The sequence below is a fragment of the Bradyrhizobium sp. CW1 genome (assembly GCF_023100665.1).
In the GTDB taxonomy this organism is placed as follows: domain Bacteria; phylum Pseudomonadota; class Alphaproteobacteria; order Rhizobiales; family Xanthobacteraceae; genus Bradyrhizobium; species Bradyrhizobium canariense_D.
In genome coordinates, this window is record NZ_CP064684.1 from 8,085,747 (window position 1) to 8,142,560 (window position 56,814).

Consider the following 56,814-nt stretch of genomic DNA (forward strand, 5'->3'; position numbering starts at 1 on the left):
GGCGCGATCGAGTGCGGCTGACAGCTCCGGGCTCTGTGGCGACACGACCGCGGGCCCGGCGATCTCGGGCAGCAACGCCGGCTGCCTGTCATCCGGCGGCAACGTGACGTCGGTGATCCCTCCGCCGTGCTCGAGCGTGCAGCCGAGTCCCTCGCGATAGACGGCGTGGCTGCGACCGATGCCGAACAGCGTCACCGTAACATCCTTGCGCGCGCGATCGACCCGATAGTCCATCGCCCAGCCGAACAGACTTGCGCCCGGCATCGCATCAATGGTCTCCGTCAGGTTAGGCCTGATATCGAGGCCCGAGACAAACGTCTCCGCGCAGAGCACGTCGGCGATGAAGCCGGTGACGACCTTGGGCACGTCATGGGCGCGAACCGTGCCGAGCGCGAGGCCGGCAAAGACGATGGCGATGGTGAGAAGGACGATCTTGCGGCGGCGGGTCACGGGCTTGCTCCGGCTTGAGGCGTGTGCCGGAGACGAAGCGGCATTCACGCGATGCCCGCTCGCCGGATTTGGAAAACGGCAGAGCCGAAAGCAGCGAGACGCTCGCCGATTCCAAAATAACCTTGATATTACAGCGTGCTAAAGATTAGACGGCATTCACCTTCAGCCGCCGGTACTCCGTCGGCGTCACGCCGGTCACGGCCTTGAAGGCGCGGTTGAAGGGGCCTAGCGACTGGAAGCCAGAATCCATCGCGATGGTGATGACGGGGACCTTGGCCTGGGCGGGATCGGCGAGGGCTGCCTTGGCCTCTTCGATCCGGTGGTTGTTCAGGAACACATTGAAATTGCGGTAGCCGAGCCCCTGGTTGATCAGCCGGCGCAGCCGGTATTCGGGAATCTTCAGCCGGCCCGCCAGCACGCCGATGCTGATGTTCTCCTGGCGATAGATCCGTTCGTCCGCCATCAGCCGCATCAGGGCGTCGATGAGCTTTTGGTCGGGGGCATCCTCGCCGACAGGCTGGCTCGCCGCGATCGCGGGCGCCGCTTCCGCGGCGGCTGGAAACAGGTCGGCGCCATCGACGCGCATCATCGCATAGGCGATGGCCGCGACAATGCCGGCGAGCACGCCTGTATTGACGGTGTTGGCGACGTCGCCGACGTCACTGCCGACGACAAGGATCTGGAGCACCGCGTTCAATCCGCCATAGAGCGCGGCAGCACAGACAATGAAGATACGGACGCGGCGGCGGCGCTCGACCAGATCGGCTGACCATGAGGCGATCGTCTGCACGATCGCGAGCGCAATGAAGCCGAGCACGATCAGGTTCACCGCGGTGACGGCGACCCGGACATGTCCGCCGGGTGCGATCCAGAGACAGCTGACGAAGCTGAAGGCTGCCACCAACGCCCAGGTCAATCCGTGCCACCGGCGCAGGCGAAACTCATCGTCGAACAGCGCGCGCGTGAACAGCCAGAACACCACGATATTGCCGGTCGACAACGCGATCAGCGGCGCATGCCATGCCGGTACCAGCGATGATGTTCCGACAGAATAGCTCACAGCATGCGCGGCCGAGCCGAGCGCAAAGGCCGCACCGAGCCGGGCTGCCAGCACATTGCGGAAATCCGAGAGTAATGACGCTGCCAACACCAGCAGCAGCGCCACGGCGGCGGCGCGAAAGGCGAGCTCGGCTGCGGCTGGGGTCATCGGGTGTTGCGATGGGTCGCGGTTGACATCAGCCGAACATCCTTCGTCAGGCGTATGTTTTCAAGCACCATCCGCACCACAGCTGTCATCGTCCGGCTTGACCGGACGATCCAGTACTCCGAGACGGCCATGATTGAACGGATAGGCCGCCGCGTACTGGATGCCCCGCCTTCGCGGGGCATAACAGCGGGCTTAGCCGCGACGCTGGCGCGGAATCCTGCTAGTATCGAGCCCAAGCAATTTAGACGGAGTTTTACCATGAGCTGGCAACCCTCGAACGATCCCGTGCTCGGCGATCCCATGTCCTGCGATGCGCTCGATCTCGTCATCGTGCCGCGCACGCGCGATCTCGGCGACGGCTTCGCGGTGCGGCGCGCGTTGCCGCACGGCAAGCGGCAGATGGTCGGGCCCTTCATCTTCTTCGACCATTTCGGGCCGGTGCAGTTCGTCTCCGGCAAGGGCATGGACGTGCGGCCGCACCCGCATATCGGGCTTGCCACGGTCACCTATCTGTTCGACGGCGCGATCATGCATCGCGACAGTGAGGGCAACATCCAGGAGATCCAGCCTGGCGCGATGAATTTGATGACGGCCGGCCGCGGCATCGCGCATTCCGAGCGCACGCCGGATGTGCAGCGCGCCTCGGGGCAGAAGATGCTGGGCCTGCAAAGCTGGATCGCGCTGCCGGCCGGATCGGAAGAGATCGCCCCGTCGTTCCAGCACTACGGCGCGGGTGACCTGCCGATGGTCACCGAGCGCGACTTCACCGCAAAGGTGATCGCGGGCTCGTCCTTCGGCATCACCTCACCTGTTTCGATGGTGTCGCCGTGGTTCTATACCGAGGTCACGGCGGCCGCGGGCGCGGTCGTGCCGCTCGACCCTGATCATGAGGAGCGCGCCATTTACGTGGTCGACGGCGAGGTCGAGATCGCGAACGAGCGCTACGAAGGGCCGCGACTGCTGATCTTCCGCCCGGGCGACCGCATCACGGTGAAGGCGCTCAAGGCCACGCGGATGATGTTTCTGGGCGGCGACGCCCTGGAGGGCCCGCGCCACATCTGGTGGAATTTCGTCTCCTCCAGCAAGGAGCGGATCGAGCAGGCCAAGCAGGACTGGAAAACCGGCCGCTTCGCCGCAGTTCCGCAGGAACATGAGTTCATTCCGCTGCCGGAATAGGCTAATCCGGCTTCCGGTCGCGCGATCAGGCTCGGCCGGATGTCCCGTCGCAAGGCCTTGCTCCGAAAGTTCTGCCGATGACCACCATGCTCTCCAGCGACCTGCCCCTGCCCAAGATCGGGCGCGGCAAGGTGCGCGATATCTACGCCGTCGACGACGACCGCCTGCTGCTCGTCACCACGGACCGCATCAGCGCCTTCGATGTCGTGATGGGCGAGACCATCCCGATGAAGGGCGCGGTACTGACGCAAATCAGCGCCTTCTGGTTCAACGAGCTCGAAGGCGTGGTGCCGCATCACATGATCAGCGCCGACACCGACGAGATCATCGCCGCCGTGCCGGCCTTGAAGCCGCATCGTGCCGAGATTCTCGGCCGCGCCATGCTGTGCCGCCGGACCACGGTGTTTCCGATCGAATGCGTGATCCGCGGTTATCTCTCGGGATCGGCCTGGAAGGAATATGCAGCAAGCGGAACGCTGGCCGGCGAGAAGCTGAAGGCGGGACTTGTCGAGAGCGAGAAGCTGGAGCCCTCGATCTTCAGCCCGGCGACCAAGGCCGAGACCGGCCATGACGAGAACATTACCATCGCAAAAATGCGCGAGGTCGTCGGCGACGAGACGGCCTACACGCTCGAGAGCATGACGCGCGCGATCTACACGCTCGGCGAGGAGCTCGCCCGCGAACAGGGCATTATCATCGCCGACACCAAGTTCGAATTCGGCCGCGACAAGGACGGCCGCATCATCCTGATCGACGAGGTCATGACGCCGGATAGTTCGCGCTTCTGGGCCGTCGATGCCTACAAACCCGGCCAGCCGCAGGCGAGCTTCGACAAGCAGCCCTTGCGCGACTATCTCGATGTCGAGCGCCGCGCCGGCCGCTGGAACGGCGACGCCCCGCCGCCGCCTTTGCCCGCAAGCGTGGTGGACGCGACCAGCAAGCGGTATCTGGAAGCATATCGCCGCGTGACGGGAAGCGAACTCAAGATCTAGTGCAGGCCCTTAGCGTCGTCCTGGACCAGCGAACGAAGTGAGCGCCGATCCAGGACCCATTACCACCGGGCGCGGTTTGGCGAAGACTGTGGCCGTCACCTCGCGGCACGACTCCTCCCTGGGATAATGGGTCCTGGCTTTCGCCAGGACGACACCGAATGGCGGGCGCTTCGGTTTCTTCCATCCGGCTTGCAAGAATCTTGTTGCGCTAAGTCTCCAGTCGTCTACCTCTCGGAGGGGAATACTCAGCGAGTGGCACGGCGTGACAGATCCAGCGATTGGCTTCACTCCGTCGACCGGGCTCAATCCGGCCCTCAAGCGCGCGCTGAACGATATATTGGGCGGGAGCGCCGCCAGCGTCCTGACCGTCACGTTCGGACTGTCCTACGCGCTGCTGATCTTCGCGGGGCCGTTGTCGCCCTATCTGTCCTACGGCATCACGGCCACTTTCGTCAGCTCCGCGGTGCTTGCGGCCGTCGTCGGGCTCGGCAGCTCGCTGCCCTTCGCGATTGCAGCCCCCGACAGCTCGACCGCCGCGGTGACGTGTATCCTGGCGGCCTCGGTGGTCGAACGCATCGAGACGGCGAACCTGTCGACGCCGTTGCTGTCCCCTATCCTGATCACGCTCGGCCTGTCGACGATGCTGACAGGATTGGTGCTGTGTGGACTGGGCCTGACGCGGCTTGGCCGCGCCATCCGTTACGTGCCTTATCCGGTGGTCGGCGGCTTCCTCGGCGCCACCGGACTTCTCATCGTCATGGGTGCGGTCCGGGTGATCACCGACCATCCGCTGCAGTTCACGACGCTGTCGCACTTCGCCGACCGCACCATCCTGCTGGAGCTCGGTGCCGCCTGCGCGATGGCGCTGGTGCTGTATCTCACCTGGCACCGCTCGCGCAGCCCGTTCGGACTGCCGATCATCCTGGTCGGCGGCGTGCTCACCGCGCATCTGGCGTTCTGGATCACCGGCGTTTCCTTCGATGAGGCGCGCACATTGGGCTGGACCTTTCAGCCACCGCCGCAAGCGGTCTTCATGCTGCCCTGGCATACCGACGATCTCGCCCGCTATCCCTGGTTTGCCATACCGGACCTGCTTGGCAATGTCGTCGCCGTCATCTTCGTCACGGCCTCCAGCACGCTGTTCAACACCACCGGCATCGAGGTGGCCACGCATCGCGAAGCCAATCTGGAGTGTGAGCTGAACGTCACCGGCGCCGCCAACATCCTGACCGGCATGCTGGGCGGCTACCCCGGTTGCAGCTCGACCAGCCGCTCGATGCTCAATTTCAGCAGCGGCGGCCGCGGGCGACTGTCCGGCCTCACCGCCGCAGCGCTGTCGCTGCTGGTGCTTGCCGTCGCACCCGAGCTGCTCGGCTTCATCCCCAAATGCGTGCTCGGCGGGCTGTTGCTCTATCTCGGCGCCGACCAGTTGCACAAATGGATCATCGAGTCGCGCAAGCGGCTGTCGAAGCTCGAATATCTCTCGCTGATAGCCATCATCGCGATCATCGTGGCCTGGGGTTTCGTTCCGGGCATCCTGATCGGCGTCATCATCGGCTGCGCGACGTTTGCGTTCAGCGCCGCGCGGGTCGAGTCGATCAAATACAGTTTCGACGGCTCGGAGTACCGCTCCTCGCTCGACCGCTCGCGCGACGACCAGGACGTGCTGCTTGCCCACGGGGGCAAGATCCAGGGCCTCAATCTCCAGAGCTATCTCTTCTTCGGCTCCGCCAACCGGCTCTACCAGCACGTCAAGCAGCTGCTGCAGGAACGCCCCGAGTGCCGCTATCTGCTGTTTGACTTCAAGCTCGTCACCGGCGTGGATTCATCGGCTGCCTATAGTTTCGCCCAGATCAAGCGCAGCGCCGGCGATCTCGGAGTCGAGCTGATCCTGGTGCATCTGTCGGCTGCGGCCGAGAAGGTGCTGCGCTCCAGCGACTTCGTCGGCGAGGGCGTCACCATCATCCCCGAGCTCGATCGCGCGCTGGAATGGTGCGAGAACGAGCTCATCTCGCAGCATCAGGAGCTGGCGCAGGAAGAAGCCAGCCTGCGTGACTGGTTCACGCGAATGCTCGGCAGCGAAGGCGGCGCCGACGAGCTGATCCGCCGCTGCCAGCGCATCGAGGTCGAAGCCGGCGAGGTCATCGTGCAGGCCGGCGCCCCCGCCGATTCCATGCATTTCATCCTCGACGGCCGCGTCGGCATCATGATCCCGGCCGATCACGACCGCACCACACGCGTGCGCAGCCTCGGCCGTTACACCACGATCGGCGAGATGGGGCTGGTGTCACAGACACCGCGCAGCGCGACCATCCAGGCCGAGGTCGACAGCGTGCTCTACGTGCTGAATACGCACCAGTTCGACGCCATCAAGACCGAGGATCCAGCGCTCAGCCACAAGCTGCTGACCTATTTCGTGTCGGTCATGGCGGAGCGGCTGACCTTTGCGAACCGCACGATCGCGGTGCTCAGGCGGTAGCCCTCGCATCCAGAAACGTTCTGCAATGTGCTACGAACAAATCCGGGTATTGGAAAGGTGCGCCGTGTCCGGAGTCGGGATACAGGATGAGCTGCGCATCACTCATCGCCTTGAACATGTTGTAGGCGTTGATGCTCGGGAACATTGAATCGTCGCTGCCGTGAACAATCAAGGTGGGCTGCGCGATTGCGCGGAGGATGGACGCCTCGTCCTTGCGGGCACACCAGGTGATGATCGCCTTCGCCTGAGGTTCGCTCACACTGTCTCCGCTTTCGGGATCCCGGTCCTGTGCGCGCGCAGTCCTCGCGCGATAAAGCCCCTACCGGCGCGCTGGCTGGCCTCGGAGGGCGTAAAGAACAGCGGCAGCCTGACATCGGCAGCCCCACGGGCAAAGGCGTCGTTGACGACGGCCATCAGATGCTCCTCGCCGCCGCGCGGCGCCGCTCCCGCCACGATCATCTTGCGGACGAGCCCCGTCCCCCGGGCAGCGAGCACCTGAGCGATCATGCCACCGAGCGAGAAGCCGAGAAGATCGACCTCACCGAGATCGAGCGCCCTGATGAAAGTTTCGGCATCCGCCGCCATCCGCTCGACGTTGTCCGGCGTCGCGCCGGAGCTCGTGCCGACGCCCGCATTGTTAAAAACGATGACCGGCCTGGTTTCCGCGAGCCGGTTCACCACGGCCGGATCCCAGGAATCCATGTTGCCTGTGAAATGCTGAAGCAGGACCAGTGGCATACCCTTTGCCGGGTCGAGGCGCCTGAAGGCAAAGCGCATACCGCCGGCCTCGATGAATTCCGTTCGCGCCGTTTCAAGGGACATGCCTTTTCCTTTTTCTTGAAGTGCACGGATGGCTGCTGGCACGACGGCGAGCACTCCATATATGACGCTCGCCATATGTATGTCGTCTTCCCGCGCTCGAGGGTGGAGACGTATCAGCCGGCTTACGGCATCGACAGGACGTAGATGCCATCATTTCGGCCATCGAATTGGCGAGGGGAGCAGGCGCACAAACAGGTGGTCCGTCGCATCCAGGAGTCATCATGAGAATCGGCTTGGTTCTGTCTCCGAGCTTCCAGGCCGTCTGTTTCGGCGCCGTCGCCGCTTTCGACGTGGCGAACAAGCAGGCTGGAGAAAAAATCTACGATGTTCGTGCGTTCTCGGAAGACGGCGGGCTGGTCACCTCGTCTGCTGGGATGCAAGTCATGACGGAGCCTTTCGATCAGGCCGCTTTCGACACCCTCATCGTCGCGGCGGGCCTCGACATTCCAACCTCATCACCCGGCCTCGTCCGGCTGCTTCGCGCAGCGGCCCGGAATGCGCGGCGGGTTTCGTCGATCTGTCTCGGCTCGTTCGTGCTCGGTGACGCCGGGCTGTTGAACGGGCGGCGAGCGACCACGCATTGGCGCTACGCACAGGAGATGCAGGCCAGATTCCCGGGTTGCAATGTGGACGCCGACAAGATCTTCATTGCCGACGGCCAGATCTGGACGTCTGCCGGCATGAGCGCCGGCACCGACATGGTCGTCGGCATGATCGAACGAGATCTCGGTGCCGATAGGGCTCGCTCCGTGGCCAAAGGCATGGTCATGTACCACAGCCGCCCCGGCGGACAATCGCAGCATTCGGTTTTGCTGGAGGTGGGAACGAGCGAAGACAGGATCCAGAAGGCCCTGAACTACGCCCGGCAAAACCTGCGCGAGAGCCTCACGATCGAAGATTTGGCCCGCGCCGCCTGTCTCAGCCCGCGGCAATTCACGCGACTCTTCCGCTCGGCGACCGGCACGACGCCGGCCAAGGCCGTCGAAGCCTTGCGCCTCGAATCCGCGAAGCTGATGCTGGAGCAGACTCGTTTGCCGATCGAGGTCGTGGCGCGCGAGACCGGCTTTGCGACCCGTGAGCGCATGCGACAGGCTTTTGTCCGCGTGCATGGCGAGGCGCCGCGGACCTTCCGCAAGGAGGCTGGGCCACTCGCCATGCTCTGACGTGCCTCAAATCAGCTCAGCCGGATATTGGACAGATCGATCGAGACGACCAGCGGCTCGGTGCTGAAGCTGCCGTCGGGTTGCCGTGCATAAATGCGACGCTTGGTCGGAAACCGGATGCCCGAGACCTCGACATAGCCATCGATCAGATGCGCGCCGGGCGTATTGCCGGCGATCTCCACGTCGTAATCGTGCCGCTTCAAGAGTCCGTCCGCATCGAAATAGAGCGTCTGCACCGCGCTGTGCGTTGCGATGTCATTTGGAAAACGGACCGCAAGACGGCGCCACAGCCCGTCATTCGTACGCACCGGCTCCAGCTCTTCTGCCTCGACTCCCGGCCAGGCGAGCACGAACGGGGTGTTGAGGTAAGTCCACATGGCGCAGCCGGCGAAATAGGCGAGCTGGAGATCGGTCCACGGCGTTTGCAGAGTATGACCTGCAAAGCTGCTGCGCGGGTCACGAAGCTCGTCGAGCACCGTGCCGTCGGCCGCTTCGAGGGCGACCCGCCCCGGCTCGAACCGCGAACGGCGGCGCTCGGCGCCGAAGGGCGAGTGGGACGCCCATTCCTGGCGCAGACCAACCGTCACGGTGGTCTGCTGAAGCGTCTCAGGCTCCCCTTTCAAGGACCACAACACGCCCCCCTGCTGAAGGTCGGCCGCGACCTGCTCGAACTGGTTCCAGCGCTGAAGCCCACCATGGGCTTCGATCGCCAGCTCACTTAGTTTGGTCATCACGTTCTCCTGCGTAGGGGCCGTTGCATTGAGCCCTGCTGCAGAGAACGTTAGGCCCTCACGGGAGGACGGCGAACGCCGTAGATGCCGCGTTTCAGGCCACGGCGACCAGCAGCTAAACCCCCGCCATCATCACATATTTGATCTCGACATATTCTTCCATGCCGTGATGCGAGCCTTCGCGGCCGAGGCCGCTTTCCTTGACGCCGCCGAAGGGCGCCACTTCGGTGGTGATCAGGCCGGTGTTGACGCCGACCATGCCGGATTCCAGCGCCTCGGCGACACGCCAGACGCGGCCGAGATCGCGGGAGTAGAAGTAGGAGGCGAGCCCGAACGGCGAGGCGTTGCACATCGCGATGACGTCGGCCTCGTCCTTGAAGCGGATCACCGGTGCGAGCGGGCCGAAGGTTTCCTCCTGCGCCACCAGCGAGTCCGGCTCGACGTCGGCAAGCACCGTCGGCTCGAAGAACGAACGCCCGAGCTCGCTGCGCTTGCCGCCGGTGACGATCCTGGCGCCGCGCTTGACGGCGTCCGCGATATGGCGCTCGACCTTGTCGACCGCTTTCAAATTGATCAGTGGGCCCTGCGTGACGCCGTTCTCGGTACCGTCACCGATCTTCATCGCCGCGACTTTCTTCGACAGCTTCTGCACGAACTCGTCGTAGATCTTGTCCTGGGCGTAGATGCGGTTGGCGCAGACGCAGGTCTGGCCCATGTTGCGGTATTTCGAGACGATCGCGCCGTCGACCGCCGCATCGATGTCGGCGTCGTCGAACACCACGAACGGCGCGTTGCCGCCGAGCTCGAGGCCGAGCCGCTTCACGCCGACGGAGGCCTGCCGGTAGAGAATCTTGCCGACCGCGGTCGAGCCGGTGAAGCCGACGAAACGCACGGCCGGATGCTCGCACAACACCTTGCCGATCGGCGCTGCATCGCCCGTGACGATGTTGAACACACCCTTGGGCACGCCGGCTCTCTCCGCGAGCGCGGCAAGCGCCAGCGCCGACAGCGGCGTTTCATTGGCGGGCTTCAGCACCACGGTGCACCCGGCCGCAAGCGCCGGCGAAACCTTTCGTGTGATCATCGAGTTCGGGAAATTCCACGGCGTGATCGCGCCGCAGACGCCGATCGGCTGCTTGATCGCGAGCAAGCGCGCATCCGGCCGCTGCGTCGGAATCGTCTCGCCATAGACGCGGCGGGCCTCCTCGGCGAAAAATTCGACATAGGCGCCGCCGATGTCGACCTCGCCGAGCGCTTCGGCGAGCGGCTTGCCCTGCTCGGAGGTGAGGATCAGCGCGAGGTCCTCGCGATTGGCGATGATCAGCTCGAACCATTTGCGCAAAATATTGGAGCGCTGCTTGGCGGTGTGCTTGGCCCAGCCCGGGAACGCGCGCTCGGCGGCCTCGACCGCCCTGGTGGCGTCATCGGCCGAAAGCTGCGGAACCTTTGCAAGCTCGATGCCGGTTGCGGGATTGTTGACGGCGAAGACCGGCGAGCCGACCCAGGTGCCGTCGATGTAACAGGCCTCCTTCAGCAGCGACGGGTCCTTCAACCGGTCGCGCAGATTGGACGTGGCGTGCTGGGCACGTGCGGCGGCGGTCGGGGTCATGGCGTTGCTCCTGCGGGGCTTTTGCGGGCTGTTCCGGTTCGGCCGGAATATAGGGAGACGCGGCGCGCAATGCACCGTCCCGCAACGCACATCTGCTGGGAGCCAGGCTCGGAGCGGCGGAGTTACGCCGCGCCGCTCAGATAGGTCTCGCGCCGCCCGATCATGCGCTCGGCGGCGGCCTTGGCGTCGGCCTTCGAGGAGGTTGCGCAGGTCCGGTATTCGAGATCAGGAACGTCGGACGCGTTGCGGCGGCCGAACCAGGACTTTGAACCGACCGGCAGCAGCGCCAGCGCCTGTGCCAGATTGTCGACAGCGCCGAAGGAATAAAGTGCGCCGGTGCCGGCGATGCGGACCTCGTAGATGCCGGGCGCGATCGGCGCTTCGAGATTCTCGCCCCGTCCGGGACGGGGATAGCGCTTCCATTCGCTCCAGGTCGAAATCATCTGAGGTCCCCCCTCGCGGCCGGTGGGCGGCCGCCAATTTGCATCAAGTCTTAACGTCGACCGTCGATCGGCCGAGAGCTGAACGCCGCAGCTCACAAAATGTTTCAAGTGCTTCAAACAGTCGAAACATCTCGCCAGCACCCATCCACGGTCACGGCTGGTTGCGGCCATCCACCACAGATTGTGACGGAGTGTTGCAGGTCAGCCGCCTTGTCGTCGTGCGAGGGGAGCCGACCGTCAAGTCACGACATCGCGACCGCGGCAGGTACGCGGATGTGCTTGCCGCGCGGCGCACGCGGGAGGACAATCGATCGCTTCCAACAATAATCAAACCGGAGGAAACGCGGATGCAAGGCAAAGCTGAGATCGACGAGATTCTGCGCCAGAAGAGCGAGGCCAGGGAGATTCCCGGCGTCGTCGCCATCGCCGCCAGCGGTACCGAGGTGCTGTATCAGGGCGCGTTCGGCAAACGCGACCTGTCCAAGCCGGATGCGATGACCGCCGACAGCGTGTTCTGGATCGCATCGATGACGAAGGCGGTGACATCAGCGGGCGCGATGCAGCTCGTCGAGCAAGGCAAGCTGTCGCTGGATGCGCCGATCGGCGAGGTGTTGCCCGATCTCGCCAAGCCGCAGGTGCTCGAAGGTTTCGATGCCAAGGGCGAAGCCAAGCTGCGGCCGGCCAAGGGGCCGATCACGCTGCGCCAGCTCATGACCCACACCGCCGGCTTTGCCTACAACATGTGGAACGGCGATCTCGCGATCCATCTCGAGAAATCCGGCATCCCCGCCATCACCACCTGCCAGAACGCGGCGTTGAAGACGCCGGTTATGACCGACCCCGGCACGCGCTGGGAATACGGCACCAATATCGATTTCGTCGGCAAGGCGGTGGAAGCCGTCAGCGGCAAGCGCCTCGATGCCTATCTGCGCGACAATCTGTTCGCACCGCTCGGCATGAGCGATACCGCTTTCAAGATCACCGACGACATGCGCAAGCGTCTGGTCGGCATGCATGCGCGCGGCGAGGATGGCCAGCTCGCCGCGATCCCGTTCGAGCTCGAGCAGGAGCCGGAATTCCACATGGGCGGCGGCGGCCTTTATTCGACCGCGGCCGACTACATCAAGTTTACCCAGATGATCCTGAACAAGGGCCGCGGCAACGGCAATCAGGTGCTGAAGGCCGAGACCATCGCGACGATGGGGCAGAACCACATCGGCGACCTCGCCATGGGCAAGATGACCACGGCGGCGCCGATGTACACCAATGACGTCGATCTCTATCCGGAGCAGGTGAAGAAGTGGGGCCTCAGCTTCATGATCAACACCGCCAAGACCGCCGAGGGCCGCAGCGCGGGCAGCCTCGCCTGGGCGGGCCTCGCCAACACCTATTACTGGATCGACCCGGCGCGCGACGTCACCGGCGTGATCCTGATGCAGCTGCTGCCATTCGCCGACGCAAAGTGTCTCGAGGCTTTTGCCGGCTTCGAGCGCGGCGTCTATGCCGGGCTCGATGCGGGAAGCGGGCAGAAGGCGGCGTGAGGCGCGCCTGACTCTCACGACGCGTCACGGCCGGGCTTGTTGTCCCGGCCGTGCACGCAGCTGACTGGAGGACACGATCTTGGCAGACAAAGCCGACAGTTACGTTTGCGGCACCTCCGACACGCCGCTGCTCGGCGACACCATCGGGCGCAGCCTCGATCAGGCCGCGCGGCGCTGGAGCGATCGTGAGGCGCTGGTCTCGCCCAGCCACGGCGTGAGATGGAAATGGGGAGAGTTTGCCCAGCGGGTCGACGCGCTCGCCGCCGGCTTTGTCGCGCTCGGCCTCGAACGCGGCGCGCGGATCGGCATCTGGTCGCTGAACCGGCCGGAATGGACACTGACCCAGTTTGCCGCCGCCAAGGCCGGCCTCATCCTGGTGACGATCAATCCGGCCTACCGGCTGAGCGAGCTGGAATTCGCGCTTCACAAGGTCGGATGCAGCGCCATCGTCACCGCGACGGCATTCAAGACCAGCAACTACATGGACATGCTCAACACGCTGTTGCCGGAGCTCGCGAGCGCCAAGCCCGGGCAATTGCGCGCGGCGCGGCTGCCGGCCTTGCGCATCGTGATCCAGATCGGCGGCCCCGCCTGCCCGGGCACGGTCCCGTTCGACGAGGTCGCCGGCATGGGCGGTACCCTGCATCGCGAACAGCTCGCCGCGCTCAGTGCCTCGCTGCAATTCGACGATGCCGTCAACATCCAGTTCACCAGCGGAACGACGGGATCGCCCAAGGGCGTGACGCTGACCCATCACAACATTCTCAACAACGGCTATTTCGTCGGCCGCGCCATGCGCCTGACCGAACAGGACCGCATCTGCATTCCGGTGCCGCTCTATCATTGCTTCGGCATGGTGATGGGCAACCTCGCCTCCGTCACGCTCGGCGCAACGATGGTCTATCCCGGCGAGGGGTTTGATCCGCTCGCAACGCTGCGGACGATCGAGCAGGAAAAATGCACCGCGCTGTACGGTGTGCCGACCATGTTCATCGCCGAACTCGACCACGGCGAATTCTCAAACTTCGATCTGACATCGCTGCGCACCGGCATCATGGCCGGTGCACCCTGCCCGATCGAGGTGATGAAGCGCGTCAACAGCGAGATGAACATGGGCGAGGTCACGATCGCCTATGGCATGACCGAGACGAGCCCGGTCAGCTTCCAAAGCGCCGTCGACGACCCGCTCGATCGCCGCGTCTCGACGGTCGGGCGAATCCATCCGCATGTCGAGGTCAAGGTCGTCGATCTCGAGGGCAAGATCGTCAAGCGCGGCGAACGGGGCGAGCTCTGCACCCGCGGCTACAGCGTGATGCTGGGCTACTGGGAGGAGCCGGAGAAGACCGCGGATGTGCTCGACGCCAACGGCTGGATGCATACCGGCGACATCGCCATCATCGACGACCAGGGTTATTGCAACATCGTCGGCCGCATCAAGGACATGGTGATCCGCGGCGGCGAGAACCTCTATCCCCGCGAGATCGAGGAATTTCTCTACCGCCATCCCAAGATTCAGGACGTGCAGATCTTTGGCGTTGCGGATACCCGCTACGGCGAGGAGCTCTGCGCCTGGATCCGCGTCAGGCCCGGCGAGACGCTGACGAAGGAAGAGGTGCGCACCTTCTGCGACGGCCAGATCGCCCACAACAAGATTCCGCGGTACGTGGAATTCGTCGACGAGTTTCCGATGACCGTGACCGGAAAGGTCCAGAAATTCCTGATGCGCGACGACGTGGAGCAACGGCTTGGACTGAAAGCCGCGAAGACGGCGTGAGCCGCAGCTGTCATTCCCCGCGAAGGCGGGGAATCCAGTACGCCGAAGCTTCTCGATTGAATCACGACCGTCTCGGAGTACTGGATCGCCCGGCCAAGCCGGGCGATGACAGCGAGGATGAGGCTATTCCACCTTAAGACGTCAGCCCGCGCTGCCCGGCGAGCTCCTTCAGCGACACCTGTGGACGCGCGCCGATGTGCTGGATCACTTCGGCGGCCGCGAGCGCGCCGAGTTCGCCGCACTGCTTGTGGGGCAGGTTGCGCGCCAGACCGAACAGGAAGCCGGCGGCGAAGAGATCGCCGGCCCCGGTGGTGTCCACGAGTTTCGCGATCGGAGACGCCGGGGCTGCGACTGCGTCAGTTGGCGTCACCACCACGCAGCCTTTCTCGCTGCGGGTGACCACGCCGAGATTGACGTCGTTGCGCAGCTGCTTGAGCGCGGTGTCGAAGTCCGAGGTCTGGTAGAGCGAATGCAGCTCGGACTCGTTCGCGAACACGATATCGACGGTGCCGTTGCGCATCAGCCCCAGGAACTCGTCGCGATAACGATCGACGCAGAAGGAATCCGACAACGTCAGCGCCACCTTGCGCTTGGCATCATGAGCGATCTTGGCCGCCTTGACGAAGGCGTCCTTGGCGTTCTTGGGGTCCCAGAGATAGCCCTCGAGGTAGACGATGCCGGCCGCGGCGATCTCGGCCGGGTCGATGTCGGCGGGCGACAGGTCCTGCGCGGCGCCGAGATAGGTGTTCATGGTGCGCTCGCCGTCGTCAGTCACCAGGATGTAGGAGCAGCCGGTCGCAGGACCGTCCTTCGCCGCGGGCGTGTTGAAGGCGACGCCGGCCGCGCGGATGTCGTGGACGTAGAGCTTCCCGATCTGGTCGTCCTTGACCTTGCCGACATAGGCGGCGCGCGCCCCGAGGCTGCCGATGCCGACGATGGTGTTGGCGGCCGAACCGCCGGAAACTTCCGTCGCCGGGCCCATGTCCTTGTAGATGGCGGCGGCCCGCGCCTCGTCGATCAGGGACATGCTGCCCTTGGTCATGCCGTGCTTGCCCAGAAAGGCTTCGTCGGTCTTGACCAGCACGTCGAACAGCGCGTTGCCGATGCCGAGAACGTCATATTTCACGTCAGCCATTCACCTTGATCCTGTTTGGCGGATTGCGATACCCGCGGAAATCCGCTTCCTGTCGGTCTGAAATCTGGCTCGCGGCCTATCACGGCCGGCCCTTCGCGGGCAAGCAACGGTATTATGCAGTTCCGATGATCCGCTCCTTCCTGACCGTCTCGACGGGGACACTGGCTTCACGGCTGCTGGGCTTTGCACGCGATTCCCTGATCGCGGCGCTGCTCGGCACCGGCGCCGTGGCGGACGCGTTTCTGGCGGCATTTCAGCTCGTCAATGTGGTGCGGCGCCTGCTCAGCGAGGGGGCCCTGAATGCGGCGCTGATCCCGGCCTGGCTGCGCGTTCGTGACCGCGACGGCGAGGCGGCTGCCGCGGCGTTCGCGGGACGCGTGCTCAGCTCCGTGAGCGCGGGCCTGATCGCAATCTCAATCGTGATTGCACTGCTGATGCGGCTGATCATCATGATCATCGCGCCGGGCTTCGTCGGCAGCGCATCGCTCGATCTCGCCGTCCAGAATGCGCGGCTGATGCTGCCTTATCTTGCCTTCGCGGGACCCGTCACGGTGCTGATGGGCCTGCTCAACGCGCAGGGTCGCTTTGCACTCACCGCGTTCTCGCCGCTGCTGTTCAACATCGCCCTGATCGCTGCGAGCACAACACTCCTGCTGTGGCACGTCGACGCGACCGTCGCCGCGTGGATATTGGCGGCCTCCGTCGGCATCGCCGGCCTGTTGCAGCTCCTGATGCTGCTGTCGCAGCGAAGTGCGCGTCTGGCGACACCGTTGCGCGTGAGCTTCGACAAGGACATGCGCGGCTTCTTCGCCAAGGCGATCCCGGGCATGATCGCGAGCTCCGGCCCGCAATGGCTGATGGTTGCCGGCGCGATCATCGCCTCCGCCACGCCGGCCGCGGTCTCCTGGCTCTATTTCGCCAACCGCTTGATCGAGCTGCCGCTTGGCATTGTCGGCGTCGCCATGGGTACGGTGCTGGTGCCGGAGCTGACGCGCGCGGTGAGGAGCGGTCACCGTGACGCGGTTGCGTATGCGGAATCGCGTGCGCTGGAACTCGCGACCGGGCTGGCATTGCCGGCGACGCTCGGCCTGATCGTGCTGGCCGAGCCGATCGTGCGGCTGCTGTTTGAACACGGCGCCTTTGGCGCGGAGGACAGCGCGACCACGGCGCGCGCCCTGATGTGGCTGGCGCTGGGACTGCCGGCGCACGTGCTGATCAAGGCGCTGTCCCCGACCTATTTTGCCCGCAGCGACACGATGACGCCGCTGCTTGCGACCGCGAAAGGGTTCGTGGTCGCGGTCGCGCTCGCGATCCTGCTCGGTCACTTCTTCGGCGCGAGCGGGATCGCCGCCAGCATTGCCGCCGGCGCCTGGAGCAGTGCGATCTCGCTGCTCCGGAAAGGCACGCGTGAATTCGGCTTCTCGGTCGACGCCGCCGCCCGCAAGCGGCTGCCGCGAATCGTGCTCGCCGCGCTCGCCATGGGCGGCCTGCTGTGGCTGACCGCGGGCCTCTTGCCTTCACAGGCCCATGGGCTCATCCGCTTCATTGCGCTGGGATCACAGATCGCCGCCGGAATCGTCGTCTATGGCTTGCTCCTGCAAATCCTCCGCGTCGCGTCCTGGCGCGAGGCGGCCGGTGCCTTGAAGCGCCCCGCCCAGCCCGATCCCGGCGCCTGAAGTCAGCGAAATTCCCTTGACGGGGCAGCGCCGCTGTTGGAAACGACGCCCCGTATCTTGCAGGGAAGCTGCCATGCCATTCGTTGAACGGGTTTTTTCGGGCGTCCAGCCGACGGGCAATCTGCACCTCGGCAATTATCTCGGCGCAATCGTCAACTTCGTGAAGATGCAGGAAACCCACAACTGCATCTATTGCGTCGTCGACATGCACGCGATCACGCAGGGCGTGGACGTCTGGGGCGGACCAGTCGAGCTCGCGCGCAACACCCGCGAGGTGACCGCGGCGTTCATCGCCAGCGGCATCGATCCGAGCAAGCACATCGTGTTCAACCAGAGCCAGGTCTCGGGCCACGCCGAGCTCGCCTGGATCTTCAACTGCGTCGCGCGCATGGGCTGGCTCGGCCGTATGACCCAGTTCAAGGAGAAGGCCGGCAAGGACCGCGAGAACGCCTCCGTCGGTCTGTTCGACTATCCCGTGCTGATGGCGGCTGACATTCTGCTCTACCGCGCCACCCACGTGCCGGTCGGCGAGGACCAGAAGCAGCATCTCGAGCTGTCGCGCGACATCGCGCAGAAGTTCAACAACGACTTCGCTGAGTCGATCCGCAACCTCGGCGCCAATGACGGCCTGTTCTTCCCGCTGCCGGAACCCTTGATCACGGGCCCGGCGACGCGCGTGATGAGCTTGCGCGACGGCACCAAGAAGATGTCGAAGTCGGATGCGTCGGATAATTCGCGCATCAATCTGACCGACGACGCCGACACCATCGCGCAGAAGGTCCGCAAGGCCAAGACCGACCCGGAGCCGCTGCCGACCGAGGAGAAGGGTCTGGAAGCGCGTCCCGAGGCCGACAATCTCGTCGGTATCTTCGCCGCGCTCTCCGGCCGCTCCAAGGCCGACGTGCTCAGGGATTTCGGCGGCGGCCAGTTCTCCAGCTTCAAGAACGCGCTGGTGGATTTGTGCGTCACGAAGCTCGCGCCGATTGCCGGCGAGATGAAGCGCCTCGTCGCCGACCCCGGCCATATCGACGCGATCCTGAACGATGGCGCCGACCGCGCGCGCGCGATTGCCGACGAGACCATGACGCTCTCGAAGGACATCGTGGGCTTCATCCGTCGGCGCTGATAATAAGTTCGCGAAAACGCGGCCGACGCCACGGCGCCGGCTCGCTTCTGCTCTCCCCAAGTACGACGGAGTGTGGCAGCATGTCAGCGTGGACATTCCGGGACATGCATGACCAGCAAGCGACTTTGCTTCGAGCCGGGTCACAAGCCCAAATGCCTCGTCATCGTCGACGACACCGCCGAATGGGATCGCGCGGTCTATTACGCCAGCCGCTGGGCGATTCGGGCCGGTGGCGGCGTGGTGATGCTCCGCATCATCGAGCCCGAACAGCAGAGCCAGGAATGGCTGGGGGTCGCCGACATCATGCGCGCCGAAGCGCATGAGGCGGCCGAAGCCGCGCTCGACCGTGCCGCCGGCCGCGCCAACGGCATCGCCGCGATCACGCCGGAACGGGTGATCCGCGAAGGCGCTGCGATGGAACAGCTGCTGGCGGTGATCGACGAGGACCCCGACATCGCCATGCTGGTGCTCGCCGCGAACCCGGGCGCGGAAGGCCCGGGGCCATTGGTCGCGCTGCTCGCGCACGCGCTGGGCACGTTCCCGGTGCCGGTGACGGTCATTTCCGGCGCGCTCAGCGACCAGAGCGTGGATTCGCTGTCCTAGACTGCTGCTCGTTCGCCTCGCCCCGTTAGCCGGCAGAGGGAAGAAGCGGGTACCCTAACCCGCTGATATAACAGGTGAACGGCCAGCTTACCCCTTGACCGTGCGTTCGCCGTCGCCATCTGCTAGTGGATAGAGCACGCGCCGGCCTTGAACCGGCGACGTCTGGAGAAAACCATGTTCATTCAAACCGAAGCCACCCCCAATCCCGCCACGCTGAAGTTCATTCCCGGCCGCGTCGTGGTCGACGGCGGACCGATGGAATTTGCCAACCGCGAATCGGCCGCACGCTCGCCGCTCGCCGAAAAGCTGTTCGAAGTCCCCGGCGTCACCGGCGTGTTCTACGGCTCGGACTTCATCACCGTGACCAAGGCGAACGGTGAATGGCAACAGCTCAAGCCCGCGATCCTCGGCGCCATCATGGAGCACTACATGTCCGGCGCGCCGCTGCTCGCCGACGGTGCGGCCGCGAGCGATGTCGATCTCGACGAAGAGGACGAGTTCTTTGACGAAGCCGATGCCGAGACGGTCGACATGATCAAGGATCTGATCGAGACCCGCGTGCGGCCAGCGGTCGCCAATGACGGCGGCGACATCACTTTCCGCGGCTTCAAGGATGGTATCGTCTATCTCAACATGAAGGGCTCCTGCGCCGGCTGCCCGTCATCGACCGCGACGCTCCAGCACGGCATCCAGAACCTGCTCAAGCACTTCGTCCCCGACGTGGTCGAAGTCCGGCCGATGTAGGCTGGGGCCGCAAAGGCGTGGACGGCCGGGACAAGCCCGGCCATGATGACGAGCATTCCATGACGGATGGTGCTACCATCGTTCCATGCTGATCCTTGCCATCGATACCGCGCTGGAAGCGTGCGCGGTTGCCGTTCTCGACACCGATGCCGGCCAGCTCCTCGCGCAGGAGCAGCTTCTGATGAAGCGCGGCCACGCCGAAGCGCTGATGCCGATGATCGCGCGCGTGATGCAGTCAGCCAACCTCGCCTTCACAGCGCTCGAGCGCATCGCGGTCACCATGGGCCCCGGAAGTTTCACCGGCCTGCGCGTCGGCATTTCGGCCGCCCGCGGCCTTGCGCTTGCTGCGAAGCGGCCCGCCGTCGGCCTGACCACCTTGTCGGCCTATGCCGCCGCCGTCGTCGGCCAGAGCGGAGCGGCGCCGGTGATCTCGGCGATCGACGCGCGGCACGACCACGTCTATTTCCAGATCGTGGCCGGTGACGGCAGTCAGCTGGTGCGGCCGGGCGTCGCTCCCATCGACGAGGCGATCGCGGCGTCGCAATTCGGCGCGCCGCATCTGGTCGGCAATGCCGCGAAGATCCTCGCCGAGCGCTGGCCGAAAGATATGCCGCAGCCGGTCGCGGTCGACGCGCAGCCCGCGCCCGACATCGGCTGGGTCGCATGGCTTGGCGCCGCCGCCGATCCCGCGACAAATCCGGCGCGGCCGTTCTATCTGCGGGCGCCCGACGCAAAGCCGCCCGCACAACTGCCGCTTGCAGCACAAGCCGCAAGCTCACGATGAAATGGTTGTCGGAATGGTGGCGCGGCGGTACGGCCGTCGTCGAGCCGGCTGTCGCGCGCGACGTCGCACGGCTTGCGCAACTCCACGGCGCCTCCTTCGCGCGCGGTTGGGGCGAAGGCGAGTTCGAGAGCATGCTCAGCGAGCGCAACACGCTGGTGCACCGGTTGCGGCTCGGCCGCAAGACCGTGGGCTTCGCGGTGTCGCGGATCGGCGCAGACGAAGCAGAGATTCTCTCGATCGCGGTCGATCAGGCCCATCGCGGCCGCGGCCTCTCTCGCACGCTGCTGATGACCCATCTCGGCCACCTGGCAGGACGCGGCGTGCGCACAATATTTCTTGAGGTCGAGGAAAATAACCAGCCGGCGCGGCGGCTCTACGACCGAGCCGGATTCATGGTGGTCGGACGCCGCGAACGCTACTATAAGCAGCCGAACGGGGAACAATTGAACGCACTTCTGATGCGACGTGACTTGTCGTAACATTGATGGCAGAAAGCGCCCCGTCAGGCGGACATCACATGACTGGTCTTAAACCTTCCCCCGCTTCCAAGGCGTCCGGCATCGAGGCGCGCTGTGCCGCCACAGGCATGCGCATGACCGAGCAGCGTCGTGTCATCGCCCGCGTGCTCGCGGAGGCGGTCGATCATCCCGATGTGGAGGAACTATATCGCCGCTGTGTCGCGGTCGACGACAAGATCTCGATCTCGACCGTGTATCGGACCGTCAAGCTGTTCGAAGATGCGGGCATCATCGAGCGCCATGATTTCCGCGAAGGCCGCGCGCGCTACGAGCAGATGCGCGACAGCCATCACGACCACCTCATCAACCTGCGCGACGGCAAGGTGATCGAGTTCACCTCCGAGGAGATCGAGAAGCTCCAGGCGGAGATCGCCCGCAAGCTCGGCTACAAGCTGGTCGATCATCGGCTCGAACTCTATTGCGTCCCGCTCGACGACGACAAACCCACAAGTTAAGTGGCGATCGATCTCGTCATCTTCGATTGCGACGGCGTGCTCGTGGACAGCGAGGTGATCTCCTGTCGCGCGCATGCAGATGTGCTGTCGAGGCACGGCTATCCGATCACATCGGAGCAGGTGCTGGTCCGCTTCCTCGGCGTATCCGAGAAAGATGCACGGCGAATGGTCGAACAGGAGATCGGCCGCAATCTTCCCGATGATCTCGAAAGCCAAGTGAATGCTGCGACGCTGCAATTTTATGCCAGCGATTTGCAGCCGATCACCCATGTGGCCGCAGCGATTGGCGCAATCGATTTGCCCAAATGCGTTGCGTCGAGCGGCACGCCGGAGAAGATCCATCATGGCCTGACCTGCGCCGGTCTCTACGATCTGCTTGCGCCGAACATCTTTTCCGCGAGCCAGGTCGCGCGCGGCAAGCCCGCGCCCGATCTTTTTCTGTTCGCCGCCGCGCAGATGAAAGTCGCGCCGGAGCGGTGCCTCGTGATCGAGGACAGCGTCCCCGGGGTGACCGGCGCGCATGCCGCCGGGATGACCGTGCTGGGCTTTCACGGTGGCAGCCATTGCCCGCCGGGCCACGCTGAAAGGCTCCGGGCCGCCGGGGCCGGATTGACGTTCGACGATATGCGGCAATTGCCGGAGCTGGTCCGGCGGGTCGCGGCGGACACCCTGGCGGGCTGATTCAGGGTATTTTCTGAGTGCAGCTGGCGGCTGCCGGGACACGCACACGCCCGGAATCCCGAGGTTTTGGCGGGATTCCGCACTTCCCGCCAGCGCTCGCCCCGGAATGACAGCCCAAAGGGCGCCAATCGCTGGATTTTCGCCTCCCCAGCCTATATCTGAGGGCGGTCCTCCACCTCAATTCCGGATTCCATGACGCCGCCGCGCAAGCTGCACATCAAATCATATGGCTGCCAGATGAACGTCTACGATGCCCAGCGCATGGTGGACACGCTGGCCCCGGAAGGATTCGTGGAGACGGCCAGCGCTGATGACGCCGACCTCGTCATCCTCAACACCTGCCATATCCGCGAGAAGGCCTCGGAAAAGGTCTATTCGGAGCTCGGCCGCCTGCGCGTCGCCAAGGACGCCGCCGCGCGCGACGGGCGTACCATGCAGATCGCGGTCGCAGGCTGCGTGGCACAGGCCGAGGGCGAGGAGATCGTGCGCCGTGCACCCGCGGTCGACGTCGTGGTGGGACCGCAGAGCTATCATCATTTGCCGCAGCTGTTGAAGCGCGCCGGCAATGAAGGCCGCGCCATCGAGACCGAATTCCCGGCTCAGGACAAGTTCGGCTTCCTGGCCCAGCCCAAGCCCGGCGCGATCCGCGCCCGCGGCATTTCCGCTTTCGTCACGGTGCAGGAAGGCTGCGACAAGTTCTGCACCTTCTGCGTCGTGCCTTACACGCGTGGCTCGGAAGTCTCGCGGCCGGTGACAAAGATCGTCGACGACGTGAAGCGGCTCACCGAGAACGGCGTGCGCGAGCTCACGCTGATCGGACAGAACGTCAACGCCTATCACGGCGAGGGACCGGACGGAAAAAGCTGGCCGCTCGGCAGGCTGCTGGAGCACCTCGCGGCGCTCCCGGGCGTCGCGCGGCTGCGTTATTCGACCAGCCATCCGCGCGATGTCGATGACAGTCTGATTGCAGCCCATCGCGATCTCCATGCCTTGATGCCGTTCGTGCACCTGCCGGTGCAGTCGGGCTCGGACCGGATTCTGGCTGCCATGAACCGGAAACATACCGCCGATGATTATCGGCGTGTCGTCGACCGTTTCCGGTCCGCACGCCAAGACATTGCTTTCTCATCAGATTTTATCGTCGGCTTCCCCGGCGAGAGCGAGCAAGATTTTCTCGCGACCCTCGCGCTTGTCACGCAAATCGGCTACGCTGCGGCATATTCGTTCAAATACTCCGCCCGGCCGGGAACGCCGGCCGCGGACATGCAGGAGACGGTGTCCCCCTCCGAGATGGACCAGCGATTGGAGCGGCTCCAGGAACTGATCGACAGCCAGCAATCGGCCTTCAACAAGGCTGCGATTGGCTCAACGGTCGATGTGCTGTTCGAGCGCCCGGCCCGCAAGGACGGCCAGATCGTCGGCCGCACCGCCTTCCTCCAGCCCGCGCATGTGATGGCCTCCCCGGACATCATCGGACAGATCCTGCCGGTCCGGATCGACAGTCTCGAACGCTACAGCTTCCTCGGTGAGCTCGCCATGGCGCACGAGCCCGCTTTATCGCCCATCGCCACTGGAGCCTGAACCCTTGCCCAAAAGCGCATCGGATTCGTCTTCTTCCATCGCTCCCAGCCGCAAATTTGACCGCGACATGCAGGTTCCGCCCGAGACCCAGGTCGTCATCGATTTCGACGACAACCGCGCCGCGTCCGCGCTAGTTGGCCCTTATGGCCAGCATCTGGCACAGATCGAACGGCGGCTTGGCGTCGTCGTCGATTCCAAGGGCAACCACATCACGATTGGCGGCTCGCGCGACGGCTGCGATGCCGCGCGCCGGGTGCTGGAGACGCTCTACGCCCAGGCCGTGAAGGGACAGGATCTCGACCAGGGCGAGGTCGAGGGCGCGATCCGTGCCGTGATCGCGCAGGGCTCGCTGTTCGAGTTCGATGCCAAGTCGGCCAAATCCACCTTCGACAGCATCAATCTGCGCAAGCGCCCGGTGCGTGCGCGCACGGCGGCGCAGGATTCCTATATCCGCGCGCTGAAGCGCCACGAGCTGGTGTTCGGCATCGGCCCCGCCGGCACCGGCAAGACCTGGCTCGCGGTCGCGCATGCCGCGCAGCTATTCGAGCGCAAGGAAGTCGACAAGATCATCCTGTCGCGCCCGGCGGTGGAAGCCGGCGAGCGGCTCGGCTTTTTGCCCGGCGATCTCCGCGAGAAGGTCGATCCTTATCTCCGCCCGATCTACGACGCGCTCTATGACCTGATGGACGCGCGCATTGTCGAGCGCGCGCTGCAGACCGGCGAGATCGAGATCGCGCCACTCGCCTTCATGCGCGGTCGCACGCTGACCAACGCGGCCATCATCCTGGACGAGGCGCAAAACACCACGTCCATGCAGATGAAGATGTTCTTGACCCGCCTTGGCGAGAACAGCCGCATGATCGTCACCGGCGATCCCTCGCAGATCGACTTGCCGAACGGCCAGACCTCTGGCCTCGCCGAGGCGACGCGCCTGCTGAGCGGCGTCGAAGGCATTGCGCAAGTTCATTTCAAGGCCGAAGACGTGATCCGCCACGAGCTCGTGGCGCGGATCGTCTCCGCCTACGAAGGGTCGCCGCAGCGGCCGGCCGCCGGTAAATCCTGACGAGACAGCAACCGGACCATATGGGCGCGGACACGGCGCCCCTTCGTTCGGAACAAGGACAATGTCACACCCCAACCTTCCCATCACCGAGGTCCTCGTCGTCGCCGATTGCTGGCAGCGGGAGCCCGAATCCGAAGCCGTGATCCAGCGCGCCGTGGCGGCCGCCGCCGAGAATGTCGACGAAGACGTTGCGGAGGCGGAAGTGGCGGTGATGCTGACCGATGATGCCGGCATCCGCACCCTGAACAGCAACTGGCGCGGCATCGACAAGCCGACCAACGTGCTGTCGTTTCCCGCGCTGCAGCCGGAAGGCGACTGGAAGCCTGGCGATGCGCCGCGCATGCTGGGCGACATCGCGATCGCCTACGAGACCATGCGGCGTGAGGCGGACGAGGAACAAAAGCCGTTCGATCATCATTTGAGCCATCTCGCCGTGCACGGTTTCCTGCATCTGGTCGGCTACGACCACGAAAACGAAGACGACGCCGAGGAAATGGAAGCGCTCGAACGAGAGATCCTGGCTCATCTCGGCATTCCCGACCCCTATGCCGACCGCCCAGGGACGCATTGAGATGCCGGATTCGGACCCGACTCACGACAATCCGCGCAACACGGCCAATTTACCGGTCGTGGTGACCTCAGGCGAGGTGATGCGCCCGACCGCGGAGGGCTGGCTGCTGCGTGCCATTCGCAGCCTGTTCGGCTGGAAGGCAGGTTCGGTGCGCGACGACCTCCAGGTCGTGCTCGACGCCACGACGCCCGACGACACCGGCTTCTCGACGGTCGAGCGCACCATGCTGCGCAACATCCTCGGCCTGCACGAGCGTCGCATCGCCGACGTCATGGTGCATCGCGCCGACATCGTCGCGGTCAAGCGCGACATCCCGCTCGGCGAGTTGATGGACCGTTTCGAGAGCGCCGGCCATTCGCGCCTCGTGGTCTACAACGAGACGCTCGACGATCCCGTCGGCATCGTCCATATCCGCGATCTGCTCGCCTTCATGACCGCGCGTGCGCGCGTGTCGGGGGTCACGAAAACCAAGCGCAAGAAACCGCTGCCGGCCGGGCTCGATCTGCGTACGGTCGATCTCGCGCTGCCGCTCGAGGAAGCGCGCATCATCCGCAAGCTGCTCTACGTGCCGCCGTCGATGCGGGCGATCGACCTGCTTGCGCAGATGCAGGCCACCCGCATCCATCTGGCGCTGGTGGTCGACGAATATGGCGGCAGCGACGGCCTGGTCTCGCTCGAGGACATCGTCGAGCAGATCGTCGGCGAGATCGACGACGAGCATGACAGCGACGAGCCGCCCTCGATCGTGCGGTTGCCCGACAACGCCTTCATCGCCGACGCCCGCGCCAGCCTCGACGACGTCCGCACCGTGATCGGCGAGGACTTCGTCACCGGCGAGGCCGGCGAGGAAGTGGAGACGCTGGGCGGCTATCTCGTCAGCTTCGTCGGGCGCCTGCCGGTGCGCGGCGAGGTGATCTCGGGCCCCGGCCATTACGAGATCGAGGTGCTCGATGCCGATCCGCGCCGGGTCAAGCGACTGCGGATCTCGACGCGAAAGGAGCGTCCCGCGCCGCGCACCCAGCGCGAGAGCCGGCGCCGCGAGGCTGCGCCGGATGGCAGCCAGCCGACGGCCAGCGACACGCCCACCCCGCCGCCAAGCGACGGGACCGGTCCGCAGTGAGCCCTTTCCAGCGATTTCGCCAGATCGCGCTTGCCATCATCCTGACCTGGGGATGGAAGCGCGCGCTCGTCGCGATGGCTGCCGGCGCGCTCTCGGTGCTGGCGCTGGCGCCGTTCAACGCCTTCCCGGTACTGTTCATCACCTTCCCGGTGTTGGTCTGGCTGATCGACGGCGCCGGCGCCGGACGATATCGCGGCGTCCCCGCCGCGGCGCTTACCGGCTACTGGTTCGGCCTCGGCTATTTCGTGCCCGGCCTCTACTGGATCGGCTACGCCTTCTTCGTCGACGCCGATGTATTCGCCTGGCTGACGCCGTTCGCCGTGCTGGGCCTGCCGGCCTATCTGTCGATCTTCACGGCAATGGGCTTTGCGCTCGCCCGCCTGCTCTGGACCAAGAACGCGACGCGCGTGCTTGCGCTCGCGGCAAGCCTCACCATCACGGAATGGCTGCGGGGTCATGCGCTGACCGGCTTTCCCTGGAACGCGTTCGGCTATGCGCTGTCCGAGCCGCTGCCGCTGGCACAAACGGCGTCGCTGATCGGCCTGTGGGGCATGACGTTCCTGACGGTTGCGATCTTCGCAAGCCCCGCGGCGCTGATCGACCGCACGCCCGATCGCCGCCTGGCGTGGCGCGCACCGGCCGCGGCCCTGGCGCTCCTGCTGGTCATGAGTATCTTCGGCGCGATCCGCCTGTCGCTGCATCCGACCACGATGGTCGCGGGCCCCAAATTGCGCCTGATGCAGCCGGATCTCCAGCAGGACGCGAAATTCAACTACGCCGCCAAGGCGGAGGTGATGAAGAAATATCTGGCCTTGTCGGACCGCGCCTCCGGACCGCAATCGACCGGCGTGCGCGATGCCACCATCCTGATCTGGCCGGAATCCGCCTTTCCGTTCTTCCTGACTCGCGAAGCCGATGCGATGGCGCAAATCGCGGAGCTTCTGCCCAAGGGCACGGTGCTGATCACGGGCTCTGTCCGCGCGCCCGACCTGCCGCGGGGCACGCCGATCACACGCGCCTATAATTCGATCTACGTGATCGACCACGACGGCAGCGTGCTCTCTATGTACGACAAGCTGCATTTGGTGCCGTTCGGCGAGTTTCTTCCCTACCAGGGCCTGATGGAGAAGCTCGGTTTCGAGCAACTCACGCGTGTGCGCGGCGGCTTCATTGCCGGCACCGTGCGCCATGCGCTGCCGGTCCCCGGCGCGCCGTCCGCGCTGCCGCTGATCTGCTACGAAGCAATCTTTCCCGGCGAGGTGGCCGGACGCAATGAACGTCCGGGCTGGATCGTGAATCTCACCAATGACGGTTGGTTCGGAATTTCGACCGGTCCCTACCAACACCTCGAACAGGCGCGGATGCGCGCGATCGAGCTCGGATTGCCGCTAGTTCGCTCCGCCAATACCGGCGTTTCCGCAGTGATCGATCCGGTGGGACGCATCGTCGCCAGCCTCGGTCTCGGGATCGAAGGCATTTTGGATGCAAATCTGCCCGCCGCGATCCCGCCGACTATCTATGCGCGCGTGGGCGATGTCCCCGCGGCCATGTTTGTCGCGCTCGCCGTGTTTCTGGCGGTCCGCCGACGTGTTGCCAAACGGCGTCCCTGATCACGCAGCCGCGGCCGATAGCTTTTGACAACCGTAGTCCCACGGTTGACAGACTGCACGCGGCCTCCTCATTCTGCACCGGCTGCAAAAGACAGTGGGTATTGCTAAATTTCTCCGCAATGTTTCCCAATAACAGGGTCTGATTTTGACGTTGCTTACACCTCAGGCATTCCTGATTGCGCCGAAGGTGATGTTTGGAGGGCTGAGGAAATGTCGAAAGCGCCCAACCCTGTTGACAAATATGTCGGCAGTCGCGTGCGGATGCGCCGCATCATGTTGGGCATGAGCCAGGAAAAGCTCGGTGAAGCTTTGGGCCTGACTTTCCAACAAGTTCAGAAATACGAGAAGGGCACAAACCGGGTCGGCGCGAGCCGCATCCAGCAAATTGCCGAAATTCTCCAGGTGCCGGTGTCCTTCCTGTTCGAGGGCGGTCCGAGCGGCGTGGCGGGGCCGGACGGCTTCGCAGAAGGCGCATCGCCGTCTTACGTCTCGGATTTCCTCGCGACTTCCGAAGGACTCGCTTTGACCAAGGCGTTCACCCGAATCACCGATTCGAAGATGCGCCGCTCGATCGTCGATCTCGTCGAGCAGATTGCGGCCCGCGAAGGCCCCGACAAGCGCTGACGCGCCATCTCAATCCGATTTGAGACTGCGTCAAATCTGGCCTATGTCGTCATTTGTGGCCGCGCTTTGATGCGCGTCCTCCTTGATGATGCGATTCAAAGGCACAGATGCGCCCATGGCCAGCTCCAATTGGTTCGATTCTCAAACTATTCTCGATGGCATCCGCCGCTGGGTGGAGGTCGAGACGCCAACGGACACGCCTGAACAGGTCAACAAGCTCGTCTCGATGGTCGCGGAGCAATACCGCGATCTCCCTGTTACGCTCGAGCGCATCGCCGGTGTCGATGGTTGCGGCGATCATCTCGTGGCGCGCTCGACCTGGGGCCAGGACCGGCCGGGCATCCTGGTGCTGAGCCACCTCGATACCGTTCACCCCATGGGATTCATCGAGCGCCTGCCGTTCAAGGTCGAAGGCGACAGCGCGTTCGGTCCCGGCATCTACGACATGAAGGGCGGCGCCTACATCGCCCACCACGCCTTTCGCGCGCTTTGCGCCACGGCCGATCGCCGGCCGCTCGGCATCACCCATCTGTTCACTTCGGACGAGGAGATCGGCAGCCCCACCTCTCGCGCACTCATCGAGACCGAAGGGCGCAAGGCGAAGTACGTGCTGGTGACGGAGCCGGCGCGCGAGGGCGGCAAGATCGTCACCGGTCGCAAGGGCGTCGGGCGATTCGAAGTGTTCATCAAGGGCGTGCCCGCGCATGCCGGCACGCGGCCCCAGGATGGCCGCAGCGCGATCCGCGAGCTTGCCAACGTCATCCTGGCGCTGGAGGCGATGAACGATCTGGCGCGCGGCGTCACCGTCAATGTCGGCGTGGTGCGCGGCGGCACGCGGCCCAACGTGACGCCGGAAGAAGCCTATGCTGAAATCGAACTGCGCGTGCCGAGCTTCAAGGACGCGGATGAATTCGTCGGCAAGATCCTCGCTTTGACATCGAAGACAGATGGCGTCACCGTCAAGGTCACGGGCGGGCTCAATCGTCCGCCTTACGAGAAGAGCAATGCAGGCGCTTCGCTGTACGAACATGCAAAGACGGTTGCCACGGAGATCGGCTTCGATCTGGTGGACGTTCACACCGGCGGCGGCTCGGACGGCAATTTCACCGCCGCCCACACCGCGACGCTCGACGGGCTCGGCGTCGACGGCAAGGGCGCGCACACCCATTATGAGCAGCTCTATGTCTCGTCGCTCGCACCGCGCGCGCGGCTGCTCCACCGCCTCTACCAGACGCTACGATGAGTGAGCGCAAATCAGATCCGGATCGCGAGGACAGCGAGCGCGCCTTCTTCGGACGCCGCAAGGGCCACAAGCTCAGGCAGCACCAGGCCGAGCTGATCGATCATCTGCTGCCGCGTCTTGCGCTCGCCATCGACCGCGCAGCACCGGCGGATGCCCGCGAGATCTTCGCCCCCGCAGCCGACGATTTGCGGCTCGAGATCGGCTTCGGCGGCGGCGAGCATCTTGCGGCGGAAGCGCAGACCTTCGCCACAACCGGCTTCATTGGCTGCGAGCCTTACGTCAACGGCATGGCGAAGATCCTCGCGCAGATCGAGGCCGCCGAGATCGGCAACATCCGCCTGTTCGCAGGCGATGCCGCCGAGCTCCTGGCCTGGCTGCCGGAAGCTTCGCTGTCGCGGATTGACCTGATCCATCCCGATCCCTGGCCGAAACGGCGGCACTGGAAGCGGCGCTTCGTCCAGGACCGGACCATCGCCGCGATGGCGCGCGTGCTGAAAGCCGGCGCCGAATTTCGTTTCGTCTGCGACATCGACGATTACTGCGCCTGGACGCTGTCGCATCTGTCGCGCTCGCAGGACTTTGTCTGGCTCGCGGAGCGCGCCGATGATTTTCGCCTGCCGTGGGCCGGATACACGATGACGCGCTACGGCCGAAAGGCCACGCGCGAGGGGCGCAAGGCGGCGTATCTGCGGTTCAGGCGGGTCTAGATCGTCTGCCGGTTGCGCCAGAAATTCACGACGCGCTCGGCGGTCGTCGGCATCAAGCGCGTGAAATTCGCGCGCGCCTGCTCAAGATCGGCATCGGCTGGCGTGCGATTCGGGCCGTGCCACATCAGGATCAGCGCCCGCACCGTCGGCCAGCTGACATTCAGCACACGCCCCAGAACCAGGATTGGATCGTAGCGGTCGCCCGTGATCAGGCGGTCGAGGACCGAGAGGCGGACTCCGGACATCGCCGAGAGCGAAGCGATCGCCTCCTCGTATTTGTAGGCCTTCGCGAAGCCAAACAGCGCGCTCTCGCCAAGATGGCCCCCGCGATGCAAGGCCAGCACCGTACGTTGCGCTCCCGAGAAATCGCGACGCGGGCCCGGCGGCAGCGTGGCTTCCTCGATGGCCGCCATGGCGCGCGTGATCTCGACCTGGCGCACGGGATTGACCACGCTCGAGAGGCGACGGCGGATGACGTCGAGCGTACCGTCGAGAAGCTGTTTCAGGTTCTCACCCGAAAGATCGCTGCGCTGGCCGATCCTGAGCGTCAGCACGCCATCCTGCGCGGCACGCTTGATCAGCTCCGAATAGCTGCCAAGCGAGAACACCGCGCCGGCATTGCCCGCGGCGCGGCGCACCACGTCGCGATCGCCGCGCTCGACCAGCACGTCGGTGATGACAGCCGACAGCGTGGGGCGTTCGCTCATCGCCAGCAGATGTCCCTGGCCCTTCAGTCGCGCGATTTCGACGAGAGCGGCGTCGTCGAGCACGGGCGAATGGCGCAGCACGGGGCCCGCCACCGCGATTTCGTTTTCGCGCGCGAGCTCGCTCACGAGACGCCGCGGCGCGTTGTTCAGGCGCGAGAAGCGTTCGGCGAGATCGACGCGCGAGGCGAGCTCGGCATGCGGGACGAGATCGATCAGCAGATTGTCGAAGAGATCGATGACATCGGGACGGAGGTTCTCGGCGTCCTGAAAGAACAGTTGGGAAATGGCATGCGCGATCTCGCCGCGACGCCGCGGGTCGCCGCGTTTGACGATATCGTCCAGTCCGGGAATGAGCGACGTGGCAACGGTCATGAAAACGCAAACTCGTAGGGGGCACGCCGCGGGTACGCCCTGGTCCAAGCCGCCCCACAATCAGGGAATCTAGGCCTTGGAGGTGAAGGAAGCGTTGCGCCAGCGGGCCGCACAGCGGGCGCAAAAAGCCTCGCGCGCCGTGCAATGGGCCTTGTCCGAGAGGGCGGAAAGGGCTATATCACCGGCAATTCATCTTCTCATACGATCCGCGTAGTGAGAGTGGGCCCGAAAGGACCCGCTCTTTTTTATTACCTGAACGCGGCCTGGTGGAAGATGTGCGGCCCGCCGATCTGTCGGGAGAGTTCCGAAGCGGGCTTGAAAGCTTAACCAAGCCTTAACCATACCGAGCGCCTTGACCTCTGACATGACCGAACCGAACCCTGGTTCCACGGATGCCGAATTGCTGGCCGAGCCGAGGCTCGTGGTCGAGCCGGGCGTCGCGGCGCGGGTGTCCGCGGTCGCGGGGCCGGTGCTCGAAGGCATGGGCTACCGCCTGGTGCGGATCCGCATTTCCGGGGAATCCGGCTGCACCGTGCAGGTTATGGCAGAGCGGCCGGACGGCTCGATGCAGATCGAGGATTGCGAGGCGATCTCGCGGGCACTGTCGCCCGTGCTCGACGTCGCCGATCCCGTCGATCGCGCCTATCGGCTGGAAATCTCCTCACCGGGGATCGACCGCCCGCTGGTGCGCCGCTCCGATTTCGAGCGTTATGCCGGCCATCTGGTGAAGGTCGAAATGGCTGTCGCCCATGAGGGGCGGAAGCGGTTCCGCGGCACGATCGGCCCCGTCGAAGGCGACCGCGTGCATCTGCATCGCGACGACATCAAGGCGGGCGAGGCTGCCGACGTTCTCCTGACGATGGAAGACATCGCCGAGGCACGGCTGGTGCTGACGGACGAGCTGATCGCGGAATCCATGCGCCGCGGCAAGGCCCAGGCCCGCGAAATGCGCCGCAATCTCGGCCTCGAGCCGCCGGCGGCGCCGCACGCCAGCATCAGCGAAAAAACGACCAAGAACACCAAGCCGACTAAGAAACCGACGCCGGCCGCGACGAAGAAGCCGGCTCCGACCAATACCAAGAAACATCGCCTGGCCGCCGAACGCGCGCGACGGGGCGAAATCGATCCTGACGAAGGAGACTAGCCATGGCAGTCAGCGCCAATCGACTTGAATTGCTTCAGATCGCCGACGCCGTTGCGCGCGAGAAATCGATCGACCGCGGCATCGTCATCGCGGCGATGGAGGATGCCATCGCCAAGGCGGCGCGGGCCCGCTACGGCAGCGAGACCGACGTTCACGCCGAGATCGACCCGAAGAAGGGCGAGCTGCGGCTGTCGCGCCACATGCTGGTGGTCGAGACGGTCGAAAACCATTCCAACCAGATTTCGCTGGTGGATGCGCAGCGCGCCAATCCCGGTGCCCAGGTCGGCGACACCATCGCCGACACCCTGCCGCCGCTGGAATATGGCCGCATCGCCGCGCAATCCGCCAAGCAGGTGATCGTGCAAAAGGTGCGCGAAGCCGAGCGCGACCGGCAATATATGGAATTCAAGGACCGCATCGGCGACATCGTCAACGGCGTCGTCAAGCGCGTCGAATATGGCAGTGTGATCGTCGATCTCGGCCGCGGCGAGGCCATCATCCGCCGCGACGAGATGCTGCCGCGCGAAGTGTTCCGCAACGGCGACCGCGTCCGCGCCTACATCTTCGATGTCCGCCGCGAGACCCGCGGGCCGCAGATCTTCCTCTCCCGCACCCATCCGCAGTTCATGGCAAAGCTGTTCGCGCAGGAAGTGCCCGAGATCTATGACGGCATCGTCGAGATCAAGGCGGTCGCCCGCGATCCCGGCTCGCGCGCAAAAATCGGCGTGATTTCTCGTGATTCCTCGGTCGATCCGGTCGGCGCCTGCGTCGGTATGCGCGGTTCGCGCGTGCAGGCGGTGGTGAACGAATTGCAGGGCGAGAAGATCGACATCATCCCCTGGTCGCCCGACATCGCGACCTTCGTGGTCAACGCGCTGGCGCCGGCCGAAGTCTCCAAGGTCGTCATCGACGAAGACCGCGAGCGCATCGAGGTCGTCGTGCCCGACACCAACAACCAGCTCTCGCTGGCGATCGGCCGCCGCGGCCAGAATGTGCGTCTGGCCTCGCAGCTCACCGGCTGGGACATCGACATCCTGACCGAGCAGGAGGAATCGGAGCGCCGCCAGGCCGACTTCGAGAACTCCACCCGCGTCTTCATGGAATCGCTCAATGTCGACGAAGTGGTCGGCCAGTTGCTGGCGTCCGAAGGCTTCACGTCGGTCGAGGAACTCGCGATGGTGGACGTCAAGGAACTCGCCGGCATCGAAGGTTTCGACGAGGAGACCGCGCAGGAACTCCAGAACCGCGCCCGGGAATATCTCGAACAGCTGGAAGCCGAGCTCGAGGCCAGGCGCAAGGAACTCGGCGTCGAGGACGCCGTGAAGGACGTGCCCGGCGTCACCTCGAAGATGCTGGTGAAGTTCGGCGAGAACGACATCAAGACGGTCGACGACCTCGCCGGTTGCGCCACGGACGATCTGGTCGGCTGGACCGAGCGCAAGGAAGGCGGCGAGCAGACCAAATATCCGGGCGCGCTCGATGGCCTGGAGATCTCCCGTGACGATGCTGAAGCGATGATCATGCAGGCCCGCGTCAAGGCCGGATGGATCACCGAGGCCGATCTCGCCAAGCCTGCTGAAGAGGCCGAGGCGACCGAAGATCAGCCGGCTTAGGGCGAAGGAGGATGTCACCCGGATGCTCGCCGATACTGACCCCGAACTCGACCATGGACCGCGGACCGAAAGGTCCGCGACCGTGCGGATGTGTGCGGTCAGCCGCGAGGTCCGGCCGATCGACGAGCTGATCCGCTTCGTCGTCTCGCCGCAAGGGCACATAGTTCCCGATCTCAAGCGCAAGCTGCCCGGACGCGGCATGTGGGTCACCGCCTCGCGCGAGGTGGTTGCGGAAGCCGTTCGGCGTCACCATTTTACGAAAGCCTTCAAGCGCGAGCTGCGCATCCCTCAGACGTTTCCCGCCGACCTCGAGGCGCTCCTGGTCCGGAGCGTGGTCGAAGCCCTTGGGATTGCGGCCAAGGCGCGCCAGATCGTCGCCGGTTTCGGCAAGGTCGAAAGCGCGCTTCGGGAGGGTACGGTCGAGGTCCTGATCCATGCCAGCGACGGGGCCGCGGACGGAATCCGCAAATTGGACATGCTGGCGCGTCAAAATGAGGGAAATCGCGGCGCCAAGCCGGAGATTCCCGTCGTCACTGCACTAAAATCGACAGAATTGGATTTGGCACTTACCCGGTCAAATGTGATACATGCTGCCCTGCTCGCGGGCCCGGCGAGCAAGTCATTCCTGTCACGTAGCCAGATGCTGGTCCGATACCGGATGGCGGACGCTGACAGGACTGCCGAAAAGCCCGGCCAGGATTTCTGAGAGACAACGACCACCCGATAGCACGGTGCGGCAACGCACAAGACAACAAGATCAGGATTAGGACTGCTTAATGGTTGATACCAAGACCCCTGGCGACAAGAAGCTGAGCGTTCCGAGCAAGACGCTATCGCTCAAGCCGCGCGTCGAAACGGGCACCGTGCGCCAGAGCTTCAGTCATGGCCGTAGCAAGCAGGTCGTGGTCGAGAAGCGTGGCAAGCGCCGTGTCGACGGCAGCCCTGAACCGCAGGTGGCCGAAGTGGCGAAGCCCGCGCCGGCCGCCGCGCCCAAGCCTGCCCCGGCACGCCCCGCGCCGCCGCGCAACGCCGGCTCCGGCGTGGTGCTGCGCACGCTGACCGAGGACGAACGTTCCGCCCGCGCCAGCGCGCTGGCCGATGCCAAGGTGCGCGAAGTCGAAGAGCGCCGCCATGCCGAGGAAGAGGCCCAGCGCCGCGCGGTCCGCGAAAGCGCCGAGCGTGCTGATCGTGAGGCCGCCGAAGCCCGCCGCAAGGCCGAGGAGGAGCGTCACCGTCACGAGGAGGAAGCCAAGCGGAAGGCCGAAACCGAGGCCAAGAAGCGTTTTGGCGAAGGCGAGCAGCCGCAATCTGTGGCGCGCCCTGCAACGGGGACCTCGGCCGCTCCTGCAGCGCGGCCCGGAGCGCCGATGGCGCGACCCGGCACAACCACCACGGCACGCCCGGGAACAACGACCGCGCGACCCGGAACGACCACGCAGCGGCCGGGAGGCCCGGTGGGCCGCGCCCCCGCCGTCGCAGCCGGACCGGACGAGGACGACGGTCCGCGCCAGATCCGTCGCGGCCCCGGCGGCGCTGCGCGGCCTGTGGTCGCTCCCAAGCCCACCCACAAGCCCGGCCCGCAGAAGGAGCGCGGCCGCCTGACGGTCGTCACCGCCTTCAATGCCGACGACGTCCGCGAGCGCTCGATCGCCTCGTTCCGCCGCCGCACCCAGCGCCTGAAGGGCCATGCCGCGAACGAGCCGAAGGAAAAGCTCATCCGCGAGGTGGTCATTCCGGAAGCGATCACCATCCAGGAGCTCGCCAACCGCATGTCGGAGCGCGCGGTGGAAATCATCCGCATGCTGATGAAGCAGGGCGCGATCCACAAGATCACCGACGTGATCGATGCCGACACTGCGCAGCTGATCGCCGAGGAGCTTGGTCACACCGTCAAGCGCGTTGCCGCGTCCGACGTTGAAGAAGGCCTGTTCGACGCCATCGACGATTCGACCGACACCGAGCCGCGCTCGCCGGTGGTGACGGTGATGGGTCACGTCGACCACGGCAAGACCTCGCTGCTCGATGCGCTTCGTCATGCCAACGTGGTCTCCGGCGAAGCCGGCGGCATCACCCAGCATATCGGCGCCTATCAGGTGCTGTCGCCCGAAAGCGGCAAGAAGATCACCTTCATCGACACGCCCGGCCACGCCGCGTTCACCGCGATGCGCGCGCGCGGCGCCAAGGTGACCGACATCGTCGTGCTGGTGGTTGCGGCCGACGACGGCGTGATGCCGCAGACGATCGAAGCCATCAACCACGCCAAGGCGGCGCGGGTGCCGATCATTGTTGCCATCAACAAGATCGACAAGCCCGACGCCAAGCCCGAGCGCGTGCGCACCGAGCTGCTCCAGCACGAGGTGCAGGTCGAATCCTTCGGCGGCGAAGTCGTCGATGTCGAAGTGTCGGCGAAGAACAAGACGAATCTCGACAAGCTGCTCGAGATGATCGCGCTCCAGGCCGACATCCTCGACCTCAAGACCAATTCGGATCGTCCGGCCGAAGGCACCGTGATCGAAGCCAAGCTCGATCGTGGCCGCGGTCCGGTCGCGACCGTTCTGGTCCAGCGCGGCACGCTCCGTGTCGGTGACATCATCGTCGCCGGCGCCGAAATGGGCCGCGTCCGCGCGCTGATCTCGGATCAGGGCGAGACGGTGCAGGAGGCAGGTCCATCCGTGCCGGTCGAGGTGCTCGGCTTCAACGGTCCGCCGGAAGCCGGCGATCGTCTCGCCGTGGTCGAGAACGAAGCCCGCGCCCGCCAGGTCACCAGCTACCGCGCGCACCAGAAGCGCGAGAACGCGGCTGCCTCGATCTCCGGCATGCGCGGCTCGCTCGAGCAGATGATGTCGCAGTTGAAGACGGCGGGCCGCAAGGAATTCCCGCTGATCATCAAGGCCGACGTGCAGGGCTCGCTGGAAGCGATCCTCGGCTCGCTGGAGAAGCTCGGCACCGACGAAGTCGCCGCGCGCATCCTGCATGCGGGTGTCGGCGGCATCTCGGAATCGGACGTGACGCTCGCGGAGGGCTTCAACGCCGCGATCATCGGCTTCTCGGTTCGTGCGAACAAGGAGGCCGCTGCGGCCGCCAAGCGCAACGGCATCGAGATCCGCTACTACAACATCATCTACGACCTCGTGGACGACGTGAAGAAGGCCATGAGCGGCCTGCTCGCGCCGACCCTGCGGGAAACCATGCTCGGCAATGCCGCGATCCTGGAGATCTTCAACATCTCCAAGGTCGGCAAGGTCGCCGGCTGCCGCGTCACCGACGGCACCGTGGAACGCGGCGCCAACGTGCGCCTGATCCGCGACAACGTCGTCGTGCACGAAGGCAAGCTGTCGACGCTGAAGCGCTTCAAGGACGAAGTGAAGGAAGTCCAGTCCGGTCAGGAATGCGGCATGGCCTTCGAGAACTATCACGACATGCGCGCCGGTGACGTCATCGAGTGTTACCGCGTGGAGACGATCCAGCGCTCCCTGTAAGTCCAAATCTTACCGAAGCGCCTGGATCTTTTTTGAACTGAATTGCGGGAGTACGATGGCCGGATTTTTTCCGGCCATCCACCCCTCTTCGTTTCAGCAAGACAAATGACAATGCCCGTGTCCCAAAAGCGGGCATGACGAGGTGATTTTCAGACCATGCCCCGCCATCATCAAAAAAAGAGTTCCGCGTCTGGCGGCTCGCAACGTCAGTTGCGGGTCGGCGAGCAGGTTCGCCATGCGATAGCCGAGATTCTGGCGCAAGGCAGCGTGCATGATGCTGACCTCGAAGGTCACATCATCACCGTGCCGGAGGTGCGGATGTCGCCCGACCTGAAGCTCGCAACAGTCTACGTGATGCCGCTCGGTGGCCGCGACACCGAGATCGTCCTCGCTGCGCTCGAGCGCAACAAGAAATTCCTGCGCGGCGAGGTCGCGCGGCGCGTTAACTTGAAATTTGCACCTGACCTTCGCTTCCGCGTCGACGAACGATTCGACGAAGCGGAACGGATCGAGAAGCTTTTGCGAACACCCGCGGTGCAGAAGGACCTGGAACAGGATCCGGATACGGATCGGGAAGAAGAACGATGACGATGGACCCGGCTCACGGCACGATCGGCGGCGAAGAGGCCGATCAGCTCGACGTGCAGAAGAATAATTTTGCGGACATGAGCGGCAATTCTCAGCCCGCTCAAGAGCCGCGCCGCGTCAACAACGATCCGCGCGCCAACAAGCAGAAGGGCAACCAGCCGCGCCGCGACCGTCGCGACGTCCACGGCTGGGTCGTGCTCGACAAGCCGATCGGCATGACCTCGACGCAGGCCGTTGCCGTGCTCAAGCGCCTGTTCAACGCCAAACGCGCCGGCCATGCCGGCACGCTAGATCCGCTGGCCTCCGGCGGCCTGCCGATCGCGCTCGGCGAGGCCACCAAGACCGTCCCCTTCGTCATGGACGGCCGCAAGCGCTACCGGTTCACGGTGTGCTGGGGCGAGGAGCGCGACACCGACGACATCGAGGGCCGGGCGACCGCAACCTCGGACCAGCGCCCGACTCGGGAGGCCATCGAGGCCCTGCTGCCCCGTTTCACCGGGGTGATCCAGCAGATCCCGCCGCGCTATTCCGCGATCAAGGTCCAGGGCGAGCGCGCCTACGACCTCGCCCGCGACGGCGAGATCGTGGAACTGGCCTCGCGCCCGGTCGAGATTCACCGATTAAGCCTTGTAGATCAACCGGATAGCGACCGGGCCGTGTTCGAGGCCGAGTGCGGCAAGGGCACCTATGTCCGCGCGCTGGCCCGCGATATGGGCCGGATTCTCGGCACTTACGGCCATATCTGCGCACTGCGGCGGACCCTGGTCGGCCCATTTGGCGAGAACGACATGATTCCGCTGGATCAGCTGGAGGCTTTGTGCGATAGAGCCGCGTCCGGCGAGGGTAGCCTCGCCGACGCGCTTATGCCCGTTGAGACCGCGCTGGACGACATCCCGGCACTGGCCGTCACTCGGGCTGATGCGGCAAGGCTCCATCGGGGCCAGGCCGTTTTGTTGCGCGGACGGGATGCGCCCACTTGTAGCGGCACAGTCTATGTCACGGTGGCAGGCCGGCTTCTCGCGCTTGCCGAAGTCGGCAATGGCGAAATCATCCCCAAGCGTGTGTTCAACCTGACCGGCCTGACTGCCAGCGCCGATCGCAACGAGAGAAATTGACGATGTCGATTGCCGCAGAACGCAAAGCGGAAGTCATCAAGACGAATGCCAACAAGGCCGGCGATACCGGCTCGCCAGAGGTTCAGGTCGCGATCCTGTCGGAACGCATCGCCAACCTCACCAACCATTTCAAGACCCACGTGAAGGACAATCATTCGCGTCGCGGTCTCTTGAAGCTGGTCTCGACCCGCCGCTCGCTCCTCGACTATGTGAAGAAGAAGGACGAGGCGCGCTACAAGGCGCTGCTCGAGAAGCACAACATTCGTCGTTAAGAGTTCTTGCGCGCGCCAACCGGCGCGCGTTTTCGCGCGTGATTTCGAACGAAAGCGTTTGTTTAAAGGTTTTTCGTCGAGGCTGCGTGCGCGTCGGATGCGAGCCGTTGACGGCGAGCATCCGGGCATGATGGGCGAACACCGCGCTTCGGTGTTCGCGTTCGTGCCGACTGACAGTCCAGCAGCAATCCGGCGGCTGGGCACAACGGGCAAGGCGCCCGTATGACCCGAAGGGATGGACGCCATCCGAAATCCAAAAACCATGGCAGGATCGCAGGACGCTGATCGCCCGCTTCGATCAACGTCCCGCAATCTTGCGCATGGTTTTTGTTTTTCGACCCGTCCTTCTTTCGAGAACCCATGAAAGAAGACCTCTATGTTCAATAAGCATTCAGTCGAGATCGACTGGGGTGGACGCCCTCTCAAGCTTGAAACCGGCAAGATCGCCCGCCAGGCCGACGGCGCCGTCGTCGCGACCTACGGCGAGACCGTGGTGCTCGCCACCGTCGTTGCCGCGAAGTCACCGCGTGAAGGCGTCGACTTCCTGCCACTGACCGTCGACTACCAGGAGAAGACCTACGCAGCCGGCCGCATTCCCGGTGGCTATTTCAAGCGCGAGGGTCGTCCGACCGAGAAGGAAACGCTGGTCTCCCGCCTGATCGACCGTCCGATCCGTCCGCTGTTCGTCGACGGCTGGCGCAACGAGACCCAGGTGATCGTGACCGTGCTCTCGCACGATATGGAGAACGATCCCGATATCGTCGCGCTGGTGGCCTCATCGGCTGCGCTGACCCTGTCGGGCGCTCCCTTCAAGGGCCCGATCGGCGCCGCGCGCGTCGGCTTCGCCAATGACGAGTTCATCCTCAACCCGACGCTCGACGAGATGGTCGACACTCAGCTCGACCTCGTCGTCGCCGGCACTGCGGACGCCGTGCTGATGGTGGAATCGGAAGCCAAGGAGCTGAACGAAGAGATCATGCTCGGCGCCGTGATGTTCGGTCACCGCCACTTCCAGCCGGTGATCAACGCGATCATCGAGCTCGCCGAAAAGGCCGCGAAGGAGCCGCGCGAGGTCACCGCGATCGACAATTCGGCGCTCGAAAAGGAAATGCTCGGCATGGTCGAGCAGGAACTGCGCGCCGCCTACGCCATTCCGGTCAAGCAGGATCGCTACGCCGCGGTCGGCAAGGTCAAGGAAAAGGTGATCGCGCACTACTTCCCGGAAGGCCAAGAGCCGAAATACGACAAGCTGCGCATCGGCGGCGTGTTCAAGGAGCTCGAAGCCAAGATCGTTCGCTGGAACATTCTCGACACCGGCAAGCGCATCGACGGCCGCGATTCCAAGACCGTGCGCAACATCGTCGCCGAAGTCGGCGTGCTGCCCCGCGCCCACGGTTCGGCGCTGTTCACCCGCGGCGAGACCCAGGCGCTGGTCGTGACCACGCTCGGCACCGGCGAGGACGAGCAGTACATCGACGCGCTGTCGGGAACGTACAAAGAGACGTTCCTGCTGCACTACAATTTCCCTCCCTACTCGGTCGGTGAGACCGGCCGCCTCGGCGGTACCAAGCGCCGCGAGATCGGCCACGGCAAGCTCGCCTGGCGTGCGATCCACCCGGTGCTGCCGCCGCACCACGAATTCCCCTACACCACGCGCGTGGTGTCGGAGATCACCGAATCCAACGGCTCCTCGTCGATGGCATCGGTCTGCGGCGCCTCGCTCGCGCTGATGGACGCCGGCGTGCCGTTGAAGCGGCCGACCGCGGGCATCGCAATGGGCCTGATCCTCGAAGACAAGCGCTTCGCGGTTCTCTCGGACATCCTCGGTGACGAGGACCATCTCGGCGACATGGACTTCAAGGTCGCCGGTACCGAGCAGGGCATCACCTCGCTCCAGATGGACATCAAGATCGAGGGCATCACCGAGGAGATCATGAAGGTCGCGCTCGGTCAGGCTAAGGATGGGCGTATCTACATCCTCGGCGAGATGTCGAAGGCGCTCACCAACGCCCGCGCCGAGCTCGGCGAATACGCGCCGCGCATCGAGACCTTCAAGATCGCCACCGACAAGATCCGCGAAGTGATCGGCACCGGCGGCAAGGTGATCCGCGAGATCGTCGAGAAGACCGGCGCCAAGGTCAACATCGAGGACGACGGCACCGTGAAGGTCGCCTCCAGCGACGGCGAGGCGATGAAGGCCGCGATCAAGTGGATCAAGTCGATCGCCTCCGATCCGGAAGTCGGCCAGATCTATGACGGCACCGTCGTCAAGGTGATGGAGTTCGGCGCTTTCGTGAACTTCTTCGGCTCCAAGGACGGCCTTGTCCACATCAGCCAGCTCGCCTCGGCGCGAGTGCAGAAGACCTCCGACGTCGTCAAGGAAGGCGACAAGGTCAAGGTCAAGCTGCTCGGCTTCGACGACCGCGGCAAGACCCGCCTGTCGATGAAGGTGGTCGACCAGGAGACCGGCGAAGACCTCGAGGGCAAGGGCGAGAGCCAGCAGCCCGCGCGCGAAGCGGCCGGCGAGTAAATCTCGCTACCTCCAGAAACACGAAGGGCGGCCTCGCGGCCGCCCTTTTTGTTTGTCGCTTGCCGAACTTTGGAATCAGGCCGCGATGTCGTAGCGATCGAGGTTCATCACCTTGGTCCAGGCCTTGGCGAAGTCCTTGACGAACTGCTCTTTGGAATCCGACGTGGCATAGACCTCTGCGTAGGCGCGAAGCTGCGAGTGTGCGCCGAAGATCAGGTCGACGCGCGTGCCGGTCCACTTGACCGCGTTGGTCTTGCGGTCGCGGGCCTCATAGGTGCCGTCGGTGCCGGCCGGCGTCCACTGCGTGCTCATGTCGAGCAGGTTGACGAAGAAGTCGTTGCTCAGCGTTCCCACCTTCGAGGTGAGGACGCCGTTCTTCGAACCGTTCGCATTGGCACCGAGCACGCGCAGACCGCCGACGAGCACCGTCATCTCCGGGCCGGTAAGCCGGAGCAGCTGCGCACGATCGACCAGAGCCTCCTCGGGCATCATGAACTGCTGCCGCTTGCCGATGAAGTTGCGGAAGCCATCGGCCCGCGGCTCCAGCGGAGCAAACGAAGCGGCGTCGGTCTGCTCCTGCGAGGCATCCATGCGGCCCGGCGTGAAGCCGACCTTGACGTCGACGCCGGCATCCTTGGCGGCCTTCTCGACCGCGGCGGTGCCGCCGAGCACGATGAGGTCCGCCAGCGAGACCTTCTTCGCACCGGATGACGCGTTGAAGTCCTTCTGGATCGCTTCGAGCTTGCCCAGGACCTTCGAGAGCTGAGCCGGCTCGTTCACTTCCCAATCCTTCTGCGGGGCGAGGCGGATACGCGCGCCGTTGGCGCCGCCGCGCTTGTCCGAGCCGCGGAACGTCGAGGCCGACGCCCAGGCGGTCGAGACCAGCTCCGAGACCGACAGACCCGAGGCCAGGATCTTGGTCTTCAGCGAGGCGATATCCTGCTCGCTGGCCAGCTCGTGATTCACAGCAGGGATCGGATCCTGCCAGATCAGGGTTTCCTTCGGCACCAGCGGACCGAGATAGCGCACCACCGGACCCATGTCGCGATGGGTGAGCTTGAACCAGGCACGGGCGAAGGCGTCCGCGAACTGATCGGGATTCTCGAGGAAGCGGCGCGAGATCTTCTCATAGGCCGGATCCATACGCAGCGAGAGGTCGGTCGTCAGCATCGTCGGCCGATGCTTCTTGGACTTGTCGAAGGCATCGGGAATGATCGCCTCGGCGCCCTTGGCCGTCCACTGCTGCGCACCGCCCGGGCTCTTAGTCAGCTCCCATTCGTACTTGAACAGGTTCTCGAAGAAGTTGTTGCTCCACTTCGTCGGCGTCGTGGTCCAGGTCACCTCGAGACCGCTGGTGATGGAATCGCCGCCAATGCCCGACGCGTGCTTGCTCTTCCAGCCGAGGCCCTGATCTTCGAGCGCGCCCGCTTCCGGCTCCGGTCCGACCAGCGACGGATCGCCGGCGCCGTGGGTCTTGCCGAAGGTGTGGCCGCCGGCGATCAGTGCGACGGTTTCCTCGTCGTTCATCGCCATGCGGAAAAAGGTCTCGCGAATGTCCTTGGCCGCGGCGATCGGATCCGGCTTGCCGTTCGGGCCTTCCGGATTGACGTAGATGAGGCCCATCTGCACCGCGCCGAGCGGCTCGGCGAGCTGGCGTTCGCCGCTGTAGCGCTCATCGCCCAGCCAGGTGCCTTCCGGACCCCAATAGAGCTCTTCCGGCTCCCAGACGTCGACGCGGCCGCCGGCAAAGCCAAAGGTCTTGAAGCCCATCGACTCCAGCGCGACGTTGCCCGCCAGCACCATCAGATCGGCCCAGGAAATCTTGCGGCCGTATTTCTGCTTGATCGGCCAGAGCAGACGGCGTGCCTTGTCGAGATTTGCGTTATCGGGCCAGCTGTTGAGCGGCGCGAAACGCTGCTGTCCGGCGCCGGCGCCACCGCGACCGTCGGTGGTGCGGTAGGTGCCCGCGCTGTGCCAGGCCATGCGGATCATGAGGCCGCCGTAGTGACCGAAGTCGGCGGGCCACCATTCCTGCGATTCCGTCATCAGAGCGGTCAGGTCCTTGATGACCGCGTTCAGGTCGAGCGACTTGAATTCCTTGGCGTAGTCGAAGTCCTTGTCCATCGGGTCGGACTTGGCGGAATTCTTGTGCAGCATCTCGATGCTGAGCTGGGTCGGCCACCAATCGCGGTTCGCCGGCACACGTTTTCCACCCGAAAACGGGCACTTTGAAGTGTCGTCCATGAATACCTCCTCTGGTGGCGTCGAACTCGCGCCTTTGACCAGGTAGAAACACTCTAAGCTTCACGTTCGATCAGGGGAAGTTGACTTTAATGATCGCAGCGATAAGATTTTCTGATGCTAAACCTCACGCTGCGCCAGCTCCGGTATTTCGACGCCCTGGCCCGTCACAGTCATTTCGGCCGCGCGGCTGAGTCCTGCTCGATCTCGCAGCCTGCCCTGTCGATGCAGATCAAGGAGCTGGAGGAGGCGCTCGGCGGTCTGCTGCTGGAGCGCAGCGCCCGGCAGGTGGCGCTGACCCGATTTGGCGAGGAGCTCGCGCAGCGCGTCCGCGACATCTTGCGCTCGGTCGACGAGCTCGGCGATTTCGCCCGCGCCTCGCAGGACCGGTTCTCCGGACGGCTGCGCATCGGCATGATTCCGACGATCGCGCCCTATCTGCTGCCGACGATCACCAAGAATCTGACGCGCATGCATCCGGAGCTCGACATCCGCGTGCGCGAGACGATGACGCCGCGGCTGATTCAGGAACTGGTGGAGGGTCGGCTCGATACCGCCATCGTGGCGCTGCCGGTGTCCGAGCCCTCGCTCACCGAGGTCGCCCTGTTCGAGGAAAAATTCCTGCTGGTGCGGCCGAGTGCGGATGAGGGAACGCCGGCACCGTCGCGGGAGATGATGCGCGAGATGCGGCTGCTGTTGCTCGAAGAGGGGCACTGCTTCCGCGATCAGGCGCTGTCATTCTGCAACATGCAATCGGCGCCGCCACGCGAGATGCTGGATGCCAATTCGCTGTCGACGCTGGTCCAGATGGTCAGCGCCGGCATCGGCGTCACGTTGATCCCCGAGATGGCGGTGTCAGTTGAGACGCGATCGGCCTCGGTCTCGCTCGCGCGCTTCCGCGACCCGCAGCCGTCGCGCACCATCGGCATGGTCTGGCGCAAGACCAGCCCGCTGGCGCGGCAACTCCTGCAAATCTCCGAGGTGGTGTGCCTGTCGGCGGGCAAGGTGCGCGCACGTCCATCCGTGCGCAGCAAGCCAACCTGAGGCCTCGATGTCGCATCCCATCATTCGCCCAGCCCGCGCGGACGAATACGACGAGATCGGCCGTATCTGGATGGAGAGCTGGGTCTCGACCGGCCTCGGCGAGACGAGCGACTTCCTGCTGGCAAACCTGCGTGCACGGATCCGGCGCGAGACCGAGGACGGCTGGAGCCTGTTCGTCGCCGACGACGACGGCACGATCGCCGCGATGCTGGCGCTGCATTTGCCAAAACTCTATCTCGACATGCTGTTCGTCGCGCCCGCCTATCAGGGCCAATCGCTCGGCCGCCAATTGCTTGGCTTCACGCGCACACAAATGCCCGACGAGATGTCTCTGCGCTGCATCCGCGAGAACGAAAAAGCCTGGCGCTGGTACGAGCGCGAGGGCTTTGTGTTCGAGAAAGAAGAGGTCGAGCCGTCGAACGGATTCATGATGAAGTATTATCGGTGGCGGCGGCAGCGACCCGCCGGATAGGCAGTGGTCGCCTGGTGCAGCTTGCGGTTGTCACGGTTCCAATTTACTGTGGCGTATCCGCCGTCCTCCTGCCCCCTGATCTCCCGGAATCGATGCTTCGAATTGCTGTCTCGCTGATCGCGTTGCTGTCCCTGCTCACCACGGCAGCCGCGCAAACCCCTCCCGCAACCACCGCGCCTCCCGCTCAGACGGCGGCGCCAGCCAAGAAGGCAGTCAAGAAGGCGGCGCCGAAGGCCAAACCGGCTGCACAACAGCCAGTTGCGGCGGAGAGCGGCCCCTGTCAGATCGGCGTCATTTCCGCGATCGGAGACCAGTTCTCGGTGCAACATGTCGGCCTCACGATGTTCGGCAACGAGTATATGGAGGCGCCGATCGAGACGTGGGGTATCGATGATCTGTTCGTCGCGAGGGTTCGCGCCACGGCTCCCGGCACGGCTGTCCGAAAGGTCGCTTACGCAAGCGGAGCCTTCAGGCCGTACTATCATCCGGAAGCGAAACTGTTCCGCAATGACCGCGACGACCTGACGGCGCTGGTGCGGCAGATCGCCGGAGCTGCAAATTGCGAACGCTACGTCGTAGCCACGAAAGCCCGCGTTTCGGTGGATGGCACCAATCAATCAATCGAGGGCCTCGGGGTCTACAAGAATTGGGCGAGCCCTTCCGGGCGCGGCGTCGTGGTTTCCTATTTCCGCATAAACGTTTTTGACGGACGGACTTTCGACATCCATCGGGCGCCTACCCGCAGCTTCGGCGATGTGATTGCTTCGAGTTTCTCCAACAAGAACGACAATATGCAAATCCTCAACAATCTCGAATTTCCCAAGACCCCTGAACAGGTGACCAGCAGTGCATTGCTGCGTGACAGCACACGCAGCCTGCTCACGGCCCAGCTGGACAGGTATCTACCCGCGTATATCAAGGGCGAGTAAGCGCCTTTGCCGAGGGGACGCGACAAAGACTATCGCTCGTCCGCTTCCTGCGGCTGGGCTGCATTTGACGTTTTGGCCCGGCTCGTCGTCCTTGCGGCCGTCGCGTGGTGCTTTTCGACATCTGCTTGGGCGCAGACCAAATTGGTACCACCAGGGGCGGAAACGGCAGGATCAGCCGTCAAGCAAAGCAACAACAAGACGACCACGCGGCGTGAAGCGACGGGCAAACCCGCTCCCGTGGTCGGCGGCCCGTGCGACTTCGGTGTCGTCGTCACCACCGGCGATGAGTTCACCGTGCTGACGACCGGCCTGACCGTATTTCAGCACAAGAAGACGGTCGTCCCGATCCCGGGCTGGGGACTCAATGATCTGATCTTCGCGCGGATTCGCGCCACGATCCCTGCCGGCGTGTCCGTTCTGAGAATCCCCTACAACCCGGCGAAATTTCCTCCCCGCGATGAGTCCAAGGACACATTGAAGGACAGGTTGTTCCGCGATCTCAATGCGGAGCTGGCCCAATACATGCGCGACGTCGTGAAAGGAACGAATTGCCGGCACTACATCCAGATCCTCAATTCAATCAGCCCTTTCGGGTCATCCAACTATACGGTCCGCGGCTTCGGCATCCTCAACCATGATGTGGTGCTCGGGCGTCGCATCTATCTCTACGCCCTGGCGTTTGCCGCATCTTCGATGGGCGCGACTTCTCCGTTGTCAGACAGAGTTCTGCGCTGATCAACACGCATCATTCCCTTATGGTGCAGAGGCTCCTGGGCGTGCAAATCGGCGGCCCCTATCGCGAACTACCCGCAGAATCGTTTCCAACCCGCCCTGAAGATGCCGCCGACAATCCCGCACTGCGCGACGACGTGCGTGCCATGCTGACGGAAAGCCTCGACAAGACGCTGCCGCTGCTGATCGGGGTTCAACGAGCGGCGCGCAACAGCGACGCGCGCTGATCGACACGTCCTTCGCAGCAGGAACTGGTCTCGATTATTGAGAAATCGTGGGCACGTCGCTTGCGCGCCTTTGCCCACTCTACGAGAGCTAATCCTGCGCCTTCAAATCGTCCGGCCGCGGCATCAGGACGGTGTTGTAGCCGGAATCGACATAGTGGATCTCGCCGGTCACGCCGCCGGAGAGATCCGACAACAGATACAGCGCCGAGCCGCCGAGCTCGTCGAGCGTCACGCCCCGGCGGAGCGGCGAATGTTTTTGCATGAAGGCGAACATCGCGCGCGCCTCGCCGATGCCGGAGCCGGCGAGCGTGCGGATCGGGCCGGCGGAGATCGCGTTGACGCGGATGCCGCGCGGTCCGAAATCCGAGGCGAGATAGCGCACCGAGGCTTCCAGCGCCGCCTTGGCCACGCCCATCACGTTGTAGTTCGGCATCGCGCGTTCCGAGGCGCCGAAGGTCAGCGTGATCATGCTGCCGCCCTCCGTCATCAGCTCGGCGGCGCGTTTTGCCACTTCCGTGAAGGAGAAGCAGGAGATCACCATGGTGCGCGAAAAATTCTCGCGGCTGGTGTCGGCGTAGCGACCCTTGAGCTCGTTCTTGTCGGCGAAGCCGATCGCGTGGATCACGAAATCCAGCCGGCCCCACTTTTCGCGCAAGGCCGTGAATGTGGCGTCGACGCTGGCGATGTCCTCGACGTCGCAGGGCAGCACCATGTCGACGCCAAGCTGCTCCGCCAGCGGCTTAACACGCTTGCCCAGCGCCTCGCCCTGGAAGGTGAAGGCAAGCTCGGCGCCGTGGGCATGCAGCGTCTTCGCCATGCCCCAGGCGATCGAATGATCATTGGCGATGCCCATGATCAGACCGCGCTTGCCTTTCATTAAACCTTCCATTGCCTGATAGCTCCCATTATTCCGGCGTCATCGCCCGCCTTGCGCGCACTTGCGCACTGGGGCAGGCGATCCAGTATTTCGAGGCGATTACTGCAAATCGAGAAGTTGCGGCGTGCTGGATGCCCGCCTTCGCGGGGCATGACAGCGTGCCAAAATTACGCATCCAGCCGGCTGAACACCAGCGTGGCGTTGGTGCCGCCGAAGCCGAAGGAGTTCGACAGCACGGTGCCGATTTTGACGTTGTCGATGCGCTTGCGCACGATCGGCATGTCGGCGAACACGGGGTCGAGCTCCTGGATGTGGGCGCTCTCGCAGATGAAACCATTGTTCATCATCAGCAGCGAATAGATCGCTTCCTGCACGCCGGTTGCGCCCAGGGAGTGACCGGTCAGCGCCTTGGTCGCCGAGATCGGCGGGCACTTCTCGCCGCTTCCGAACACCCTGCGGAGTGCGTCGATCTCCGGCGGATCGCCGGCCGGGGTCGATGTCGCGTGCGGATTGATGTAGTCGACCTTGGTCTTCACGGTCGACATCGCCATGCGCATGCAGCGCTCGGCGCCCTCACCTGATGGTGCGACCATGTCGTAGCCGTCGGACGTCGCGCCATAGCCGACGATCTCGCCGTAAATGCGTGCGCCCCGCGCCTTGGCATGCTCGAGCTCTTCCAGCACCAGCACGCCGGCTCCGCCGGCAATCACGAAGCCGTCGCGGTTGACGTCGTAGGGACGGGAGGCCGTCGCAGGCGTGTCGTTGTACTTCGAGGACATCGCGCCCATGGCGTCGAACAGCACCGACAGCGACCAGTCCAGCTCCTCGCAGCCGCCGGCGAAGATGACGTCCTGCTTGCCGATCTGGATCGTTTCATAGGCATTGCCGACGCAATGGTTCGACGTCGCGCAGGCCGACGAGATAGAATAGTTCACGCCCTTGATCTTGAACCAGGTCGCAAGCGTTGCGGAGGCCGTGGAGGACATCGCCTTCGGCACTGCAAACGGCCCGACACGCTTCGGTCCCTTGGTGCGGGTGATGTCGGCGGCTTCGACGATGGTGCGCGCCGACGGACCGCCGGAGCCCATGATGATGCCGGTGCGAATATTGGAAATTTCGTCGGGCGAAAGACCGGAATCCTGGATCGCCTGTTCCATCGCGACGTGATTCCACGCCGCGCCCTGACCGAGGAAACGCATGGCGCGGCGGTCGACCACCGTCGAAGGATCGAGCGTCGGCGCACCCTGCACCTGGGAGCGGAAGCCGAGCTCGGCATATTTTTCAGCCCGCGAAATGCCCGACTTCGCCTCGTGAAGGCTCGCAAGCACCTCCTGGGTGTTGTTTCCGATGGAGGAGACAATGCCCATCCCGGTGACCACAACCCGCCTCATGACAGCCTCGCCTCAATCGTTGTCTTCGTGGTGATGCGCTCAGCCCAGGCTCGTGCCCTGCTTGAACAGGCCGACCTTCAAATCCTTTGCGCGATAGATAATCTGGTCATCCACCGAAAGCCATCCGTCGGCGATACCGAGCACCAGCTTTGAACGCATCACGCGCTTGATATCGATGTTGTACACAACCTTGCGGGCCTCCGGCAGCACCTGGCCGCTGAACTTCAGCTCGTTCAGGCCAAGCGCGCGACCGCGACCTTCACCGCCGCTCCAGCCCAGATAAAAGCCGACCATTTGCCACAGCGCATCGAGCCCGAGGCAGCCGGGCATCACCGGATCGTTCTTGAAGTGGCAGCCGAAGAACCAGAGGTCGGGCTTCACGTCGAGCTCGGCGCGCACCACCCCCTTGCCGAATTCGCCGCCGGTCTCGCTGATGTCCGTGATGCGGTCGAACATCAGCATCGGCGGCAGCGGCAATTGCGCATTGCCAGGGCCGAACATCTCGCCGCGGGCACATGCCAGCAGATCTTCATATTCGTAACCGTTGCGCCTGTTCAGCATGCGGAAGCCTTTGTGTTCAAACCCCGATTGAGCGGCGTTTCCGGCGAAAATGGGCCCCATCCTGTTCGAAAGGCGACATCTGTTGCCATTGTCAGACGAGAATACCGAAGGACCCTGGATGGATAGCGAGCGGCCCTCAATGCCGGGTCGCGCCAAAATGGGTTAAGCGGAACCGCGGGCTCTCTAACACAGGCCATTTCGGGTAGCAAAGCGCTCTCATGAAGGTAAAATGACGGGCCGCCACCCCGGTTCCCTGCCTGATTAGAACCGCTCTAGTTGCGAGAAACTTGCATCTGCATCTATCTCTCCATATATGTTGGGCAACGACAGTGTTCACGCGTGCCCGAAGCTGGAAATGAACGAAAATAACGCGCCCCATCGCGACGAAGAGGCCCATGCGGCGGCTCTTATGTCCGGCCGCCAGCCGGCGTTGACCGGCTGCCCGTGGCACGACGTCAACGAAATGCTCCAGTCCGCAGGGCTTCGCCCCACGCGCCAGCGCATGGCGCTCGGCTGGCTCCTGTTCGGCAAGGGTGCACGTCACCTCACGGCTGAAATGCTTTACGAGGAAGCGACGCTGGCCAAGGTGCCGGTCTCGCTGGCGACCGTCTACAACACGCTGAACCAGCTCACCGATGCCGGTCTGCTGCGTCAGGTCAGCGTCGACGGCACCAAGACCTATTTCGACACCAACGTCACGACCCACCATCACTACTACCTCGAGAACAGCCATGAGCTGGTCGACATCGAGGATCCGCATCTGGCGCTGTCCAAGATGCCTGAGGTGCCCGCGGGTTACGAGATCGCCCGCATCGACATGGTCGTACGGTTGCGCAAGAAGCGCTGAGATCTATCCTGAACTGCTGATTTGATCGTCATGGCCGGGCTTGTCCCGGCTATCCACGTTATTCGGTCAGGCGTCGAAAAATGCGTGGATGCCCGGGCATGACGGTGGAGCAACAGTTCCGCTCCCGCCCAGATCAATTCACCTGCTCGTCCGAGTAGACGCCCCAGAGGCGCTCCTGCTGGATCCAGCCGTCAAAGCCGTTACCGCTGACGCGGCACCAGTTTGCAGTGCACTTCTTCACCTGGGTGACGACACCGGCCTGGAGCCTGGCCGCAACCGCGCTCTCGGGATCGGCGCGGTCGTAGATCGGCGCGAGCTCGTCCTTGTGCTTCATGGTGACGACAGCAGTACGGCGGCCCGACAGCAGCGAGTGATAGACCCAACCCTCGGCGCCCTCGGAATCGCGGACCCGGCGCCAGTTCTCGAACTCGGCGGTGATTTCGACCGGCAGGCCGGAACGGGTGTAGACCCAGGCGACGTCGTTGTCCTTGGTCGGGCCGGCGCGGACGTTGACGTGATCCGATTTCAGGCTGACGTAGCGCGGCACCGGGAGGCCTGAGGCCGTCTGAGGGGTGTTGTCCTTTGCCGAATGCCCGGGACTGACCGAAGCGCTCAACCAGGTGCAAACGAGCGCCATCACCGAACAAAAACGCCCCAACGCCATCAACCCGTCTCCTGTCGAAGGTCCGGCCGAGCCGGTCCCTCGCCCTAAATTCCCAAACCAGGCCGCTGTCGCCCCTGACCCCGCCCCACGCGGGTGTTCCCGAGCCCTTTACCCGTGGTTCTTGTCTTGGCCCGGCCTTCTGCTAGAGAGGACGGACATCTGAACAACCGGTTTGTCCCGATTTTCCGGCCGGAAATGTCGGGAGAGCTTGAAGGAAACGCCGGGGACGACACGGCAAGCGCAGTGTCGAACAACCGGGTTAATGAGGCCTCAACGGCCGGCCTTTGGCGACAGAGGCGGCTCGCAACGCCTCATGAGGGCAGGACATGTCGGTGAAGAAAAAGCCCCTCGTCGTGGTGACGCGCAAGCTTCCGGATTCGATCGAGACCCGGATGCGCGAGCTGTTCGACGCGCGGATCAATCTCGACGACACGCCGATGTCGCCCGAGCAGATCGCGGAAGCCGCCCGTACCGCCGACGTGCTGGTCCCAACCGTGACCGACCACATCTCCGCCGACATCGTCAACCAGCCCGACTGCAGGTTGAAACTGATCGCGAATTTCGGCAACGGCGTCGACAACATCGATGTCGAGGCCGCGCATGCCCGCGGCATCACCGTCACCAACACGCCGAAAGTTCTGACCGAAGACACCGCCGACATGACCATGGCGCTGATCCTCGCCGTGCCCAGGCGGATGATCGAAGGCGCCTCGATCCTGACGGAAGGAAAACCCTGGCCGGGCTGGTCGCCGACCTGGATGCTCGGCCATCGCATCGGCGGAAAGCGCCTTGGCATCATCGGCATGGGCCGCATCGGCCAGGCGGTCGCACGCCGCGCCCGCGCCTTCGGCTTGCAGATCCACTACCACAATCGTCGGCCGGTGGCGCCGAAGATCGCCGAAGAGCTGGGCGCGACCTATTGGGAAAGCCTCGACCAGATGCTGGCACGGATGGACATCATCTCGGTGAACTGTCCGCACACGCCGGCGACCTACCATCTGCTGTCGGCGCGCCGGCTGAAGCTTATTCGCAAGGACGCCTACATCGTCAACACCGCGCGCGGCGGGGTCACCGACGAGGACACGCTGATCAAGCTGATCGAAGGCGGCGAGATCGGCGGCGCCGGCCTCGATGTCTATGAGCACGAGCCCGCGGTGAACCCGAAGCTGGTGCGGCTCGCCAAGGCCGGCAAGGTGACGTTGCTGCCGCATATGGGCTCGGCCACGATCGAGGGCCGCGTCGAGATGGGCGAGAAGGTGATCATCAACATCCGAACCTTCCTCGATGCGCACAAGCCGCCGGATCGCGTGCTGCCGAGCATGCTGTGAGGTCTATTTGCTGCGTGTTTCGCGCTTGCGCCAGTCGGCAACGAAATCGATAAAGGCCCGCAGCGCCGGCGGCGTTTGTCGCCGGCTTGGATAGTACAGGAACGGCCCGGGAAACGGCTCGCACCAATCCTGAATCAGACTGACGAGCGCGCCGGACTTCAGGGCTTCGCCGACATAACCATCAAGCGTCGCCCAGATGCCGGCGCCGTCGAGCGCGGCGCGCATGGAAAGGCCCATGTTGGTCGAGATCAGCTTTGCCGGCGGATCGACCTTCACCAGCTGGCCGGCCTTCTCGAACTCCCAATCGTGCATGACACCGCTGGAGTAGCGGGCGCGGATGCAATTATGGTCGAGCAGATCCTTCGGATGCTCCGGCTTGCCGCGGCGCGCGAGGTAATCGGGCGAAGCGACTACGACATAGCTCTGCGGGCCGCTGAGCGAGATCGCCACCATGTCCTGCGCGAGATGCTCGCCATAACGTACGCCGGCATCGAAGCCCGCGCTGACGATATCGACAAACCCGCTCTCGGAAACGATCTCGAGGTCGACCTGCGGATAGGCCTTAAGGAACGGCCCGATCATGGGGGCCAGCACGAGATCGACCGCGGGTGGCGGCGCGTTAATGCGCAGCCGGCCCGAGGCCATCTCGCGCAGGCCCCGGACCTGATCGAGGGCCTCGCCGACATCGCGCAGCGCCGGAGCCACGCGCGACAGCAGCAGCTCGCCCGCCTCGGTCAGGGCGACGCTGCGGGTGGTGCGGTTCATCAGGCGGACGCCGAGGCGCTCCTCCAGGTCCCGCAATCGCTGGCTAAGGCTCGACACCGACACGCGAATATCGATCGCCGCGCGCCGGAAATTGCGGGTGCGGGCGACCGCCATGAAGACGTCGAGATCACGCAGGTCGGGCTCAGCCATTGTTCGTTAATGTGAACAAGCCATTCTCGATTGTCCAGCTTATCGGCGCAATCGACCAAGCGCATATCAGGCCTCGTCACGCGGCGCAGTCAGCGCCTTTTCGAGGAGAGCCATCATGGAACAGCGCAAACTCGGTTCGACCGGTCCCACCGTCTCCGCTCTCGGTCTCGGGTGCATGGGCATGTCCGAGGTCTACGGCCCCGCCGATCGCGGCGAGAGCATCGCCACGATCCACGCCGCACTGGATGCCGGCATTACCCTGGTCGACACCGGCGATTTCTACGCCATGGGCCACAATGAAATGCTGGTGCGCGAAGCGCTCAAGGAGGTGCCGCGCGACAAGGTGCAGATCAGTGTCAAGTTCGGTGCGCTGCGCGGTCCTGCCGGCGAATTCACCGGCATGGACACGAGGCCGGCCGCAACGAGGAACTTCCTAGCCTATTCGCTGCAGCGGCTCGGCACCGACTACATCGACGTCTACCGTCCGGCGCGGCTCGATCCCAACATTCCGATCGAGGAGACCATCGGCGGCATCGCCGATCTCGTGAAGGCCGGCTACATCAAACATATCGGCCTGTCCGAGGTCGGCTCCGCCACCATCCGCCGCGCGCATGCCGTGCACCCGATCGCCGATCTCCAGATCGAATATTCGCTGATCGAGCGTGGCATCGAACGCGACATCCTGACGACCTGCCGCGAGCTCGGCATCGGCATCACGGCTTACGGCGTGTTGGCGCGCGGCCTCATCAGCGGCCATTGGTCGAAGGACTCCGGCAAGACAGGCAAGGACTACCGGCTGATGACGCCGCGCTTCCAGGGATCGAATCTCGATGCCAATCTCGCATTGGTGGAGCAGCTGCGCGCCATCTCCGCTGAGATTGGCGCGACGCCGGCACAGGTCGCGATCGCCTGGGTGGCGGCGCAAGGCAAGCAGATCGTGCCGCTGGTCGGCGCCCGCACCCGCAACCGCCTCACCGAAGCACTCGGCGCGGCCAAGGTCACGCTGACGCCGGCTCATCTCGCCGTGCTGGCAACGGCCTTCCCGCCCGATGTCGCTGCCGGCACGCGTTACGCCGCTGAGCAGATGGCGCATCTCGACAGCGAGAAGCCGGCCACAGCATAACGTCTGCAATCAAGTGCGATGGGCGCTGAGATCGGTGATCACAGGCCCATCGCCATTGAGCGGATTGGCGGGATCGCGCGCGTAACGCAGCGTCTCGAAGCGCATCGCGCGCGCATCGATCATCAGGAGGCGGCCGACGAGGCCGTCGCCAAAGCCGACGATCTCGCGGATCGCCTCCAGCGCCATCATCGAGCCCATCACGCCCGCGAGCGCGCCCATGACGCCGGCTTCCGCGCACGCCGGCACGGTCCCGGGCGGCGGCGCTTCCGGGAATAGGCAGCGATAGGTCGGATTGAATTCGCCCTGCTCGTTTGTCTCATGCGCGCGGATGGTGGTCAGCGAGCCATCGAAGGTGCCGAGCGCCGCCGTGATCAGCGGCCTCTTGGCGAAGAAGCAGGCGTCCGAGGCCAGATAGCGGGTCGAGAAATTGTCGGAGCCGTCGAGCACGAGGTCATAGTCCCCGATCAGCGACAGCGCATTGTCGGCATTGAGCCAGGTGGCGTGACCGACGAAGCGGACATGCGGGTTGAGCGCCGAGATCCGTTCGGCCGCGCTCTCGACCTTGTGCCGGCCGATATCGGGCGTGGTGTGAATGACCTGGCGCTGGAGGTTCGACAGCGACACCACGTCGTCATCGACCACGCCGAGCGTACCGATGCCGGCGGCCGCCAGATACATCAAAGCGGGCGCACCGAGCCCGCCGGCGCCGATCACCAGCACGGAGGCCCGCTTCAGCGCAGCCTGGCCGGGGCCACCGACATCGCGCAGCACGATATGGCGGGCATAACGTTCGAGTTCGTCCGGGCTCAGCATCGTTATCCTTCCAGATCCTCTCCTCATGGTGAGGAGGCGCGAAGCGCCGTCTCGAACCATGCAGGCCCCGCTGCGGCTGCACGGCCTTCATCCTTCGAGACGCCGCTTACGCGGCTCCTCAGGATGAGGAGCTAGACCTCTCCTGCCGGTCTGAACCACCGCAACATTGTTCGCGACCAACGAGATGTGCTTCAATGGCATT

Annotated in this window: 52 protein-coding genes and 1 pseudogene (1 of these 53 cut by a window edge); 38 read left to right on the forward strand and 15 right to left on the reverse strand. The window is 64.4% G+C overall.

Going from position 1 to position 56,814, the window contains the following annotated elements:
• Window positions 1–450, reverse strand: partial view of a serine hydrolase gene (locus tag IVB54_RS38570; protein ID WP_247777006.1) — the beginning only. Its footprint begins 978 nt before the window's first position; only the first 450 of its 1,428 coding nucleotides appear in the window; its start codon is at window positions 448–450; its stop codon lies beyond the left edge, outside the window.
• A gap of 145 nt (window positions 451–595) precedes the next feature.
• Entirely contained in the window at window positions 596–1,657 is a 1,062-nt protein-coding gene (locus tag IVB54_RS38575) for a helix-turn-helix domain-containing protein (RefSeq protein WP_018455826.1), read from the reverse strand.
• 258 nt (window positions 1,658–1,915) lie between these two features.
• On the opposite strand from IVB54_RS38575, the gene IVB54_RS38580 reads away from it, so the two are divergent.
• The 3 genes from IVB54_RS38580 (at window position 1,916) to IVB54_RS38590 (ending at window position 6,304) form a co-directional block, all read left to right on the forward strand.
• Window positions 1,916–2,833: a pirin family protein gene (locus IVB54_RS38580; protein WP_018455825.1), complete on the forward strand. Its 918-nt coding sequence runs from the start codon at window positions 1,916–1,918 to the stop codon at window positions 2,831–2,833.
• Window positions 2,834–2,910: 77 nt separating this feature from the next.
• Window positions 2,911–3,825, forward strand: coding sequence for a phosphoribosylaminoimidazolesuccinocarboxamide synthase (locus IVB54_RS38585; RefSeq protein WP_018455824.1), 915 nt, complete (start codon window positions 2,911–2,913; stop codon window positions 3,823–3,825).
• 262 nt (window positions 3,826–4,087) lie between these two features.
• Entirely contained in the window at window positions 4,088–6,304 is a 2,217-nt protein-coding gene (locus IVB54_RS38590) for a SulP family inorganic anion transporter (protein WP_247777007.1), read from the forward strand.
• Here the strand turns inward: IVB54_RS38590 and IVB54_RS38595 are convergent.
• A pseudogene (locus IVB54_RS38595) lies at window positions 6,294–7,126 on the reverse strand (alpha/beta hydrolase). The gene IVB54_RS38590 and the pseudogene IVB54_RS38595 overlap by 11 nt on opposite strands.
• A 221-nt stretch (window positions 7,127–7,347) precedes the next feature.
• Between IVB54_RS38595 and IVB54_RS38600 the strand changes: the two are divergent.
• Window positions 7,348–8,289 carry a GlxA family transcriptional regulator gene (locus IVB54_RS38600; RefSeq protein ID WP_247777008.1) on the forward strand — a complete coding sequence of 314 codons (942 nt, stop codon included), beginning with the start codon at window positions 7,348–7,350 and terminating at the stop codon, window positions 8,287–8,289.
• Window positions 8,290–8,300: 11 nt separating this feature from the next.
• Here IVB54_RS38600 and IVB54_RS38605 read toward each other — a convergent pair whose 3' ends face one another.
• The 3 genes from IVB54_RS38605 to IVB54_RS38615 all read right to left on the reverse strand — a co-directional run bounded on the left by IVB54_RS38605 (window position 8,301) and on the right by IVB54_RS38615 (window position 11,072).
• Window positions 8,301–9,020, reverse strand: a complete 720-nt coding sequence (locus IVB54_RS38605; protein WP_018455821.1) for a hypothetical protein — start codon at window positions 9,018–9,020, stop codon at window positions 8,301–8,303.
• Between the two features lie 115 nt (window positions 9,021–9,135).
• Window positions 9,136–10,629, reverse strand: coding sequence for an NAD-dependent succinate-semialdehyde dehydrogenase (locus tag IVB54_RS38610; protein ID WP_018455820.1), 1,494 nt, complete (start codon window positions 10,627–10,629; stop codon window positions 9,136–9,138).
• Between the two features lie 122 nt (window positions 10,630–10,751).
• Window positions 10,752–11,072 (reverse strand): hypothetical protein, encoded by a 321-nt coding sequence (locus tag IVB54_RS38615; protein ID WP_007603877.1) that lies wholly within the window; start codon window positions 11,070–11,072, stop codon window positions 10,752–10,754.
• A gap of 347 nt (window positions 11,073–11,419) precedes the next feature.
• On the opposite strand from IVB54_RS38615, the gene IVB54_RS38620 reads away from it, so the two are divergent.
• Window positions 11,420–12,613 (forward strand): serine hydrolase domain-containing protein, encoded by a 1,194-nt coding sequence (locus tag IVB54_RS38620; RefSeq protein ID WP_018455819.1) that lies wholly within the window; start codon window positions 11,420–11,422, stop codon window positions 12,611–12,613.
• Window positions 12,614–12,692: 79 nt separating this feature from the next.
• A complete protein-coding gene (locus tag IVB54_RS38625) occupies window positions 12,693–14,387 on the forward strand; it encodes an AMP-binding protein (RefSeq protein WP_018455818.1) in 1,695 nt (564 codons plus the stop codon).
• 133 nt (window positions 14,388–14,520) lie between these two features.
• On the opposite strand, the gene IVB54_RS38630 is transcribed toward IVB54_RS38625, so the two are convergent.
• Window positions 14,521–15,522: an adenosine kinase gene (locus IVB54_RS38630; protein ID WP_018455817.1), complete on the reverse strand. Its 1,002-nt coding sequence runs from the start codon at window positions 15,520–15,522 to the stop codon at window positions 14,521–14,523.
• Between the two features lie 125 nt (window positions 15,523–15,647).
• On the opposite strand from IVB54_RS38630, the gene murJ reads away from it, so the two are divergent.
• The 16 genes from murJ (at window position 15,648) to IVB54_RS38710 (ending at window position 30,628) form a co-directional block, all read left to right on the forward strand.
• Complete coding sequence (murJ, locus tag IVB54_RS38635; RefSeq protein ID WP_026233033.1) at window positions 15,648–17,198, forward strand: murein biosynthesis integral membrane protein MurJ; 1,551 nt, start codon at window positions 15,648–15,650, stop codon at window positions 17,196–17,198.
• Between the two features lie 73 nt (window positions 17,199–17,271).
• Window positions 17,272–18,324 (forward strand): tryptophan--tRNA ligase, encoded by a 1,053-nt coding sequence (trpS, locus tag IVB54_RS38640; RefSeq protein WP_018455815.1) that lies wholly within the window; start codon window positions 17,272–17,274, stop codon window positions 18,322–18,324.
• Window positions 18,325–18,432: 108 nt separating this feature from the next.
• Window positions 18,433–18,927, forward strand: coding sequence for a universal stress protein (locus IVB54_RS38645; RefSeq protein WP_018455814.1), 495 nt, complete (start codon window positions 18,433–18,435; stop codon window positions 18,925–18,927).
• A 174-nt stretch (window positions 18,928–19,101) separates the two neighbouring features.
• Window positions 19,102–19,671 (forward strand): NifU family protein, encoded by a 570-nt coding sequence (locus IVB54_RS38650; protein WP_026233032.1) that lies wholly within the window; start codon window positions 19,102–19,104, stop codon window positions 19,669–19,671.
• A gap of 85 nt (window positions 19,672–19,756) precedes the next feature.
• Window positions 19,757–20,455 (forward strand): tRNA (adenosine(37)-N6)-threonylcarbamoyltransferase complex dimerization subunit type 1 TsaB, encoded by a 699-nt coding sequence (gene tsaB / locus IVB54_RS38655; RefSeq protein ID WP_018455812.1) that lies wholly within the window; start codon window positions 19,757–19,759, stop codon window positions 20,453–20,455.
• Window positions 20,452–20,934: a ribosomal protein S18-alanine N-acetyltransferase gene (gene rimI, locus IVB54_RS38660; protein ID WP_018455811.1), complete on the forward strand. Its 483-nt coding sequence runs from the start codon at window positions 20,452–20,454 to the stop codon at window positions 20,932–20,934. The genes tsaB and rimI overlap by 4 nt, the downstream gene beginning before the upstream one ends.
• Before the next feature lie 38 nt (window positions 20,935–20,972).
• Window positions 20,973–21,428: a Fur family transcriptional regulator gene (locus IVB54_RS38665; RefSeq protein ID WP_007598312.1), complete on the forward strand. Its 456-nt coding sequence runs from the start codon at window positions 20,973–20,975 to the stop codon at window positions 21,426–21,428.
• Window positions 21,429–22,109: an HAD family hydrolase gene (locus IVB54_RS38670; protein ID WP_018455809.1), complete on the forward strand. Its 681-nt coding sequence runs from the start codon at window positions 21,429–21,431 to the stop codon at window positions 22,107–22,109. It abuts the gene before it with no gap.
• 192 nt (window positions 22,110–22,301) lie between these two features.
• On the forward strand, window positions 22,302–23,690 hold the full coding sequence (gene miaB / locus IVB54_RS38675) for a tRNA (N6-isopentenyl adenosine(37)-C2)-methylthiotransferase MiaB (RefSeq protein WP_018455808.1): 1,389 nt from the start codon (window positions 22,302–22,304) through the stop codon (window positions 23,688–23,690).
• A 4-nt stretch (window positions 23,691–23,694) separates the two neighbouring features.
• A complete protein-coding gene (locus IVB54_RS38680) occupies window positions 23,695–24,753 on the forward strand; it encodes a PhoH family protein (protein ID WP_081747794.1) in 1,059 nt (352 codons plus the stop codon).
• Between the two features lie 61 nt (window positions 24,754–24,814).
• Window positions 24,815–25,324 (forward strand): rRNA maturation RNase YbeY, encoded by a 510-nt coding sequence (ybeY, locus tag IVB54_RS38685; RefSeq protein WP_018455806.1) that lies wholly within the window; start codon window positions 24,815–24,817, stop codon window positions 25,322–25,324.
• Window position 25,325: 1 nt separating this feature from the next.
• The gene (locus IVB54_RS38690) at window positions 25,326–26,444 is read left to right on the forward strand and encodes a hemolysin family protein (RefSeq protein WP_026233030.1); all 1,119 of its coding nucleotides are present in this window, start codon (window positions 25,326–25,328) and stop codon (window positions 26,442–26,444) included.
• On the forward strand, window positions 26,441–28,054 hold the full coding sequence (gene lnt, locus IVB54_RS38695) for an apolipoprotein N-acyltransferase (RefSeq protein ID WP_018455804.1): 1,614 nt from the start codon (window positions 26,441–26,443) through the stop codon (window positions 28,052–28,054). The genes IVB54_RS38690 and lnt overlap by 4 nt, the downstream gene beginning before the upstream one ends.
• A 210-nt stretch (window positions 28,055–28,264) precedes the next feature.
• Window positions 28,265–28,678, forward strand: a complete 414-nt coding sequence (locus IVB54_RS38700; protein WP_007598327.1) for a helix-turn-helix transcriptional regulator — start codon at window positions 28,265–28,267, stop codon at window positions 28,676–28,678.
• Window positions 28,679–28,763: 85 nt separating this feature from the next.
• Window positions 28,764–29,921, forward strand: coding sequence for a M20 family metallopeptidase (locus IVB54_RS38705; RefSeq protein ID WP_247364361.1), 1,158 nt, complete (start codon window positions 28,764–28,766; stop codon window positions 29,919–29,921).
• Window positions 29,918–30,628, forward strand: a complete 711-nt coding sequence (locus tag IVB54_RS38710) for a tRNA (guanine(46)-N(7))-methyltransferase TrmB (protein ID WP_018455802.1) — start codon at window positions 29,918–29,920, stop codon at window positions 30,626–30,628. The genes IVB54_RS38705 and IVB54_RS38710 overlap by 4 nt, the downstream gene beginning before the upstream one ends.
• Here the strand turns inward: IVB54_RS38710 and IVB54_RS38715 are convergent.
• Complete coding sequence (locus IVB54_RS38715) at window positions 30,625–31,707, reverse strand: DUF2336 domain-containing protein (protein ID WP_018455801.1); 1,083 nt, start codon at window positions 31,705–31,707, stop codon at window positions 30,625–30,627. The genes IVB54_RS38710 and IVB54_RS38715 overlap by 4 nt on opposite strands.
• A gap of 364 nt (window positions 31,708–32,071) precedes the next feature.
• Here IVB54_RS38715 and rimP point away from each other — a divergent pair, with 364 nt between their 5' ends.
• The 8 genes from rimP to pnp all read left to right on the forward strand — a co-directional run bounded on the left by rimP (window position 32,072) and on the right by pnp (window position 42,448).
• Window positions 32,072–32,851 (forward strand): ribosome maturation factor RimP, encoded by a 780-nt coding sequence (rimP, locus tag IVB54_RS38720; protein ID WP_018455800.1) that lies wholly within the window; start codon window positions 32,072–32,074, stop codon window positions 32,849–32,851.
• A 2-nt stretch (window positions 32,852–32,853) separates the two neighbouring features.
• On the forward strand, window positions 32,854–34,464 hold the full coding sequence (nusA, locus tag IVB54_RS38725) for a transcription termination factor NusA (RefSeq protein ID WP_007603900.1): 1,611 nt from the start codon (window positions 32,854–32,856) through the stop codon (window positions 34,462–34,464).
• A 22-nt stretch (window positions 34,465–34,486) separates the two neighbouring features.
• Window positions 34,487–35,170 carry an RNA-binding protein gene (locus tag IVB54_RS38730; RefSeq protein WP_018455799.1) on the forward strand — a complete coding sequence of 228 codons (684 nt, stop codon included), beginning with the start codon at window positions 34,487–34,489 and terminating at the stop codon, window positions 35,168–35,170.
• A 70-nt stretch (window positions 35,171–35,240) separates the two neighbouring features.
• Complete coding sequence (gene infB, locus IVB54_RS38735; protein WP_018455798.1) at window positions 35,241–37,943, forward strand: translation initiation factor IF-2; 2,703 nt, start codon at window positions 35,241–35,243, stop codon at window positions 37,941–37,943.
• 156 nt (window positions 37,944–38,099) lie between these two features.
• Window positions 38,100–38,531 carry a 30S ribosome-binding factor RbfA gene (gene rbfA, locus IVB54_RS38740; RefSeq protein WP_026233028.1) on the forward strand — a complete coding sequence of 144 codons (432 nt, stop codon included), beginning with the start codon at window positions 38,100–38,102 and terminating at the stop codon, window positions 38,529–38,531.
• Window positions 38,528–39,646: a tRNA pseudouridine(55) synthase TruB gene (gene truB, locus IVB54_RS38745; RefSeq protein ID WP_018455796.1), complete on the forward strand. Its 1,119-nt coding sequence runs from the start codon at window positions 38,528–38,530 to the stop codon at window positions 39,644–39,646. The genes rbfA and truB overlap by 4 nt, the downstream gene beginning before the upstream one ends.
• 2 nt (window positions 39,647–39,648) lie before the next feature.
• Window positions 39,649–39,918, forward strand: coding sequence for a 30S ribosomal protein S15 (gene rpsO / locus IVB54_RS38750; RefSeq protein ID WP_007598346.1), 270 nt, complete (start codon window positions 39,649–39,651; stop codon window positions 39,916–39,918).
• A gap of 376 nt (window positions 39,919–40,294) precedes the next feature.
• Window positions 40,295–42,448: a polyribonucleotide nucleotidyltransferase gene (gene pnp / locus IVB54_RS38755; protein WP_018455795.1), complete on the forward strand. Its 2,154-nt coding sequence runs from the start codon at window positions 40,295–40,297 to the stop codon at window positions 42,446–42,448.
• Window positions 42,449–42,523: 75 nt separating this feature from the next.
• Here pnp and katG read toward each other — a convergent pair whose 3' ends face one another.
• Complete coding sequence (gene katG, locus IVB54_RS38760; RefSeq protein WP_026233027.1) at window positions 42,524–44,692, reverse strand: catalase/peroxidase HPI; 2,169 nt, start codon at window positions 44,690–44,692, stop codon at window positions 42,524–42,526.
• Window positions 44,693–44,806: 114 nt separating this feature from the next.
• Here katG and IVB54_RS38765 point away from each other — a divergent pair, with 114 nt between their 5' ends.
• From IVB54_RS38765 to IVB54_RS38785, 5 genes are all read left to right on the forward strand, one after another.
• Window positions 44,807–45,733, forward strand: coding sequence for a hydrogen peroxide-inducible genes activator (locus IVB54_RS38765; RefSeq protein ID WP_018455793.1), 927 nt, complete (start codon window positions 44,807–44,809; stop codon window positions 45,731–45,733).
• Window positions 45,734–45,740: 7 nt separating this feature from the next.
• A complete protein-coding gene (locus tag IVB54_RS38770; protein WP_018455792.1) occupies window positions 45,741–46,205 on the forward strand; it encodes a GNAT family N-acetyltransferase in 465 nt (154 codons plus the stop codon).
• The gene (locus tag IVB54_RS38775; RefSeq protein ID WP_231189580.1) at window positions 46,178–47,134 is read left to right on the forward strand and encodes a hypothetical protein; all 957 of its coding nucleotides are present in this window, start codon (window positions 46,178–46,180) and stop codon (window positions 47,132–47,134) included. The genes IVB54_RS38770 and IVB54_RS38775 overlap by 28 nt, the downstream gene beginning before the upstream one ends.
• Window positions 47,135–47,206: 72 nt before the next feature.
• Window positions 47,207–47,869, forward strand: a complete 663-nt coding sequence (locus IVB54_RS38780; protein WP_247777009.1) for a hypothetical protein — start codon at window positions 47,207–47,209, stop codon at window positions 47,867–47,869.
• A gap of 41 nt (window positions 47,870–47,910) precedes the next feature.
• Window positions 47,911–48,093, forward strand: coding sequence for a hypothetical protein (locus tag IVB54_RS38785; RefSeq protein ID WP_247777010.1), 183 nt, complete (start codon window positions 47,911–47,913; stop codon window positions 48,091–48,093).
• An 88-nt stretch (window positions 48,094–48,181) separates the two neighbouring features.
• Here IVB54_RS38785 and fabI read toward each other — a convergent pair whose 3' ends face one another.
• The 3 genes from fabI to fabA all read right to left on the reverse strand — a co-directional run bounded on the left by fabI (window position 48,182) and on the right by fabA (window position 50,922).
• Complete coding sequence (fabI, locus tag IVB54_RS38790) at window positions 48,182–48,982, reverse strand: enoyl-ACP reductase FabI (protein WP_026233026.1); 801 nt, start codon at window positions 48,980–48,982, stop codon at window positions 48,182–48,184.
• Between the two features lie 155 nt (window positions 48,983–49,137).
• Entirely contained in the window at window positions 49,138–50,361 is a 1,224-nt protein-coding gene (gene fabB, locus IVB54_RS38795) for a beta-ketoacyl-ACP synthase I (protein WP_026233025.1), read from the reverse strand.
• A gap of 39 nt (window positions 50,362–50,400) precedes the next feature.
• Window positions 50,401–50,922: a bifunctional 3-hydroxydecanoyl-ACP dehydratase/trans-2-decenoyl-ACP isomerase gene (fabA, locus tag IVB54_RS38800; protein ID WP_007603915.1), complete on the reverse strand. Its 522-nt coding sequence runs from the start codon at window positions 50,920–50,922 to the stop codon at window positions 50,401–50,403.
• 355 nt (window positions 50,923–51,277) lie between these two features.
• On the opposite strand from fabA, the gene irrA reads away from it, so the two are divergent.
• Window positions 51,278–51,769, forward strand: coding sequence for an iron response transcriptional regulator IrrA (irrA, locus tag IVB54_RS38805; RefSeq protein WP_018455787.1), 492 nt, complete (start codon window positions 51,278–51,280; stop codon window positions 51,767–51,769).
• 133 nt (window positions 51,770–51,902) lie between these two features.
• Here irrA and IVB54_RS38810 read toward each other — a convergent pair whose 3' ends face one another.
• The gene (locus tag IVB54_RS38810) at window positions 51,903–52,433 is read right to left on the reverse strand and encodes an SH3 domain-containing protein (protein WP_026233024.1); all 531 of its coding nucleotides are present in this window, start codon (window positions 52,431–52,433) and stop codon (window positions 51,903–51,905) included.
• Window positions 52,434–52,759: 326 nt separating this feature from the next.
• Here IVB54_RS38810 and IVB54_RS38815 point away from each other — a divergent pair, with 326 nt between their 5' ends.
• Window positions 52,760–53,761 carry a D-glycerate dehydrogenase gene (locus tag IVB54_RS38815; RefSeq protein ID WP_018455785.1) on the forward strand — a complete coding sequence of 334 codons (1,002 nt, stop codon included), beginning with the start codon at window positions 52,760–52,762 and terminating at the stop codon, window positions 53,759–53,761.
• 3 nt (window positions 53,762–53,764) lie between these two features.
• Here the strand turns inward: IVB54_RS38815 and IVB54_RS38820 are convergent, their stop codons facing one another.
• Window positions 53,765–54,676, reverse strand: a complete 912-nt coding sequence (locus IVB54_RS38820) for a LysR family transcriptional regulator (protein ID WP_247295885.1) — start codon at window positions 54,674–54,676, stop codon at window positions 53,765–53,767.
• A gap of 115 nt (window positions 54,677–54,791) precedes the next feature.
• On the opposite strand from IVB54_RS38820, the gene IVB54_RS38825 reads away from it, so the two are divergent.
• Window positions 54,792–55,799, forward strand: a complete 1,008-nt coding sequence (locus IVB54_RS38825; protein ID WP_018455783.1) for an aldo/keto reductase — start codon at window positions 54,792–54,794, stop codon at window positions 55,797–55,799.
• A 9-nt stretch (window positions 55,800–55,808) separates the two neighbouring features.
• Here the strand turns inward: IVB54_RS38825 and moeB are convergent, their stop codons facing one another.
• Entirely contained in the window at window positions 55,809–56,612 is an 804-nt protein-coding gene (gene moeB, locus IVB54_RS38830) for a molybdopterin-synthase adenylyltransferase MoeB (RefSeq protein ID WP_018455782.1), read from the reverse strand.
• Between the last annotated feature and the right edge of the window lie 202 nt (window positions 56,613–56,814).

Bases quoted from the DNA above. Each gene is read 5' to 3' on its own strand.
- IVB54_RS38575 (WP_018455826.1), bottom strand. From the start codon at position 1,657: ATGACCCCAGCCGCAGCCGAGCTCGCCTTTCGCGCCGCCGCCGTGGCG.
- IVB54_RS38580 (WP_018455825.1), top strand. From the start codon at position 1,916: ATGAGCTGGCAACCCTCGAACGATCCCGTGCTCGGCGATCCCATGTCC.
- IVB54_RS38585 (WP_018455824.1), top strand. From the start codon at position 2,911: ATGACCACCATGCTCTCCAGCGACCTGCCCCTGCCCAAGATCGGGCGC.
- IVB54_RS38600 (WP_247777008.1), top strand. From the start codon at position 7,348: ATGAGAATCGGCTTGGTTCTGTCTCCGAGCTTCCAGGCCGTCTGTTTC.
- IVB54_RS38605 (WP_018455821.1), bottom strand. From the start codon at position 9,020: ATGACCAAACTAAGTGAGCTGGCGATCGAAGCCCATGGTGGGCTTCAG.
- IVB54_RS38610 (WP_018455820.1), bottom strand. From the start codon at position 10,629: ATGACCCCGACCGCCGCCGCACGTGCCCAGCACGCCACGTCCAATCTG.
- IVB54_RS38615 (WP_007603877.1), bottom strand. From the start codon at position 11,072: ATGATTTCGACCTGGAGCGAATGGAAGCGCTATCCCCGTCCCGGACGG.
- IVB54_RS38620 (WP_018455819.1), top strand. From the start codon at position 11,420: ATGCAAGGCAAAGCTGAGATCGACGAGATTCTGCGCCAGAAGAGCGAG.
- IVB54_RS38630 (WP_018455817.1), bottom strand. From the start codon at position 15,522: ATGGCTGACGTGAAATATGACGTTCTCGGCATCGGCAACGCGCTGTTC.
- murJ (WP_026233033.1), top strand. From the start codon at position 15,648: ATGATCCGCTCCTTCCTGACCGTCTCGACGGGGACACTGGCTTCACGG.
- trpS (WP_018455815.1), top strand. From the start codon at position 17,272: ATGCCATTCGTTGAACGGGTTTTTTCGGGCGTCCAGCCGACGGGCAAT.
- IVB54_RS38645 (WP_018455814.1), top strand. From the start codon at position 18,433: ATGACCAGCAAGCGACTTTGCTTCGAGCCGGGTCACAAGCCCAAATGC.
- IVB54_RS38650 (WP_026233032.1), top strand. From the start codon at position 19,102: ATGTTCATTCAAACCGAAGCCACCCCCAATCCCGCCACGCTGAAGTTC.
- tsaB (WP_018455812.1), top strand. From the start codon at position 19,757: ATGCTGATCCTTGCCATCGATACCGCGCTGGAAGCGTGCGCGGTTGCC.
- rimI (WP_018455811.1), top strand. From the start codon at position 20,452: ATGAAATGGTTGTCGGAATGGTGGCGCGGCGGTACGGCCGTCGTCGAG.
- IVB54_RS38665 (WP_007598312.1), top strand. From the start codon at position 20,973: ATGACTGGTCTTAAACCTTCCCCCGCTTCCAAGGCGTCCGGCATCGAG.
- miaB (WP_018455808.1), top strand. From the start codon at position 22,302: ATGACGCCGCCGCGCAAGCTGCACATCAAATCATATGGCTGCCAGATG.
- ybeY (WP_018455806.1), top strand. From the start codon at position 24,815: ATGTCACACCCCAACCTTCCCATCACCGAGGTCCTCGTCGTCGCCGAT.
- IVB54_RS38690 (WP_026233030.1), top strand. From the start codon at position 25,326: ATGCCGGATTCGGACCCGACTCACGACAATCCGCGCAACACGGCCAAT.
- IVB54_RS38700 (WP_007598327.1), top strand. From the start codon at position 28,265: ATGTCGAAAGCGCCCAACCCTGTTGACAAATATGTCGGCAGTCGCGTG.
- IVB54_RS38705 (WP_247364361.1), top strand. From the start codon at position 28,764: ATGATGCGATTCAAAGGCACAGATGCGCCCATGGCCAGCTCCAATTGG.
- IVB54_RS38710 (WP_018455802.1), top strand. From the start codon at position 29,918: ATGAGTGAGCGCAAATCAGATCCGGATCGCGAGGACAGCGAGCGCGCC.
- IVB54_RS38715 (WP_018455801.1), bottom strand. From the start codon at position 31,707: ATGACCGTTGCCACGTCGCTCATTCCCGGACTGGACGATATCGTCAAA.
- rimP (WP_018455800.1), top strand. From the start codon at position 32,072: ATGACCGAACCGAACCCTGGTTCCACGGATGCCGAATTGCTGGCCGAG.
- nusA (WP_007603900.1), top strand. From the start codon at position 32,854: ATGGCAGTCAGCGCCAATCGACTTGAATTGCTTCAGATCGCCGACGCC.
- IVB54_RS38730 (WP_018455799.1), top strand. From the start codon at position 34,487: ATGCTCGCCGATACTGACCCCGAACTCGACCATGGACCGCGGACCGAA.
- infB (WP_018455798.1), top strand. From the start codon at position 35,241: ATGGTTGATACCAAGACCCCTGGCGACAAGAAGCTGAGCGTTCCGAGC.
- rbfA (WP_026233028.1), top strand. From the start codon at position 38,100: ATGCCCCGCCATCATCAAAAAAAGAGTTCCGCGTCTGGCGGCTCGCAA.
- truB (WP_018455796.1), top strand. From the start codon at position 38,528: ATGACGATGGACCCGGCTCACGGCACGATCGGCGGCGAAGAGGCCGAT.
- rpsO (WP_007598346.1), top strand. From the start codon at position 39,649: ATGTCGATTGCCGCAGAACGCAAAGCGGAAGTCATCAAGACGAATGCC.
- pnp (WP_018455795.1), top strand. From the start codon at position 40,295: ATGTTCAATAAGCATTCAGTCGAGATCGACTGGGGTGGACGCCCTCTC.
- katG (WP_026233027.1), bottom strand. From the start codon at position 44,692: ATGGACGACACTTCAAAGTGCCCGTTTTCGGGTGGAAAACGTGTGCCG.
- IVB54_RS38765 (WP_018455793.1), top strand. From the start codon at position 44,807: ATGCTAAACCTCACGCTGCGCCAGCTCCGGTATTTCGACGCCCTGGCC.
- IVB54_RS38770 (WP_018455792.1), top strand. From the start codon at position 45,741: ATGTCGCATCCCATCATTCGCCCAGCCCGCGCGGACGAATACGACGAG.
- fabI (WP_026233026.1), bottom strand. From the start codon at position 48,982: ATGGAAGGTTTAATGAAAGGCAAGCGCGGTCTGATCATGGGCATCGCC.
- fabB (WP_026233025.1), bottom strand. From the start codon at position 50,361: ATGAGGCGGGTTGTGGTCACCGGGATGGGCATTGTCTCCTCCATCGGA.
- fabA (WP_007603915.1), bottom strand. From the start codon at position 50,922: ATGCTGAACAGGCGCAACGGTTACGAATATGAAGATCTGCTGGCATGT.
- irrA (WP_018455787.1), top strand. From the start codon at position 51,278: ATGAACGAAAATAACGCGCCCCATCGCGACGAAGAGGCCCATGCGGCG.
- IVB54_RS38810 (WP_026233024.1), bottom strand. From the start codon at position 52,433: ATGGCGTTGGGGCGTTTTTGTTCGGTGATGGCGCTCGTTTGCACCTGG.
- IVB54_RS38815 (WP_018455785.1), top strand. From the start codon at position 52,760: ATGTCGGTGAAGAAAAAGCCCCTCGTCGTGGTGACGCGCAAGCTTCCG.
- IVB54_RS38820 (WP_247295885.1), bottom strand. From the start codon at position 54,676: ATGGCTGAGCCCGACCTGCGTGATCTCGACGTCTTCATGGCGGTCGCC.
- IVB54_RS38825 (WP_018455783.1), top strand. From the start codon at position 54,792: ATGGAACAGCGCAAACTCGGTTCGACCGGTCCCACCGTCTCCGCTCTC.
- moeB (WP_018455782.1), bottom strand. From the start codon at position 56,612: ATGCTGAGCCCGGACGAACTCGAACGTTATGCCCGCCATATCGTGCTG.